Genomic DNA, 57,671 nt, shown 5'->3' on the forward strand with positions numbered 1-57,671 from the left:
GGACCGGCGTGCAAGAATTTGGTTCCGATGCGGTTGTCCAGGCCAATGCCGCGCGCGACCTCCTGGACGTTGGCGCCGACCTTTTCCGAGAGATCGGCGATCTCGTTGATGAAGGTGATCTTGGTCGCGAGGAACGCATTGGCAGCGTATTTGATCATCTCCGCGGTACGGCGTTCCGTGAACATCAACGGCGCCTGGTTCAGCGACAGCGGACGATAGATGTCGCCCATCACCTTGCGGCCGCGCTCGTCGGAGGTGCCGACCACGACGCGATCGGGGAACTTGAAGTCGCGGATCGCGGCGCCCTCGCGCAGGAACTCAGGATTGGAGGCGACGACAACGTCGGCTAGCGGATTGGCCTCGCGGATGATGCGCTCGACCTCGTCACCGGTGCCGACCGGCACGGTCGACTTGGTCACCACGACGGTGAAGCCGGACAGCGACTGCGCGATCTCTTTCGCGGCGGCGTAGACGTAGGAGAGATCGGCATGACCGTCGCCGCGACGCGAGGGGGTGCCGACCGCGATGAACACGGCATCGGCATCCGCAACCGGCTTCGACAGGTCGGTGGTGAAGTCGAGCCGCTTGGCCTTCACGTTGGTCGCGACCAGCTCGTCGAGGCCCGGCTCATAGATCGGGATCTCGCCGCGATGAAGCGCCGCGATCTTCTTCTCGTCCTTGTCGACGCAGGTGACGTCGTGACCGAAATCCGCAAAGCAGGCTCCGGACACCAGTCCCACATACCCCGTGCCGATCATCGCAATTCGCATGAGAAACTCTTTCCGTTGACGACGGATGCTCCACTGAACACCCTAGACCATTTCTCTATCCGGCCGCACGCCCAACATTAGGGCAGGCTGCTTTGCGCAGCCGAACAAACCTTAGCCGTCGCCGCCCGGGTATTTTCTTGTGTCCTGCCGTCGCTTCGGCGATCACACGCCGTGGTACTTTCGATACCATTCGACGAAACGCGCGAGGCCTTCCGCGATTGGCGTCGACGGCGCGAAACCGACGTCGCGCTGGAGGGCGGAAATGTCGGCGCGCGTCTCCAGGACGTCGCCGGCCTGCATCGGCAGCAGCTTGCGGATCGCAGGCTTGCCGATGATCCTCTCGAGCGTCTCGACGAACTCGAGCAGCTTGACCGACCTGTTGTTGCCGATGTTGTAGACGCGGTACGGCGCATAGCTCGACGAATTTTCAGGCCGCTCCGCGTTCCACGCGGGATTCGGAGCTGCGGGCCGATCGAGGGTGCGGATCACGCCCTCGACGATGTCGTCGACATAGGTGAAGTCGCGCCACATGTCGCCATTATTGAAAATCTTGATCGGCTCATTCGCGAAGATCGCGCGCGTGAACAGATAAGCGGCCATGTCGGGCCGCCCCCACGGACCGTAGACGGTGAAGAAGCGAAGACCGGTCACCGGCAACTTGTGAACATGCGCAAAGGTGTGCGCCATCAGCTCGTTGGCCTTCTTGCTCGCGGCGTAGAGGCTGACCGGGTGGTTGACCGATTGCTCGGTCGAATACGGCAGGGTGCGATTGGCGCCATAGACCGAGCTCGACGAGGCGTAGACGAGATGCGCCAGACCATGGCGCCGGCCGGCCTCGAGCACGGTGACGAAGCCGTCACAATTGGCACGGATGCTGGTGATGGGATCGTCGATCGAGGCACGGACGCCCGGCTGCGCTGCAAGGTGGACAACCCGATCGGGCGCGACTTCATCGAATACGCGGATCACCGCGGCAAAATCGGCAAGGTCGATCTCGTGGAAACTGAAGCCGGGAAGGTGCTTGAGCTTTTCGAGGCGCGCGCGCTTCAGCGCCGGATCGTAATACGGCGTGAACGCATCGATACCAACGACCTGCTCGCCACGCGCCAACAGCCGTTCACAAACGTGCATTCCGATAAAGCCGGCAGCGCCGGTCACGATCACTGGTCGCAAAGTTGTCATCTCGTTCATTCCGCGAATGCAATGCCAGACCAGGACATGAGAGGCAAGGTTTTGACGATGACGACATCATCGAGTCAGGCTTGTCGTCCATGTAAGCGCATCGAATTGTGTAGGAAACATGATGGCATCATGCATCCACGCATGCTATCCGGCTGCGAGCATACTCGGACGATAGCGCTGCATGTGCTAGAGATCATATCGACCGTCCATTCCGCGCGGATGCCCAGTCTTGAGGCATTGTTCGCGCAAGACACGCGCAAAGAAAAAGATCGGCTTTGAAACTTTCCATCAACGGCAGGTTCCTGACACAATCGCTGACAGGCGTGCAACGCTATGCCGCCGAGATCGTCAAAGCGATGGACCGCCTGCTCACGAGCGGCAAGGCGGCACCGCAACTCCTGGATGCGGAGTGGCAGATTCTGGTGCCGCCGGATGCACAGGCGCTCGCCGGTCTTGGCCGCATCAAGTTCAAGCAGGTCGGAACTTTGCGCGGGCACGCATGGGACCAGATCGATCTGGCGCGCGCGGCCGCCGGCACGCGTCTCGTCAGCCTCGCCAATTCCGGTCCGGTGCTCCACCGCGACCATCTTGTCGTCATTCACGATGCACAAGTGTTCAAACGGCCGGACTTCTTCAGCTGGCGATACCTCGTCTTGCATCGATCGCTCGGCTATTTGCTGGCACGCACCGCAACCATTGCAACGGTTTCGGCGTTTTCACGCAACGAACTTGCCGACGCGCTCTCGCTGGATCCCGCATCGATCCCGATCGTTCCAAACAGTGCGGAGCACTTCGCCTCGGTCGCGCCCGATTTCTCGATCATCGAGTCCCTGCGCCTCGAACCCTACCGCTTCTTCCTCTTTGTCGGCTCGATGACGAAGAACAAGAATGTCGACACAGCCATTCGTGCGGCCGAGCGGCTCGGCCGTCCGGATTTCCCGCTGGTCGTGGTCGGAGGCGACAACAGCAAGGTCTTCGGCGGCGGCGCGACCGAGTCGAAAGCCGGAATCGTCATCGCCGGCCGCCTCAAGGACGAGGAAGTCGCCGCGCTCTTCGCCCGGGCTGCAGCTTTCGTGTTTCCGAGTCTGTACGAGGGCTTCGGCATCCCTCCCCTGGAGGCGATGTACTTCGCCTGCCCGGTCATTGCGAGTTCCGCGGAAGCCGTTCGCGAGACCTGCGCTGACGCCGCCGTCTACTTCGACCCGCTCAACCCCGGCGAGTTGTCGGCACGGATGCACGAAAGAATTGATCTCGGCAGGATTTCGCCGGCGGAACAAGAGAAGCAGCGGGAGCGGCTCGCGACATATTCGTGGACCAAATCGGCCGCCGCCATGCTCGATGTGCTCGCCAAATCGGCTCCGCAGGCCGCATCCCGCGGAGCGGCACCATGACTCGGCCCAAATATTGCTGCTTGGAGACGGTACACATGGTCTCTGCGAGACAAGGAAGGATCGACCGTTGTCCAGCGGCCTGAAGGTTCTGCATGTCGCCGAGACGGTGAGAGGCGGCATCGCAACCTACCTCAACGAGCTTCATCCGCATCAGAGCGCGAGCTTCGGACGCGGGAACGTCAGCTATGTCGTTCCGTCCGACCATCGCGGCGACCTGGTCAACATCGAGGATGAGGCCGTCACCACCTTCCCGCGCGACGGCCGCAACGCTGTCGGCCTGTTTGCCATGTTGTCCGCGACCATGCGCGCGGTCCGCCAGCAGCAGCCGGACATCATTCACCTGCATTCGTCATTCGCCGGGCTCGTGGTGCGGCCGGTGCTGTGGCTGGCCTACCGGCGCTCTCGCATCGTCTATTGTCCGCACGGATGGGCCTTCGGCCGCGAGACGGGCCGTCTCAGCCGCGCCGTCACCGAGTTCACCGAACTTGTGCTGTCGAAGCTGACCCATCGCATCGTCTGCATCTCGGAGAGCGAGCGGGTCGACGCCAGGCGGGCCGGAATTGCGGCAAAACGCCTCGTCCTCGTGCACAACGGGATTTCCAAGCAGCGCCCCACGCTCGATACGCGCGCAGCACCGTGGCGGTCGGAGAAGATCAAGGTCCTGTTCATCGGACGCCTCGACCGCCAGAAGGGATATGATCTCCTGATCGAGGCGGCCCGCGCGCTCGGAGCCACGCTGGATGTGCGCCTCATCGGCGCCTCGGTCGTCAGCAAATTCCGGAGAAGCGATCTGCCCTCCAACGTTACGCTGCTGGGCTGGATGGACCGCAACCAGATCGAGGCCGAACTGGATCAGGCCGACATGGTGGCGATTCCGTCGCGCTGGGAAGCATTCGGCCTCGTTGCCATCGAGGCGATGCGCGCGGCCAAGCCGATCATCGCATTCCGCATCGGCGCCCTGCCGGAAATCGTCGAGGACGGCGCCACCGGCGTGCTGTGCGACGAAGTCTCGCCCGAAAAGCTGATTGAAGGATTCAAGCGCGCCACCAGGCTCGATCTGCCTGCGGTCGGCCGGGCCGGATATGAGCGCTTCACCCGCCTCTACGACATCGAGCAGACCCATCGCAACCTGAGCGCGGTCTATGCCGACGTCCTGCAATTGGGCGAGAGCGAGACCGGCGAGGCAAAGCTGCAGTCCGACTTCTCGAACAATCTGCGACCGTAGGGACCTGTCGATCAGGCCATCCGGTGGACGTCGCCCTGCGCCAGGTCGGCATCGATGACGCGTTGATCGGAGAACGACCACGCGATCGCGAACATGACGGCCATCGCACAAATGAGAAAGCCGGCTGCGAGCAGCCCGGTTTGCAACATTGTCTTCGCCTTCCCTTTTGTTTGGCCGATACCTAGCCGGATCGGGATTAGGAAGACCTTACGGACGCCAGCGTGACGCCAGCTTCCAAATCTAAGCGTTAACGGAGGCGGAATCCCGTTACTGAAATATCGACGCAGTATCCGTGCAGGATTTCTGCAACGCAGGGTACGCCGAGGTCCGAATCCGACACTTGAACTTTACGGCGATGTCGCTTCGCGGCGAGGCTGTCGGATGCACGCGGGCCGACGTCAGCACCGCTCACAAGAGCGGCATCTGCCTTAATCATGACATCGATCTGACACTCGTATGGCCTCGCTGCGAACTGCATCAAAAAGAGCGTATTCCGCACAATTTTTGGACAGAAATTTGCTCGTGTATCACGGTTCACAAGTGGCAATAAGGTCACAGCCATAAGTGCTTTACCATAAACACGAAGAGGCAGCAGTGACTCAGTAGCTGGACAGTTGCTACGGTGATTCAGATTTTAGGTGCGTACGAGGGAACGACATTGGCTAAGACCGAACAGGCTCATTTGGATTTCGGAATTGGCCGGATTCTGGCTGTCGCTACGATCAGCATCTCGTTGACCGGCTGCGCGGGCTTCATTCCCCTAGACGCTCCCGATGCCGTATCCACGCAAAAAAATGCCGCGCTGGTCACCGAGCCGACCGCGCCGCTCGCCTATGCCCTGCTGCCGGCCAATCCGGCCGTGCTGCGGGCGACCAACGGGTTTACGGACAGCGCCGGACTGCTGTTCTCCCGCCTCCCCGGCGGCAATTATCGCGACGTCACCATCGGCGTCGGCGACATCGTCACCGTGACAGTCTACGAAGCGCAGGCGGGCGGCCTGTTCATTCCGCGAGAAGCCAGCGTGCGGCCGGGCAATTTCGTCGACATCCCGCGCCAGCAGGTCGACCAGTCCGGCAACATCAACATCCCCTACGCCGGATCGATCAAGGTCTCCGGCCTGACGCCGCGCGCCGTCTCGAACATCATCCGCGAACGCCTCAAGGATCGCGCCATCGATCCGCAGGCGGTCGTGAGCGTCGCGGAACAGCGCGGCAACCAGATCAGCGTGCTCGGCGAAGTCAATTCGCCGCAGCGCTTCCCGGTCGACCCGGGCGGCATCCGCCTGATGGGCGCGATCGCGCGCGCCGGCGGCCCAAAATATCCGTCCTACGAGAGCACGATCACGATCAAGCGCGAAGGACGCACCTACAACGAGTCGATGTCATCGGTCGTGCATCATCCCAGCGAGGACGTGCTGCTGGCTCCTGGCGACGTCGTCTTCCTCACCCGTATTCCGAGGGTGTACATGGCGTTCGGCTCGACGCCGTCGCCGGGTTCGATCGGCGGCACCAACAACCGCCGCTTCACCTTCGAGAACGACAACATGTCGCTTGCCGAGGCGCTCGCGAAGGCCGGCGGTCTCGATGGTTCTCGGGCCGATTCCAAGTCCATCTACGTCTATCGTTTCGAGCCGAAGCCGCTGCTCCAGCAGATCGGTGTCGACGTGTCGCAGTTCCCGACCGCGACCGTCCCGGCCGTCTACAAGTTCGACATGAGCAAGCCTGACGGCTGGTTCCAGGCCGATACGTTCAGGATGCGCGATCACGACGTGGTCTCGGTCGCTGAATCGCCATCGACCGAATTCATCAAGGTCATGGCCCCGCTGGACGCAGCTTCAACGAACGCGTCGAACATCTCCAGCGTCGTGGTCAACTCCAAATAACGGCCACAAGTAGCGGCCACGCTCGAGACTCTCTCTTGCCCGGATCTCGCCACGCGCGAGGTCCGGGCAGGATGTCATGGCCCGCTTCTTGAATATGGTGTGACTATTTCGGCCTCATTCCGACGTGATCGTTCACGCCGTTTTGGGCTCGAATGCGATTGCAGAGCCAGCTATTGCGTGGCAAGCGAGGTGCGCTCCCATCTACGATCAACGCATGAGGCGATCGTTGAAGATACTTATCGTGAACACCCTCTATCCTCCCGACATCATGGGTGGAGCCGAGGTATCGGTATCGCTGCTCGCAGAAGCCTTCATGCGCAACGGCCACCAGGTCGCCGTCGTCTGCCTGCAGCAGGCGGGCGACGTGTCGGTCGGGGATCGCAACGGCATCCGCACCTACCGGGTGCAGATCGACAATACATACTGGCCGTTCGGACAGACGCGGAAGCCGCCGCGGCTCGACCGACTGCGATGGCATCTGCGGGATACCTGGAACAGGCGAGCAGCCAAGCGCTTTGGCGCGATCCTCGACACCGAGAAGCCGGACGTCGTCCACACCAACAATCTGACCGGATTCTCCGTGTCGCTGTGGGCGGAGGCCAAGCGCCGCAACATCCGCGTCGTCCATACGCTGCGCGACTACTCGCTCATCTGCAAACGGTCGACGCTGTTCAGCAAGGGCGACACGTGCAAGCAGCGCTGCCTGGCATGCAAGACGATGACCATGCCATATCTCTACGCCTCGCGCATGGTTGATGCGGTGGTCTCCAACAGCCAGTATGTGCTGGAGCGGCACCTGAAACCCGGCTTCTTCCCAGGCGTACCTCACAAGGTGATCTACAATATCGCGGACGCCAGCGCGGGACTTGCCCCGCCGTCTCCGGACGCCGACCTGAGTTTCGGCTTTATCGGCCGGATTGAGCCCGAAAAAGGCATCGATGTCGTCCTTAAAGCAGTCTCCCTGCTCCCCGATTCGGGCTGGCAACTCAAAATCGCCGGAAAGGGCCTTGAAGCTTACGTGAGAGAGCTGAAGGGACGGTATGATAATCCGAGGATCAAATGGCTTGGCTTCGTAAGGTCCGCGGAATTTTACTCCGCCGTGGATGTTTGCCTAATTAGCTCGGTTTGGCCGGAGCCGTTGCCGCGTACACTGATAGAAAGCATCAATGCCGGACGTGCGACCATTTGCTCTACCGCCGGCGGAATACCAGAAATCTCTCATTTCTCGACGACACTCGGCTCGTACGAGCCAAGTGACTTCCACAAGCTCGCCGAACTGATGAAGCAGGCCATCAGCGAAGCGCCGAAATGGAAGCAGACTTTTCCGCCTCGGCCTGACTTTGCAGACAGCTTCACACCGGAAGCCGTCACCGGACAATATCTCGACGTCTATTTAGAAGGCAGCTCGAACACCGATGGAGAAAGATGAGAAGGGCTCTCGGGGTTCGTTCACAGATGATTATTGGATGAGATCCTTCCCATGAGGATATTGATCACATCGTCACTGTACCCGACACCGGGCGCACCGAAGGTGGTCGGCGGGGCCGAGATATTCGTGCGCCGCGTTGCCGACGGCCTTCTGAAGAATGGCGATGAAGTCGAAGTCGTTCGCGCCGCCTCGCTTCCTGAGCAGGCGATGGAGACAAGCAACGGCATCGACGTGTATTCGGCGCCGGTCAAGAACATCTACCGGCCCTTCACCGGACAGCGAAGCGCGCCTGCGCGCGGATTGTGGCACGCGACGGAGGACTGGCGTCAAAGCGCCGAACTTGTTGCCGACAGGATCAAGGCATTCAAGCCCGACGTGCTGCACTCGAACAACCTCTCGGGCCTCACCACGGCGGTATGGAAGACGGCGGCCGAGCTCAATGTGCCGGTGCTCCACACATTGCACGACTACTACCTCACCTGCCCGCGGTGCTCGCGCTTCTCGAAGGGGAAGGCCTGCGAGCATACCTGCATGAGCTGCAGGCTGCTGACCATCAACCGCCGAAGCGCAACCAGATATCTGCGCGGCGTCGTCGGCGTGAGCCAGCGCATCCTCGACATCCATCTGGAGGCGGGCCTGTTCGCCGATACGCAGCTGCGCAAGATCATCCCCCACGCATCGACGGTACCGGTCTCCGCGCCTTCGAAGTATTCCGCGGGTCCCGTCCTGACCCTCGGATTCATCGGCCGTGTGACCGAAGAAAAAGGCATCTACAATCTCGTCAAGGCGTTGGCCTATCTTCCCCATGACCGGGTGCGCCTTGTCATCGCGGGTGTCGCAGAGGCGGAGATGCAGGACGAGCTCAGGACCTTGGCGCCGAAGGCGAGCATCGAATTTCTCGGCTTCGTCGAGCCCGAGACGTTCTACAGCCAGATCGACGTCGTCGTGATTCCGCCGATCTGGGAGGAGCCGGGTCCGCTCGTCGTCGCCGACGCCCAAGCGGCGCGAAAGCCTTTCCTCGGGACGCAATTCGGGGGGATTCCCGAGGCCGTGAGGCGCGGTGCCGTCGGCTGGTTGACCGCGCCCGACCCGAAGTCGCTCGCGGACAGCATTCTGCGCATCATGTCGAATCCCGAGGAGCTGGCGGCGATGGTCGACGAGCTCGCCGAGAAGAACGACCATCGGACATTCACCGACGTCATCGCCGAATATCGCGACGCCTTCGAGCTCCTGAGCCGGCACAAGCAATAGCCCATGACCCGTCTGTTCGCGCTTGTCGGGGTCGTCTACCAGAGTGCGGCGGCGATCATCCTCATCTTTCTGCTCGGCCGTATCCTCTCGCCGCTCGCTTACGCCAATTTCTCCCTCACGCTCGCCTCCAGTCAGCTGCTCAGCGTGCTGATGTTCGAATGGCTGCAATTGGCCGGCGTGCGCTTTCTGGCCGCCGCCGTGCAGGACGACGCCGCGCGACTGAGATCTTCCCTGTTCGGCGCCGCGCTCGCCAGCGCGCTCGCACTTCTGGCGATCGGGGGCCTCGCCGTTTCGATCGCGACTCCGATCGCCACGAGCATAGGCTTGGTCGGCCTTGCACTGGCCGTAGCCCAGGGCGCGACCGATCTCCACTTCATGGTCGTCCGCGTCTCGCACCGGCTTGGCGCAGCCGCGTTTCTCCTCATTCTGAGGGCCACGCTGATGGTGGGCGGCGCGACGGCCGGCGCGTGGCTCCACGGCACGGCGCACGCGGCGCTGCTCGGCATGCTGGGCGCCCAAATCGCCAGCCTGATCGCCGGGCAGTTGCTGCATCCCCACAAACTTCAGAAAGTGACGCGTCCGGCCCTGCTGGAGGATTGGAGCGGCTTCGCTCGCTACGGGATGCTCGCCGCCGGCGCCTCGGTGCTCCACCTCTCCGTCCCGGTCTCGATACGCTTCGTCGTCGTTTCAGCGCTGGGTGCGAGCGCTCCCGCGGTCACCGCGGGCTTCTCGATGGCGATCGACCTGCTGCAGCGGCCGTTTGCAGTGCTGGTCGCGGCCATCCACACCGTCAACTATCCCGAAGTCGTCCATCAATACGAGCGCGGCAGTGCCGGCGACTCCCGCGCCGCCGTCGCGCATCTCCTCGATTTCATCATCTGCGCCACGTTGGTGATGCTTGGAGGCCTGATCGGCTTTCTGCCGGACGCGGGACAATTGTTCGTCCCCGCGCCCATCCTGGCAAGCTTTCTCCAGACCTCGGCGGCCGCAGCCGGCTTCTATTTCATGCACTGCCATCTGCAATCCACGCTCGCGATCGCACCCCATTTGACGAAGTCCGCCACGCGCCTCGTCGTCGTCGCCCTGTGCCAATTGTTGCTCGTCCTGGCGGTGGCGGTGCCGACGCAGGCGATCACAGGAGCGCCGACCTATGTCCTGGTCGGTGCGATCGTCGCAACTGCGATCGTCATCGTGCTCGCGGCGGGACCAATGGTGCGGTTCGGCGCAGCGCCGCGATGGGGGCTGCTGGCGACATCCATCGCAGGCGCCGCCTTCATCGGCGCATTTTCGGCCGTGCCCTCGGCGTCCGCGATTGCGCTGGTTGCGAAGATTGCGGCCGCAACCGCCATCGTCGCACTCCTCGCGTGGAAGGGGCGCTTCCTCGAGGCTGCCGGCGCATCCCGATCGGATGTGTAACGACGGCGTGACGCCGCGATGCTGCCCAGAATGAAAAATGGCCTGCCCAACAACTTGGCAATGCCTGCTGCCCGATTGCTTGTCTTGCCAGTTGTGCATGTGCGAGATAAACGCGCGGGTGCAGGGCTGGGCCGTATGGAACCTGAGTGGGCGTCATCCCGTGGCGCCCGGAGATCGACGTAATGCTGAAAAATCTGCTGTCGATGTCCGGCATGAACGTTCTCAAATCCGGCCTGCAGTTCGCGATGACCGTCATGATGACGTATTTCGCCGCACCGGCCGAATTCGGTCTCGTCACCTTTTCACTGCCGTTCGTCGGATTCATCGCGCTGTTAACCGATCTGGGCATGTCGAGCGCCATGGTGCAGCGGCCGACGCTGGATCGGGACGACGCGGGTGCCGCGATCACGCTGATCTGCGCCATCGGCTTGCTCTGCGCCGTGATCCTGGCGGTCATCTCCGCGCCTCTCGCTGCCGGTCTCGAGATGGAGGGATTGGGAAGCGTGCTCGCCACGCTGTCGATTTCGGTGGTGCTCTCCATTGCCGCTCTCGGCCCGCGTGCCGTGCTCGAACGGCACCTGCGCTACCAGGTCGTGGCGAGCGTCGAGATCATCGCCGTCATCGTGTCGGTGCTCACATGCGTTCTGGGCGCCTTCCTGGGCTGGGGCGTCTGGGCGCTGGTCGCCTACTATGTCGTCGTCCAGATCGTTCGCGCCGCGGCCTTCGCCATCATCGCGCGAAAGGATGTACAGCTCAACTTTCAATGGGGCCGCGTGCGCTCGATCCTGACCTTCGGCGGCTGGGTGCTGGCGAGCAATCTTCTCAACTTTGCCGGTCGCGCGGTTGGCAACGTCCTGATCGGCGGTGCCGTGGGCGCGGCCGCCGTCGGTCTGTACGGTCTGGCTTACCAGATCATGATCCTTCCGCTGATGGTGATCACCTGGCCTGGCAGCGGCGTGCTCATGGCGACACTCAGCCGCCAGGCCGCAAAAGGATCGCTGCAGGAGCGCAACGAGATCATTTGCGGCGTGCTGTCGCTGACGGCCGCCGCGGTCTTTCCCGGCATGCTCTATCTCACGTTCGGCGCCGACTATCTTTTCACCGCGTTCTTTCCGGCCAAGTGGACCGGCATCATTCCGCTGGTCGGGCTGATGTCGATTGCCGGCGCAGCGCAGTCGATCACTGCTTATAGCGGCGCCATGCTGCTGTCGCGGGGCAAGGCTCAGCTGCAATTCTGGGTTTCGACCGCGAACAGCATCTCGACCATCGTGGCGTTCGTCATCGGCCTGAGATTTGGGCTCATCGGGATCATCAAGATCTATCTTGTGGTGACGCTCATCGTGTCCGTCGCCACGATGCTGATCACCTGCTGGGAAACCAGGCTGCCGGTGCTCGATCTGGTCAAGGCGCTCGCGCCCGCAACGGTCGCCACGACGCTCGGCCTCGTTGCCGCAAATCGCGTCATGGAGATGGCCGCCACGCCGAAGTCAGCCTGGCTGCTTGGCACGACCGCATACGTCCTGACGATCGCGATCAGCTACCTGCTGTTTCATCGCCAGCTGGCACGAAGCCTGCTCGGCCTGCGCGATCTCGAACTGAACAAGGAGCGCGTCGCTGCCATCTAGCCATCCGCTCGATGGCCGCGCGCGCGAACGGCCTGGAACCCTTCACACCATCGGACAAACCTGCAAGACTTCGACGAGCCATCGACAGCATTGCCGCAACGTCTCGCGCCGGACCGCGAGGGATTGATGAGATGACATCGAAAGGACCCATGAATATCCTGATCATGACGGCGACCATCACGCCGAAAGCCGACGTGCGAAGCCTCGGCCGGAAAGATCCCGCCCTCCGCCGCAAGGACTATGAGGATGCGCTCTGGTTCTACGGCCGGCTGGTCGGCCAGTGCATCGACCAGATCGTCTTCGTCGAGAACTCGGAATCCGACTTGTCCAGTCTCCAGGCCATCGCCGAGCAGTTGAACATCGCCGACAAGATCGAGTTCATTTCCTTTCCGGGGCTCGACTATCCCCAGATGTACGGCCGCGGCTACGGCGAGTTGTTCCTGCTCGACCACGCGATGGCGAATTCGCGCTTCATCAGGGAATGCGATGCCAACACCCCGATCTGGAAGGTCACCGGCCGCTACATCGTCCTGAATCTCGCCAAGCTGATCCGGAAGACCCCGAAAGGGTTCGCTTTCTACTGCAACATGCGGAACTACCCCAAGAGGGTGGTCGACATGTACATGATGGCGTGGACCACTGCGGGTTATCGCCAATATCTCCAGGGCAGATGCAAGCTCTACGAGGACTCTCCCGCTGCCGCGTTTCCCGAAAAGGCGCTGCGCGACGATTTCGAGGCGGCGCCGAAAACGTCAAAATTCGTTCCACGGTTCCGGACGGTGCCGCTCGTCAGCGGCATCCGCGGCCTCGACAACAAGGGATATGCAACCGACAACATCTGGAAGTTCTACATCCGGGTCGCACTGGACACCGTTTGCCCGTGGCTCTGGATCTAGGCCGAATGTTGCCATTGACGCGGCTCTTGGGCGCGGCTCCTGGACGCGGCTCTTGGGTGCGGCTCTTGCCGCGCCTACATTCCTCGCTTGGTCAGCTCCTCCGCCTCGTGCGGCGCCAGGTTCTTTCCTGCAAACCGTGACAGCATATAGAGCGGGACCTTCGGTGTGTTGAGGTCGTACATCAGGCCGAAGCGGTTTTCCGGCGGCGCCTTCTTCGGCTCATCGAACAACTCGTAGATCAGCACGCTCTCGACGTTGGCATCGACCTGATTGGCGATGAAGCTCAACGTGGCGTGCAGGCTCTTGTAGCACGCCTCGGTGAGGGGTTTGCCGGCTTCGTTCTCATAGGCCGGCTTGTAGATCTCCGCGCAATTGACCTCATTGAAGACGACCGGCTTGCCATACGTCGCGAGCTTCTTGAACAGATTGTAGGGCTGCCTGCTGCCGCCCCAGGCGCGGTTTGGATTCTGATTCAGGGATTCATAATAGTGGTAGGAGATGACGTCGAATCCGACACCCTTCGACGCCATGAAATCGAGGAACCCGAACATCGTCGAGGTGGTGTTGAGCACGCGCCGCAAATGCAGCCCGTGCTCGCGATTGATCTTGTCGATCGCATCCGACATGCCTTTGAGGATCGCGACCCAGTCATTCATGACCGGCATGTCGAATTCCTCGGCGGTCCAGCCGCGGCCGTAGAGCTTCTTGCCGGCGGGATCCAGCGCCAGAAGGTTGATCTCGTTGCCCATCTCCCAGTCCTTGATCTGATCCTTGAAATTGATCACGAAGGTGTAGGTTCTCGAATAGGCCTGCTGATACAGCGCATTCCAGTCGCCGGCCGGATACTTGCCGCCATCGGTGCGATCCCCCCAGGCAAACGGGGTCGCCAATATCGGCTTGAGCGTGATGCCGTAGGTCTTGGCCAGCGCCAGCATGTCCCGGTACATCTGGACCTCGTAGGGATCGGTGTCCCGCGCGAGATTTGCACTGACCCTATACTGCGTGAGCCCGCGGGCTCGCATGACCTCGAAGATCGCCTTCAGGTCTGCGCGCCGTCCGTCCGGGCCGTCGACCCCCCAGGTGAGCGGACCTGCACCGGCATTCTCGACGGATGCCACCAGACCGAGTGCCAGCAACAGCGCGGCCAGAACCACTCTCTTCATTGCCAGGAACATTGCGCCTCCGTGCGCCCGAGACACTGCATGCATCCGTTTCCGATCCATCATCACCTGCATCTGCGCGACCGACCTTCACAATATGATCACAATAGACTCTCACCGGCAAAGCGCCGCCGCTGCCGGAGCGAACGACACGTTTGCACGCTTTTGTGGCGAAAATTGCCGGAGGAATTGCCGTTCCAATTCGACTGAGTATCTATAATGTCGCCCGGATGGAACGACTTAACGCCAAGCGAGAGTAAATTGTCGAACGCTCCCCTCGAATCGAAGCCGCAGATCGTCCTCAATCGCTCGACCGAAGCGGGGCGCTCGGTCGCATGTGTGATCGTGACTTACGGGCGACGCGAGCAGCTGGTGCGGCGAACCGTTGCCGCCGTTCAGGCCAGCCCCGCGGTCAAACGTGTGATCGTGGTCGACAATGGATGCAACCGGCCGGTGATGCTTGACGATTTCGCAACCAAGCCCCCCGTCGATGTCATCAGGCTCGCCTCAAATCTGGGATCGGCCGGCGGCTTTCACGCCGGCATCACCGCCGCCCAGCGGCTCGATGACGACGATTTGGGGTTCGTCCTCATTCTGGACGACGATAATGTCGGCGAGGACGGCTTCCTGGACCGCTTGCTCGCGCTGCATACGGCACTTGGCGCGACGGACGATATCGGGCTGTGCGCATTGCGCAGGCATCGGGGCATCTATCCGACGTTGCTCGCCGATCAGAATGCCGTGGCCATCCGCGCCAACTCGTTCCTGAACTTTCATCTCGCCTCGCTTCCGTCGAAACTGTGGCGGCGGTTGGCGCGTTCCGCGCGGCGAGTTCCGGAGAATTACGGAGGGTTTCATCTGCGCCGGATCGAGACCGCTCCGTATGGCGGGCTCCTGCTGCCGATTGCCGCGGTTCGGAAGGTCTCGCCTCCGAACAAGGAGTTCGTCCTCTATAGTGACGACCACGACTACTCGCTGCGCCTGATGGACGCCGGCGTTGCCATCTATCTGACCGATGTCGGTTGCATCAACGACGCGGAAGAATCCTGGGACACGAAGCCGAGCACCAGCGCGCGAAGCGCGCTCGTCAGCCCCGACGCGCCGGCGTGGCGGCTCTATTATGCCTGCCGGAACCGGATCTTGATTGAGAAACGGTATACGACCTCCCCGATTGTCTATCGTATCAACCGAACGAGCTACGTCGGCCTGCTCGCGATCGAGGCCATCCTGGCTTATCGAAATCTTAATGCCGCCAGAAAGGCACTTCGTCCGCTGCTCGAAGCCATCGCCGACGGCGATGCCCAGCGACTCGGTTGGCGAACCGAGTATCAATTGCCCGGCGCATCACCATCGAGCACCACGTCCGCGCGTTAGCGCGCGACGAATCATTTTCGTTTGCGCAAACGATTCGATTCACGTCGCTCTCATGGAACATTCCGTAGAACAACGGGCCAATAGTGAATCGCAATTGGGCAATCGCGGCGAGTTCCCGTGCGGAACAAGCAGTGTCGCGCAATGTGCTGAAAATACTTGCAGTTCGTCCCGCGAAAAGCCGCGGATACCTACATCTTTAGCCTTCTTTCTAACGTCACTGACAAACTCTGCCGCTACGCATGAAGCAACACAGCGTGCATCACCAGAGTGACTCATGACGACCATCACCAGCAGCGATCAAACTGTTCTCTCGGCAAGCGCATTCACAAGTTCAATCGGCGTCAACACGCACGTCTCATATGCGTGGGGCAGCTACAACAATCTCGCACTCGTCGAAGCCGACCTCAAATATCTCGGCGTCACCACGCTTCGTGACAGCTTGACGAATATCCCGGGAGCACAGCCGGTGCTCGACGGTTTGGCGAACGCTGGATACAAGTTCGATCTCGGCGTTTCATCGTCGGTCCCGGCAGCGGGCGCAGCCGGCCTGCAGCAATATATCAACGCGCTCGACGCGTTCGAGGCGGCACACCCGGGCAGCGTTATCGCGCTCGAAGGCCTGAACGAGGCCAATCTCCAGGCGTTCAGCTACAACGGCAGCTCGACGATCCAGGCGGCCGCGCAATTTCAGCAGGCGCTCTACACCGCGATCAAGGCCGACGCGAACCTTTCGAAGCTTCCGGTCTACAATCTGACCCTCGCCTACGACGACCCCAACGATTTCGCCAAGCTCGGCAATCTCGGCTCGTCCTCGGACTACGCCAACTCACACGCCTATGTCAGCACCGGCACCACGCCGGGGGCCGCACTGGCAGCGGCGTTGAATCTCGCGAGCTCCGTGTCTCCCGGCGATCCCTCGGTGATCACGGAAACCGGCTACTCCACGTTGAGCACCACGCCGTATCTCGGCGTGAACGAGGCGGTTCAGGCGAAGTCGATCCTCAACACCTTGATGGACGCCTTCAAGGACGGTGTCGGCACGACTTATCTCTACGAACTGCTCGACCGCAATTCGTCGAGCAGCAATACCGATCCGCAGAGCCATTTCGGACTGTTCTATGACGACGGCACGCCCAAGCTGGCTGCCACCGCGGTCCATAACCTGACGACGATCCTCAACGACGACGGAAGCGGCAGCGGCCAGCCGACCAGCCCGCTGAGCTATACGCTCAGCAACATGCCGGAGTCCGGCAACAGCCTGGTGCTCGGCAAGAGCAACGGCGCCTACGATCTGGTCGTCTGGGCCGAGCCGAAGGTCTGGGATCCGTACACCAAGACCGAGATCAGCAATCCGAGCCAGACCGTCACGGTTCAGCTCGACGGCGTGCACCAGTCCATCAAGGTCTACGATCCGACCGGCGGAACCGACCCGATCGAGACCTTCGCCAATGTCAGCTCATTCACGATTCCAGTGAGCGACCATCCCATCATCATCGAGATCGACGGCGTGGCTCGATCGGCGTCGAATCCTTCCCAGGCGGCCGACGTCACCGGCACCGCCGCCACGATCGTCGCGGAGCTCGCCGATCTCTCCGCATCCACGACCCTGCAGTCGATCACGCTGACGGACACCCACGTGCTCGCCGTCGCGTCGGTGTCGACGATGAACTACATCATCTCGCACTACGGAAACGCGCTCGCGGCGATCCAGGGCGGCTACTCGTTCTCCGTCACAACCTCCACGACGGCCTGGAGTGAAACGAAGTTCTTCAACGCGTCCGGCACGCAGACGGGGACGCAGACGTCGAACTTCTCTAACGGCGTCATCACCAGCAAATCGCTCGTCAACGTTGACGGGAGCAGCGACACGATCCTGTACGCGGCCGGCGTCAAGACGCAGGAAGCGATCGTCAGCGCAAATGGCGCGAAGCAGACCATCAACTACAATTCGGACGGCAGCATCTCGAGCGAAACGGTTGTCGGCTCCGACAAGACGGTCACGACCACCATTTACGCTAATGGATTGAAATCCAAGGTCTATGTGACCAATGCCGATGGAACGCACACCAACACGTTCTACGGCGTCACCGGCCAGGCCTACGCAACCCAGATTCTGACGACAAAGGCCGACGGAACGGTCACGTCGATCACCGACCTGCACGCCGACGGTACGACCCAGTACACGAAGGTGGTCAACGCCGACGGCAGCACCACCACCGGCCTCTACAACGCCGCCGGCCAGCAGACGTCGGAAGTACGCAACTATGCCGACGGCTCGAGCCTGACGACGAACTACAACACCTCGGGCGTCGTGACCCAGACCATCGCCAAGGCTGCCAACGGCGCCACGACCACGACCAACCTCAGCGCCGGCGTGCAGACGTCGATCTACATTACCAACGCCGACGGCACCAAGGAAACCAAGCTGTTCGCGGCCGGCGTGATCGCAAGCGATTTCGTCCAGAATACTGACGGATCGTCGACGACGACGGTCTATGCCAACGGCGTCAAATCCAAGGTGTATGTCACCAACGCCGACGGCACCCATACCAACACATTCTACAACATCACCGGCCAAGCCTACACGACGCAGATCCAGACCACCAAGGCCGACGGAACGGTGACCGCTCTCACTCAGCTGCACGCCGACGGCACGACGCAGTATACCAAGGTCCTGAACGCGGACGGCAGCGCCACCACCGGCCTCTACAACACCGCCGGCCAGAAGATCACGGAGGTGCGCAACTACGCTGACGGATCGAGCCTCACGACGACCTACAATACTTCAGGCGTCGCAACACAGACCGTGTCCAAGGCAACCGACGGCACCACCACGACCACGAACCTCAGCGCCGGCGTCCAGACCTCGATCTACATCACCAGCGCCGACGGCACCAAGGAAACCAAGCTGTTCGCTGCCGGCGCGATCGCCAGCGATCTCGTTCAGAAGACCGACGGGTCGTCGACCATGACGGTGTTCGCCAGCGGCGTGAAATCGAAGGTGTATGTCACCAACGCCGACGGCACCCACACCAACACCTTCTACAACATCACCGGCCAAGCCTATACGACCGAGATTCAGAAGATCAAGGCCGACGGCACCATCACGGCGATCACCGACCTCCACGCAGACGGCACCCTGCAGTACAGCAAGGTCGTCAACTCCGACGGCAGCGTTACCACCGACCAGTATGACAGTGCCGGTCACAAGACGACCGAGGTCCTGAACAGCACTGACGGCTCGACGCTGACGTCCACCTACGATACCGCAGGAAACGTCACGCAGACGGTGGCGAAGGACAGCGGCAACGCCACGACGACCAACTACAGCAGCGGCGTCAAGACGTCGGTCTACATCACCAACGCCGACGGCTCGAAGGAGTCCGACCTCTACACGGCCGGCCACCTGACCAGCACGCTGATCCAGAAGACCGACGGCTCGTCGTCGACGACGGTCTACAGCAACGACATCAAGACCGCGACCTACGAAACCCATGCCGACGGCACGCACACCAACACTGCTTACAATGTGACCGGCAAGGCCTACACGACCGAGATCCAGCAGAGCAAGGCGGACGGCACCATCACGTCGATCACCGACCTGCACGCCGACGGCACCCTGCAATACACCAAGGTCGTCAATTCGGACGGCAGCATCACGACGGATCTGTACGACTCGACCGGTCACAAGGCGACCGAGGTGCAGAACTACACCGACGGCTCGACCCTGTCGTCCACCTACGATACGACCGGCAGCGTGACCCAGACGGTGGCGAAGGCGTCCGGCAATACCACGACGACCAACTTCAGCAGCGGCGTGAAGACGTCGGTCTACATCACCAATGCCGACGGCTCGAAGGACACCCAGACCTATTCGAGCGGCAAGATTGCCAGCGACTACGTCCAGAACACCGACGGCTCGAACGCGACGACCGTTTACACGGACGGCGTCAAGGCAAAGATGTACGTCAACAACGCCGACGGGTCGCACGACAATTTCTACTTCAACGCGACCAACACGGAGCACGACTCCTACAACACGGCTGGCAATTTGGCCTATGTCGACATCCTGAACTCGGACGGCACGCACAATTCGTCGGCCAAGGTCGCGGGCATCACGCTTGCCGGCAGCGCCGGAAACGACACCTTTGCTGCGGCCGGCGTCGGATCGACCACGATCTCGTTCAGCGGCGGCAACGACACGGTGAACGGCTTCCACGCCGGTTCGGCAACCGGTCACGACACGGTCGCGATCGCCAAGCTGATGGCCACAGACTACAGCCATCTCCAGCTCAGCCAGTCCGGTGCCGATACCGTGATCCACGTCACCGCGAACGACACCATCCTGCTGAAGAGCGTCGTCGCCGCGAACGTGACCAGCAACGACTTCCTGTTCGTCTGAGCGAGCCGGAATTGCGTGCGGCGGGCCTCGGCCTCGCCGCACGCAACCCGGGATCGGCGGCACGCCCGCATGTGGCCGCCTTATCGCTGCGGCATTGCCTCATCCATCATCATCGCGCCAAAAATCAGGATTTGACCGATCGCGGATGCGATCGGTAAAATCGAGCACCAGCGCGGCATTGAGGCGACATTGACCGACATCGAGGGTGCACGCTCCCCCAAGGGCGGGATCGTACCGGGAATTCAATACCTGCGCGGTTTTGCAGCCATTCTGGTGGTGATCTGGCACGTCAACTGGCTGGTCAGCCTGCCGCCGTCTTACGGCGAGAGCCCGTTTGCGCTCGCCGAAACCGGGCTGTTCGGCGTCGCGATCTTCTTCGTCATCAGCGGCTTTATCATCACGATTGTTTCATTCGGCCCGATCCGCAACACGCGCGCGGAATTCTTCGCCCGGCGCTTCGTGCGCATCATTCCCTTCATGTGGGTCTGCGTGATCGGATACAACCTGCTGTCGATGGCCGGCACGGCAAGGATCGATCTTCTGCCCGGCCTGCGAGCCATGGCGCTGTGGCCGATCGGAGAGCTGCGGCCCCACGTGGTCTGGACGCTCAGGCATGAGTTCATTTTCTACATCCTGTTCGCGATCACCATGTTGCGGCCGCGCCCTCTTTCATATGTGCTCGCCGCCTGGTTCCTTGCGCCGCTGGCGTGGCACGCGACGTCTCACCTGCTGGCGTGGCCGGAACTGCTGCAGCCGGAGAGTTCGGGGCTCGCGCTTGCGACCGTGGTTGGTTACGGCAACATCATGATGCCAAACCTCCAGTTCGGCATGGGGTTTGCGCTGGGTCTGCTGTGGCTGAAGGGGAATCCCCTCGTGCAAAGTCGATTCCCGGCGGCGTTCCTGCTCACACTCGCTGCGACCATCCTGGCAACCGCTCTTGTCGGGGCGACACTGTCGGAAGACAACGGCCTCCGCGCCCTGTGGTGGACGCTGTTCGCGACAATCGTCGTCTGGCTGGGCGTCGTCTCGACCGAGAAGCCGGGGCCGCTGCATTCCCTCGGCATGCTGCTCGGCGACGCCTCCTATTCAATCTATCTCACCCACGCCGCGACCGCGGTCGTGCTGATTCAGATATCCGCGCGTCTCCACAATCCATTGCCGTCCGCGCTGTTCGTCATGACAGCCGTGGTCGCATCGGTCCTCGCCGGGATCCTGATTCATTGGTATGTCGAGCAACCGCTCATTGCCTATTGCCGCAGGCTCGGACGCCGCCGTTCGATTATCGCATAGCGGCGATCGATCGGGCGAACGCCGCAATTCGATGCTATGCCAAGCTTATGCCAAGGCGGCCTCACGGCCATGAATTGGCTTCAACTCCGTGGCATCCGCTGATGCCGCCAAAACAGGCGCACGAAAGGCTGACGAGAATGTCGCAACCGGATCGAGACGCAGAGCTCGCGACCGTTTCGTTGCCGGGCGCACTCGGCCGCGAGCGCCCCGCCGCTCCGACGCGCCTCTGGCGGCTGCCGGACACCATCCAGACTGGCCTGGCGCGGCAGGAGACCGCGGAAAGCATTCTGGCGAGGAACAAGGGTCTCGGACCGGGCTTCAACATGATGCGGCACCTGCTGTCGCTGGTCATCCTGTCGCATCATTGCAGAGTCGCTGTCGCCGGCCTGTTCGCCGGGGCCGCCTTCGTCAAAAAGCTCGATGAACCGGGAATGGCCGTCTACGTCCTCAGGGATCCCGGCGCCGCCGCCTTTGACAAGATGGGAGGACTGACCGCGCTGTCCTTCAGCCACCTCCATGCGTCCGAGATCGTCCAGGAACTGCTCCGACCCGGGCTGATCGCGCTCGTCGGGATGTTCTTCGCGCTGAGCGGCTTCCTGGTCACCGGCAGCGCCATCAAGAACCCGGATCTCAAGACGTTCTTCGTCAACCGCGTGTTGCGGATCATCCCGGCGCTCAGCGTCGAGGTGACGCTCTGCGCGCTCGTGGTCGGGCCGCTGCTGACGCAATTGCCGCTGTCGCAATATCTGTCCGAGTACCAGTTCTACCGCTATTTCGGCAACATCGTCGGTCACGTCACGTTCGAGCTGCCGGGCCTGTTCCTGCACAATCCCTGGCCGGAGATGGTCAATGCCAATCTCTGGACCCTGCCCTGGGAGCTCTGGTGCTACGTCTTCGCCTTCGCGCTCCTGCTTGCGCGCATGATCTCCGGTGAGGCTCGAAAGATCCGCTGGATCACGCTTCTGGTGGGCGCAGCGCTCCTCGCCGAGCTGGTCGCTTACTTCGTCGATTCCGTGACCTTCAACGTCCGGTCCGATTCGACGAGGTTGGCCGGCTGGTACCTCGTCTTCATGTTCTTCTTCGGCATGGTGTTCCGCCTGCACGCGAAATACGTGCCGATCCACTGGGCGATCTTTGCTGCGTCGGCGCTCTGCTACGCGGCGATCATGTGGCTCAACGTCCTGCTGCCGCTTGCCGGGATCTTCCTGACCTATTGCACGGTCTATATCGGCATGCAGAGCTTCAAGGCATTCGATCGATTGTTCAGCCAGGATCTCTCCTACGGCATCTACCTCTACGGCTTCCCGATCACGCAGGCGACGATCGACATCTTCCAGCGCGTGCTGGGGCCGGATCACCGCCTCTCGCTGACGATGATCCTGCCGATTGTCATCGTGCTGACGCTCGGCTTTGCGGCTTTCTCCTGGAACTTCATCGAAAAGCCGGCGCTGCGGCTGCGCCGGTTCTACCAGAGGCCGGCCTAACGCGATCAGGCCGCCGGGCTCTGGGCCATTTTCCGCGCGAAGATGTGCCGGAGCGTCCCGTCGATGATCCGGCGCAAGCGTACTTCAATGATCTCGTAGCTGAGCGCGCTCGCGATCAAGGCGAGCGCGAGCCCGAAAATCACGAACCCGCTCCACAGTAGCCAGCGATCGACGCCGCGATCGACCAGCTTCAATCCGATGACCTGCAACGGAAACAGCACGAAGGGGTGAACGAGATAGAGGCTGTAGCTGATCTTGCCCATATATTGCAGCGGCGCCAAACTCAACAAGCCGGCCATCCCCGATCCCGTCGCTAGCACCATTCCGAACAGCAGAAAGCCCGGGATCAGCGCAGCAAACGGATGCAGCACGTCGAGTGCGGCATACATGGCGGCAAAACAAGTGAGCCCGGCCATGACGCCCACTGCCCCCGTAATCCGAAAGCGCAAATTGCTCGCGCTGAACAGCATGCCAATCACGAAGAAGGCGGTAATCGGCCATTGCAGGATGCAGAGGAACCCGAGAAGGATCAGTGGCGCCGCAAGCCACCAGCTCTTCAGCCGTATCACGGCACCGAAGCACAACGCGAACAGGAAATAGAAGGCCCATTCGTAGGTCAGCGTCCAGGCGTTTTGCTGGGCGATCGGAAGCCCGATCGCGTCCTGCACGAAGAACAGGTTGGCGAAGAAGACCTGGAGGTAGGTCGGCAGATCGATGCCCCGGAAGAACTTGTATCCAACGATGGGGCCGGCCACGAACAAAGCCAAATGCAGCACGACGAACACCGGCATGATGCGCAGGATGCGATCATACATGAACTTTCCGATTGACCCGTGCCGCACCAGACTGGCGGGGATCAGAAAGCCGCTGATCATGAAGAACAGCTCGACACCATGCCCGCCGGAGTTGATCACCGATTGCAGCCACGGCCAGATCGGCGGCAGAAAACCGGGATCGGGGATGTCGTAGACGCCTCCCTTCGGCATGTCGCAAAAATGGTCGATCAGCACACTCAACGCGGCGACGCCGCGAAGCCCCTGAACGGACGGAACAAAGCCGCCGCCGGTCTCGGCATAGGACGTCGCGTGCGCCGGCGCCGTCACTCTGCCCCCTGGCTTCGCAAGGAGGGCTGGAGCGGAACGGAAGCAAAGGCCCGAGGCGATCTGAACCGATGGCCGAAGTTGATACAGGGCTTTTCGACAGCCAGATAGGTCACCCAGCTGACGAGGATCGAAGCTGCGACCACGGCGCCTGTAAACAGGAGCCACTGCAGGGGACCATTGCCGACGCCAAAGAAGTAGAAGATCACGATCATGGCAATCGATCCCATCAGATAGATCGAAAAACTGATCGTTCCGACGAACGACATGAAGCTCCAAGCAGCCTTTTCGCCAAGAGCTGCGAAGCTAATGAACACGAAGGCTGCCAGAATGTAGGCGGCCCCCATTCCGTAGGCGCAGAAGAAATTCTCCTGGTAGTCGACGCCGTAACGCCTGTACGCAACGCCCGCAGCGAAGATCACGTACAAGACGGCGCAGATCCCGACGTGACGCCAATTGAGCTTGCCTTCCATGACGGCGTCGCGGATCACCTTGCCGAAGAACATCGCGGTCAAGTCAAGGGCTAGTTCGAGCACGCCCCACGCAGCATGAATCTTGACGACCGGGAAAGCGATGATGCCGACGACGCACGTCGCGATGACAATCTGGAACGCAGTCAGGCGGCGTGTGAGAAAGCCGGTCGCGAACAAGAAAATACAGGTGATGTAGAAGATCAGCTCCACCGCCAGAGTCCAATAGGCGATCCGGATGTTGGGAACGCCCATGAACATCTGAAACATGGTCGCGTTGGCCGCGACGTGCGACAGCGGGAAGCTTTTTCCCTCGACGACCGGGGAGAGAACCAACAAGACGACGAGCGACAGCCAGTACGCCGGATAAAGGCGGAAGAAGCGACTGATGGCGAAATCCCGAACCGGCGCGGCGCTGTTCGGAAAGCTGTAGGGGATCACGAAGCCGCTGACGAAGAAGAACAGCACGACGCCAAAGCGGCCGAAATTGAAATACTCTCCGAGCGCATAGTGAAACGCCCAATAGTAGCTTCCGGTCGGCTGGTTGAGCACAATCTGCTCCAGCGCGTGCTGTAGCACGACCGACAGCACGGCGATGCCGCGAAGCGTGTCAACGAATGCCAATCGTTTATGCATCACAATTCTTCCCTGGCTCGACCTACGAAGCGGGCCGCGGCACGCTCGCTCCGATGGCAGAACGTTCTTCTTCCGACAGACTTGCGCGTCCCAAATCCGGCCGTCGAGAAGGCACCTGCAGAGCAACAGACGCGCGACGTGAGAACACCTCACTGAAGCTCAGCGCGATCATCAACAGCCCCGTCGAGGGACCATAGTTCAGAACCGTGATCGTGAAGAGATTGACCGTGAATATCAGGGACAATTTGTAGATATCGGTGACCAGAAAAGTCGTCCGGAACACCATCCACATGAAGACGACGAACGGCAGCCCGAACATCAGGTACGTACCGAGATAGAAGTTATCGACCGGCACCCAATACGAAACCAGGTTCGAGAACAATTGCTGCGGGTAGTTGAAACAACCGGCGCCACACCCGGTGATGAAGCCAACCGGCATCAACTCGCTCATGTACACGAAAGGCAGCTGCCAGCTGTTGTTGATCCGGTCCATCATGCTGAACAGCAGATCCTTGTTGCCAACCGACGCACCCGAGGCAAGCAGGATGAGAACCAATGGTGCGAAAATCGAGGCGAACGACCACAATGCGATCCTCCGCACCGCTGTGAACTTCATGCGCTCCGGCAGGCTCCGGACAACCAACAGCAGCACCATGTAAAGCAGGAGCACGAGCATGGTTGTCTTGCTCGTCGTCAGCTTGATTGCGTAGACCGCGATCGAACCGAATATGAGGCACCACAAGGTGCTTTTCCGGATCGAAGTCACGACAAAGGTGATCAGGATGAAGAACGCCGCCATCGTGTTGTCGGCTGCAAAGCCCGAGAGACGCTGCTCCGCGGCGGCCCACCACAACCGCCCCGCCTCTCGAACCGCGCCGAACGATTCATATTTGAAGCCGGTCCACGGCATGGTCGTATATTTGGACAGGAACACGCCAATGATGGAGGCGTAGAATACACCCGTGAAGATCATCAGCAGCTTCTTGTAGGAACCAAAATTGCTGTCGCAGAAAGAGAAACCGACGAACACGGGAAGCATCATCTTGAAGGATGATGAAAGAGCGTTGATCGTGCCCAGAAAAAAATACCCGATGCCGAGCGAGAGCACGATCTGGAGCAGAACGAGCGCGGCGACGATACTTCTGTTTCGTATAATGCAGCGCTGAACAAACAGGCCGATGCACAGCATCGCAACAACATCCGGCAGAAACCAGAGTGCGCCGACGTGAAGAATACTCGTGTAATATCGCGCCACGCCGCCAAAAGCATCGCGGAATATGTAGAGCGTGAGCGCCACGGCTTCGAGATTGAAGCCGAAATCAAGCTTTAACCTGTGTTGGGGCGCGACCGTGTGGGCCATCATCCGCACCGAACTCCCTAATTCGATGGCCGTGCGGACGGCACGGCGCGGGACGACGACACTTTGGGAATCCTGCCGAGGATGTTCCTGGTCCACCTGCCTGCTGGAAGCTCGATGTGGAGGTAAGTCAGATTCGACAGGACCAGGACGGCGGCGAGAACGACAACCAGGTTCAGGGTCGTGGACAGCCCGGGATACACGGCATCAAGAGCCGCCACCGGCCGAGCTCCCAACGCCCGGACGAAATACTCCGCGAGCAGAACGACAAAGGCATGGATCATATAGATCGAATATGACCGCGCGCCGAGCCAAACCAGCGGCCTGGCAACAAGCATCGGGGGCACAACGGCAGCATTGGGAAATGCGAGAAGGGAGCCGAGGAACACCGCAAAGGTCAGAGGTGCGGCGAACGAGATCCAGGGATAGGCCTCCACAAGCCAGACATTCGCGACGGTCGCGACCATCGACGCCAATTGAAACGCGCCAAGCAGATACACGTTGGCGCCACGGATGGCGCTTGGCAACAGCGAGACGATCTTCACCGCGAGCACACCGAGGAAGAAGCTCGTAAAGCAGCGCAATAGACCAAAATCGTACTGTGCTCCGAGATCACGCTTGTCGAGGATCACCGCAAGCGTGAACCAGCTCGCGGCAGCAAGAAGCAACGCCGAAACATACAGCCAGCCAAGCGAACCGAGCCTCTGCGCAATCAGCACGACGACACCGAAGACCAGATAGGTGTAAAACTCGACGCTTATGCTCCAACTCGGCGCATTCCAATTCAAGTAGTGAACGAAACCCAACGAATGGAGCAGGAAGACGTTCAGGAAGAACGAATATGCATTGTTGACTTCGAACACCGTTGGGACCGCGACGATAATCCCGGCCATGACGAGCCCGATGCGGACCAGCCGAAACAGAAGCGTGACGAAAAGCATCACGACATGCAGCGGATAAACACGCGCGAAGCGCCGGACCATGAAGTCGCGCAAGGAAAAATGACCGAAATCCGACTGCAGGTAGCTCAACGACATCACCATGCCGCTGAGTACGAAAAACAGGTCGACCAGAAATCCGCCGCTGCGGAAGAACGCACAGTCGATCCACGCACGATTCGGAAATGCCGCAAGGAAGGTCGGCATCAGGATCACATGGTGAATCACCACGGTGACCGCGGCAATTCCCCGAATGCTGTCCAGAGTGAGGACATGCGCTTTCTCGCGATGAACGGTCACCGTCACGGCAATTCCCTTGCACTTTGCAGTGCAGCATTTCTACTGGGCATTCGAGGCGAATACAATGTCCGGCCCAGCAGTTGTCGCATGCATTTCCATTGAAGGAGTTGTGTCTGTCGGATGAACAGCGTGACAATTAATTTGTCGCGGGCGACTCGCCTGTCGCGCTGATGAACAGCTGTCTGCATCGAAGATGAGCAGCGAGCAGCAGAAGACGCGGACTTCCCGCGCGACGCACGGTTCGCGCTAATGCTGTACGTCTCACTTGCTCGCGAAGCCGCGGAAATAGCCTATTCATTCGGCACGAATGTGGCAAAAGAGCACCGAGATTGGGAATTGAAACGCGGAGCCGCGATGCGGTCCTCGGGAGTTGGATCTTGGACAAGGTTTCGCGGTTTGCGGCGATTGGAGTGTTCGTGCTGGCCCCGCTGCCGTTCGGCTCCGCCGAGACGGTCTGGATCTGCGTCTGGACGATGCTGCTCGCGTTCAGCCTCGCCACCGCCGACCTAAGCAGCGCGACGCTCGATGATTTCTACCTGTTGCTGCCGCTGTTCGCCGTTCTCGTCGTCGTCGCGGCCGTGATCACGGTTCAGTTATGGCCGAATTCACCGCTTCACGAAGTCGATGCGGCATGGGCGGTGGCGCGAGGCGTAGTGGGAGCGGATCTGCCCGGCCGCGTCTCGATCACCGCCAACGGCCCATGGCTCGCATTCGGCTACCCGCTGTTGCTTGTGCTTGCCTTCACGCGCGCCGTCTACATCGCCACCGACGCGGAGGATGCGCGGCAGCTGCTGCGCATCCTCGCCTGGACGGGGTTTGCCTATGCTCTCTACGGAATCCTCGCGGGGATCGGCGATCCGACCACGCTCCTGCTCCGCCGCAAGGAGGCCTATATCGGCTTCGTCACGGGCACATTCGTCAACAGAAACACGGCTGCGACCTTCTTCGCGAGCTGCGCCCTGCTTTTTCTGCTGCCATTGCTGCGCTTCATCTATCGCCAGGATCGGCCAAATCGACCGCCTTCGCGACAAATGACGGCACTGATCGCGTATTATGCGTCCTCCCCCGTGGCGCTGGGAGGCGGCTTTGTCGTCTGCATGGTTGCAACGGCGATGACAGGCTCTCGCGCGGGGCTTCTGCTGCTGATCCTGACCGTCTTTATGGCGACCGCCCTCTTCTTCGCACCGCTGCGCATCGGCAAGCTTCGCCGCTGGGGCTGGCTCGCAGGAATCGCAGTGGCGGCGCTGTTGCTGTTTCAGCTCGTCGGCGGCGCAGTGGCAGGACGAATCCTGACTTACGGCCTCGTGGATGAACAGCGGTTCACGATGTATCGAACCGTACTGACCATGATCGAGGAGCATCCGCTGCTTGGGATCGGCTACGGAAACTTCGAAAGCGCATTTCCCGCCTACAGGCCGGATTCACTCGGCAGTCTCGGAGTATGGGACCGCGCGCACAGTACGCCGCTCGAGCTTGCAGTCGAGCTCGGCCTTCCTGCGGCCTGCTTGATTATAGTCACATGTCTCTGGTATCTTTACCATTTGTTAAATGGAAGCTTGCATCGACGGCGTGACCGCTACATACCGATTATCGGTGCAAGTGTGGCGGCGCTTGGCTTCCTGCATACGAGCATCGATTTCTCGTTGCAGATTCCAGGTTTCGGCGTTTTTTTTGCGGCGATCACCGGCTGCGGGCTGGCGCAAAGCAGGCCTTCATCCGAGCAAAAAAAGTAGCGTAATTGCGGCTTTGGCAATATGTTGAATCAAACTTTACTCGATTGCAGGTTGGGGAGTCGAATGCGTAGATCCGTGGGGCTCGGGGCTGCCTTGCTTGCGATGACAACAGCGACGCCTACTTTTGCAACACAAAACGGTTGCGTTCCAAATCCCGCGATCACTTCCGAGCGGGCAACTCAGTTCCTCGGTAATCCTGAGGCACTTCTCGACCAATTCAAGGACGGTCAGGGCGGCCTCGCCGCCCAGGTCCGGGACCTCCTGACCAATCGGCCAGAAAGCCTGGAAGGGATGGCCTCGCTCGCCAAGTCGAGCTCGGATGACCAGGGCCGCGCGATTGGCGCCGGAATGGGCACCGCCGCTGCCGTCTGCGTGCTGACGCAGCCACAGTTCGCGCAGGAGATTCAGGCGGTCGTGTTGAAGACCGAAAAGCCGGGGCTGATCCAGTCCTTCACGAGCATCACCGGCGAGATCCCGACCGAGGCCATCACAGGCGCAGACGCCAACGGCGATACAACCGCAGGCGGTGGACAGGCGGCTGCTCCGGAACCGCGCGCCGGCGGTGCAATCAGCCCGGCTCCGCCACCCTCGTTCTCCACCGGAGCCGGCCCGGTTTCCCAGTCGACGACGACGCTGTTCGCGGCGTCAACAGGAACCTCGTCGCTCACGGCCACTAGCCCGTCGCGCTAGCCCTGGAACGAATTCAAGCTCAGCCTATTAATTAACCAAGCCGGCCACGCGCACACGTGGCCGGTCATTTGCATTCAATTTTAGAGGTTCGGGGAACCCCGCTCTAAAAGCTTTGTGCGAGACCTGTTGCGTCAAGAAAGACGGATAACGGGGGATGACATGAAACTGTTGTACGCGCCGTTGCTCGCAGCCCTCATCGCCTGCGCCGGCAGCACCGCGAAGGCCGAATCGGATAGCGCACAGCGTCCGGCCGGAGCTTCGTTCATCGAAGAATTCGACAACGCACTTGCGCCGATGAACTTCGTCAAGTTCTGCATGAAGAACGATGCGGAATGCGGCACCGATACCAGCGAGCGCACACTGCCGCCTGCCGACACCGCCATGGCGATGCTTCGTCAGGTGAATCTTTCGGTCAACGAATCCATTGCGCCGATGCGCAAGCCGACGGATCCGGTGACCGCAAACTGGACGGTCTCGCCGTCAGCGGGGGACTGCAACGATTACGCGGTCACCAAGCGACACCAATTGATCGCGATGGGATGGCCGCAGGCGGCGCTGCGTCTTGCGGTTGTGCGGATTGACGGCGGACAGGGTCACCTGGTGCTGGTGGCACGGCTTTCGGAGGGCGACGTGGTGCTGGACAATCTGTCCTCGAGCGTTCGCCCCTGGAATTCGCTCGGCTACGAATGGATCTCGATGCAGTCCGGTACCAATCCGCGCTTCTGGGTGAACATCGGCGATCACGGACGCAAGCTTCGCGAGAAGCGCTTTGCTTCCCTCTCCGGTTCGTCGCTCTGATCGGCCGCACGTCCAATCCCCACTTCCCTCAATCAAGGGGCATCGTGCATCAACGCCCGTGGCTTTCGCCACGGGCGTTGATGCATACGCTGTTCGCAATGCGGCATTCGCCGCATGACGAAATTTGCTATGAATTTCCGAGGTTTCAGACTATATTTTGCACCGCACAAGAATTTGACATAGTTAAGCGCGACACTCGGCTTTAGCGAAGCCTTTGCGGCGGTTTGTTTGAATGAACGCGATGAGTGGTTTGGCCCTGCCTCGACAACGACAATCTGCCGATCGCGGCGCCGGCGGTTACCGCTTGGCGATCGCTTTGGCGCTGCTGATTGCTGCGTGCGCCGCCGGCCGCTGCGAAGCTCAGTGCGTCGAGCAAGCGAACCGCGTACCCGCCGTTGTCCTGCAAGCCTTTCAGACTGAACCCGCATCACTGCTGCGGGAGATCCGCAACGATCGAAGCAAGCTCGCGGACCGCCTCGCTGCCTACATCGTGACCGATATCTCCATCCTGCCAAGAGTGCGCGACCTCGTCAGCGAGTCCGCAAACGTCGATCGCAACGCGATCGGCGTGGCCTTGCGCCGAGCGCAGCTGATCTGTGTCTCCCGCAAGCCTGAAACCGCCCAGAAGATCAGTGATTTTGTACGAAAGCTGGCGGACTCGGCCGTGAGTTCAGGGTACTCAGCGGAACTGGAGGCTGTGGAGTTCGACCCGAATTCAGTGGCTTCGCAGTCGGCGGGAGGTGCGCGATCGTCACCAACCAAAAAACCTTCTGATTCTGCGAACAGCTTGATGACCGGCGAATGGAACACGGACATCGCCGATCCGTTTGCCCCTGCACCGACTCCCCAATAACCTCACGTCAGGTTGATGAATATTCAAATGTACCAGCCCAGAGAGCAGTTTCACCTGCAAGAGAGGTCCGCGCTAGATCTGGCGGGAGCGACGCTGAGCGTCGAGCGTATTCTGGGCATCCTGCGACGGCAGTGGCCGCTGATCGCAACGATCGTCGGCGGCGCCTTCGCACTCGTCGTCGTTTACCTGCTGACCGCGACGCCGATGTATACGGCGAACACGCGAATCCTGATGGATACCCGCCAAACCCAGGTGCTCGACAAGGACACCGGCGTCTCCAATGCGCTGATCGACCCCGGCTTCGTCGACAGCCAGGTCGAGATCATCACCTCCGACGATCTAATCCGGTCTGTTGTTCGCCGCATGAAGCTGACGGAAGATCCCGAGTTCAACGGTTCGGATCCGGGCCTCATTCCGGCGATCATCGGCAGGGTGATTGGACTTTTCGGATCAGATGGGCCGGCGTCGAAAGAGCGCATCGAGCGTGGAACGGTTGGCGCTGTGCAGGCCAACCTGAAGGTCGAGCGCGTCCTGACAACATACGTGCTGTCGGCCAGCTTCCGTTCGCGAGACCCCGACAAGGCCGCTCAGATCGCCAACGAGATCGCGGATGCCTATACCGTCGGCGCCCTCGACGCGAAGTACCAATCCACCAAACGCGCCAGCGAATGGTTGCAGCAGCGCAGCGCCGAGCTGCGCGAGCAGGCGACCGCCAGCGACCGCGCCGTGCAGACCTTCAAGAGCCAGAACAATATCGTCGGCACCAGCCGCGGCCTGATGAACGAACAGCAGCTGACCGACGTCAACACGCAGCTCATTCAGGCCCGTGCGGCCACCGCCGAAGCCAAGGCACGGCTGGACCGCATCGACGCGATCAGCGACAAGGATCTCGCCCAGCCGACCGTCACCGACGCGCTGAACAATCCCGTGATCACCCGGCTGCGCGCACAATATCTCGATCTTTCGGCGCAGTACTCGGATTGGTCGAGCCGGTATGGCAAGACTCATCAGGCGTCGGTCAATCTTGCCAATCGCATGGATGAGCTGCGCAAGTCGATCGCGGACGAGGTCAAGCGTATCGGCGATGCCTATCGCAGCGACTACGAAATCGCGAAGAGCCGTGAGACTTCGCTGGAGGAAAACCTCAAGAATCTCGTCAGCCAGGCCGGCAACACCGGACAGGCGCAGGTGAAGCTGCGCGACCTCGAGAGCGCGGCCGACACCTACCGCAACCTGTACAACAGCTTCCTGGAGAAGCAGCAGCAGGCATTGCAGAACCAGAGCTTCCCGATCAGCGAATCCCGCATCATCAGCACCGCCGTCAAGCCGGACCGCAAGAGCTCGCCGAAGACGGTGCTCTCGCTGATCGGAGCCCTGTTCGGTGGTCTTTGCTTCGGCCTGGGCGCCGCCTTTGCCCGGGAGATGCTGAGCGACGTGCTGCGCTCTCCGACCGAGGTCGAGGACGAGATCGGCGTCAAATGCCTCGGGGTGCTCCCCGCCATCGGCGCCAGGGCGATGGGCTTGCCGAAGATGCGCGGCTCGCGATCGGCCGATGGCGCGCCGGTCGAGGCGAGCGGCCAGCTCTCCCGCTACGTCATCGACCATCCCTTCTCGCGCTATGCCGAGACCATGCGCAACATCAAGGTCTCAATCGATCTCGCCCGCCTGTCGCGGGAGGTAAAGATCATCGGCATCGTGTCGTCGCTTCCGAAAGAAGGCAAGACCACGGTCTCGGCCAACTTCGCGCACCTCACCGCATTCACCGGCAAGCGCGTGTTGCTGATCGACGGCGACCTCCATACGCGCTCGCTGACCAAGGAGCTCGACCCGACCGCCAAGAGCGGGTTGCTGGAGGCTCTCAAGAATCCGCAAGCGGTTGGACACCACATCCGGCGCAGCGCGGAGACCGGACTGGATTTCCTGCCCTCCTTTGCCGTCTCGCGCATGGTGAACTCCGCCGACATCATGGCCTCGAAGGCGATGGCCGATTTGCTGGCGCTGCTGCGTAACGAATACGACTACATCGTCATCGATCTGGCGCCGGTGATGCCGGTCACCGATGCCAAGGCCATCAGCCACCTCATTGACGCCTATGTCTATGTCATCGAATGGGGCCGCACCACGCGTACGGCCCTGCAGGAATCGATGTCGAGCTCCGAAGGCATTCAGAAGAAGGTGCTGGGCACCGTTCTCAACGGTGCAAACCCGAAGATGCTGAAGCGCATCGAGGGCTACAAAGGCTCGCACTACAACGCCTACTATGTCGAGGGAGCCTAAGGCCGAGGCCGGCGCACCTGGTCGCTCGCGCTGGCTCGCGCGCGGCGCCAATTGTTTGCTGGCGGCCTCCGCCCTCGCGTGGGCGGTATCGACTCTCCCCAATCTGACCGATCCCACGGTATCGCGGGTTGCCCGGCAAATCGCCGCCGGCGAGAGCTACGACGCGCCGTTGCTGAGGCGCATCGTGGCGGCGAACCTGCCCGCGGCTCAGCACCAGTGCGAACCAAAGGCGCTTCGGGAGTTGCTCGTCCTGCAATTGTCGGCCACCGACATGACCGTCCGCGGCACTGATCTGACACAGGCGGATTCGGATGTTGATGCCGTCCAGCGGATGAGCAGAATCCTGCTGGGATGCGCTCCGACCGAGTCGCTCGGATGGCTGGCGGCGTTCTGGGCTGGCTCCCGCCAGGACGGGCTAACGGCCAGAAGCGTAGCGCTTCTCGGCCAATCCTACCGCCTCGCACCGCATGAGGTCTGGCTGCAAATGATGCGCGTGCCTCTCGCCTTCCGGGCATTCGACGCGCTGCCCACGGCGTTGACGGACGCTACGGTACAGGATTTCAACGACGTCTTCCACGACCGGCTGTACCCCAGCGCCGCCGCGCTCTACGTCAAATCCCCGGCCTCGGCACGCGGCAGACTTCTCGATCTGACCTGCGACGGGTCCGAACGGGAGAAATTGGCTTTCTGGTATCTCGTCCGGGAGGCCGGAGGAAAGATTCAGCATCGGTGCTATCCGGCAGACGACCGTCCGCGCTACCTGCTCGAGAATTAGCCGGCCGTTCCCGGCTGCACCGACAGCGCGCGGACCGGAGCGCCACGTCAGCTCATGATCGATGCCGTGGAAAATATCTCGCCACCGACGGACAGCGGCCCGCGCTTCTCAGTAGGCTTCCTGATGGATCAGGGCCAGAGCGGTCTTCAGGATGATCCTGATGTCCAGCCAGATGCTCCAATTGCTGACGTACCAGACATCGTACTCGACCCGCTTCTCCATCAGGTCGATGGTCGGCGTCTCGCCGCGGAAACCGTTGACTTGGGCCCAACCGGTCAGGCCCGGCTTCATGTGGTGCCGATACACGTAGTTGCTGATCAGCTGGTCGTAATAATTGTCATGCGCGAGCGCATGCGGACGTGGTCCGACCAGCGACATCTCACCGCGCAGCACGTTCCAGAGCTGCGGCAACTCGTCAATGCTGGTCCGTCGCAGCACGCGACCGACGCGGGTGACGCGAGCGTCAGACTTCGTCGCCTGCGTCACGGTGTGGCCATTTTCCGCCACCGTCATGGAACGGAACTTCCAGATCTGGAACGGTTTGCCGTTGAACCCGCGCCGGGACTGCTTGAAGATCACATTGCCCATCGAGTCGAGCTTGATCATGATCGCCGCCGTCACCAGCAGCGGCGCCAGCAGCAACAGGGCAAACGAGGCAAGGCCGATATCCAGGCAGCGCTTCTGCGCCCGCTCGAACACGGTGAGCGGCGCACGCTGGATCTCGATGGCAACCGTGCCACTGACCGGCTGGAATGGCCGTGAGACGAGATCGGCGATCGGAAAGTCCGGCAACAGGCGAATCGGCTGGGGAACCACGCGCAGGTGCTGGCTCAGCCTCTGGAGCAGCGGCATCTCGTCCCAGTCGATGACCAGGAGATATTCCTCGACATCGGCTGCGCGCGCCTGACGCACGACGTCGCGAATCTCGTGATCCCAGCCAGAGCCATCTTCGGACGGCCCGAGAACGAAATGACGCACGACGTTGAAGCCGTGCTTGCGCAGATCCTTGAAACGGCTCGACGTGAAATCGAGCGGCTTGAGGCTGAGCAGCACGACCTTGCGATCGACCAGGCGGCCTTTGGCATAGCTCGAGTTCAGCGCGATGCGCCACAGCACCCGCAACCCGCCCAAGGCGGCACCGCCGGTTGCAGCAAACAGCAACGTGGTTCCGCGCGACAGATCCGCCGAGGATTTGAGCAGGAACGCCTCGACCGCGAGAATGGTCAGCGAGATGGCCCAGATCGCAAGCGATTTGCGAAGCTGCCAGACCGTGTTGAGCAAACGATGATGATCGTAGACGCCCTGGAAGTAGGAGATCGTCACGAACACCGCGGCGACCACGAGACCCGCGCCGACCGACGATTCCTGCTCGGCGACGAGCAGGCGATACAGACCGCTCGCCGCGAAATAGCTCAACAGCAGCGCTAGAAAGTCACCAGCGATCAGAGCGATCTGGAGGGGACGTTGGAGGGCACCCCGACGGTTCGATACAACCGAATAATAGTTTTCCGAACCATAAGTTGCTACAGCCATCCGAACCTCGCTGCCTCGTCACGCACGCGCAACCGCCGAATTGCAAGCAGTCGATTAAATGTGCGGTGCGTCCTCGACAATGTCTTAACTAAACAAAGCAACAATGCGGCACCGCACCAAAAAAATCAAATCTATTTTCTGCAATGCCGCGCCTGCATACGTTGCGTGCTCAAAGTGTCGCCACAAGCCTGACATTTATCTGAGCATCGCGTCGCGCTTCGCATCAAATCATTCTAATTTTACGCATTGTTGCGCGCACATTTGAACGGTTGTTCAACCCTGTTGCTTAAGCCGACCTTAGGCCGGCGCCATTAACACTCGTGGCAGTTTCTTGGGAGTGTGCCGTGAGTACCGTCGCCATTTTCAGTCTGCTGATCGGATCGTTGCTTGGCGGCCGATTCCGGATTTTCATTCTGCCTCCGGCGATCGTGCTGGGCGGCGCGATGATTGGCGCCGTTTCTGCATGGCAGGGACAGGGCCCGGCTCACATTGTCGTTATGATCGTTGTCTTTGCGGCCGTGCTCCAGCTCGGCTATCTCGGCGGCGCGCTTCTCATCCGCACGCGTGCGACAGCGTATCGCAACGAGACCGCACCGTCGTTTCGACAGCCGCAGCTTCGGCTGAGCGCACCCCGCGCGGCAAATCGACGCCTCATTGGACCACACGGGTGATAAGACAGCCGCACGAACCGGCGTTCACGTGGCGTGGACGAAAAAAGCGGCTCGTGCGGACCCGAATTCGTCGATAGCATATTGACATCTCGGGCGAAGCTCTCTGAAAGAGTTGGACCCCATGGTCACGCCCCCGACTCAGAACTCGCCCCGGCCGAAGCTGCCGAACGGCGTGCGTATCTACGCGCTCAGCGACATCCACGGCTGCGCGCATCTGCTCGAACAGATGTTCGCCGTCATCGATGCGGACATGGCGAACAGCCGGCCCTATCGCGCGATCGAGGTCTTTCTCGGCGACTACATCGATCGCGGACCGGACTCGCGTCACACCCTCGATCTGCTGATCGACCGCAGCCGCCGCCGCAACACGGTCTTTCTCAAGGGCAATCACGAAGCCTATTTCACCTCCGTGCTGGGCGATCCCTCGCGCACCGCCGACTGGTTTCAGTTCGGCGGCCTCCAGACCCTGATGTCCTACGGAATCTCGGCAACGCCCGATCTCAGCAAGGACGAACAGTCCGATCTCGTGCGCGAGCTCACTTCCGCGATGCCGCCGCAGCACATCGCGTTCCTGCGCCAGTTGCGGCCGACATTCACATGCGGCGACTTCTTCTTCGTGCATGCCGGCGTTCGTCCGGGAATCCCCCTGTCTGAGCAGCGCGAGCAGGATCTGCTGTGGATCAGGGACGAGTTTCTCCAGAGCAGGAAGCGTTTCGGCAAATACGTCGTGCACGGCCATACGCCGGTGCGCCAGGCCGAGCTGCTCGAGAACCGTGCCAATATCGATACCGGAGCGTATGCGACCGGCAACCTGACCCTGCTGTCGATTCAGGGCAACAGCATGCTCGCGATCTAGCAAGCTAGCGACGCCTGCGCCCGGCGCGAAGCGTCAATTGGTCTGGCTTGCCGGCGGCCGGTATTCCGGAAACCGACTGAGCATCGCTGCCTTCAGGAATTTGAAGTGGGCGATCGAGGCGCTGAGCTCCTTGAGCCTGCGCTGGCCGTTCAGGATTTCCTTGTCGAACAGATCCTGATGGTGATTGTCCAGCGCCTCGCGCTCGAGATATTCGTCATTGCCGTTGCCGATGGTCACAGCCGCGCGCGCCAGCACGTCCTCCACCCGGCGGTTCAGCCCCGATTGCTCGCGCTCCGCCGCATGCAGCGCATCCTCGATTGCAACCATGATGGCTTCGATGCGCGTGCGATCAGTGTCGGCGTCGCGCTCGGGCGAGCGGGCACGGAATGTCTGCTCTCCGCCGAAGCGGTCTTTCAGGAAATTGTGAGTGCGGGCCCGCAAGAAGAGCTGAAACATGCGTGCACTTTCCGGTTCGAGGCGCCAGAACGGAAAATGGGCCCTGGATGGTTAACAAAGTTTAAAGGCTGCCGGACGTTGTACTCCGACGCGGCCCTGCGAACCGGCGTTCAGATCGTCGCCTTGAGGGCATCCAGCTCGCGATCGAGCGCCTGCTGCCAGCTCGGCGGCGTAATGCCGAACCGCTCGCGCAGCCGCGTGAGATCTAGGCGAGAGTTGGAGGGCCGCTTCGCCTTGACCGGAAATTCGTCGGAACGGATCGGAACGATTTCCTTCACGGCGAATTTGGCGCCCCTCGATCGCAGCCCGGCAACGATCGCAGTCGCAAAGCCGTACCAGCTGGTCTCGCCCGCGCAGACCAGATTGACGACGCCGCTTCGCTGCTCGAACGCCTTGCGAAGATCGTCGCCGCTCCGCGGCAGCATTGCAACCACCGCTTGCGAAATCGTATCGGCTGTCGTCGGCGCGCCGATCTGGTCGCCGACGATCCGCAACTGCTCGCGCTCTCCGGCAAGGCGCACGATTGTCTTGAGAAAATTCGCGCCGGTGGCAGCGTACACCCAGGACGTGCGCGCGATCACATGCAAAGCACCCGCCTCGGCAATGGCCTGGTCGCCGGCGAGCTTGCTCTGGCCGTACACCGAGAGAGGCGCCGGCGTGCTGTCCTCGCGCCACGGACGATCGCCGGAGCCGTCGAAGACATAGTCCGTCGAAAAGTGCACCAGCGGCACGCCGCGGGGCGCCGCCCACTTGGCGATTGCCCTGGGAGATTCCGCGTTGATCCGAAACGCGAGCTCTCGCTCGTCTTCCGCACGGTCGACGGCGGTATAAGCGGCGGGATTGACGATCAGATCCGGCTTGATCGAATCCAGCTTGCCGGCAAGCTCGTCCGGCCGCGACAGGTCGAACTCTTCCAGCGCCGGTGCAACGATATCGGCTCGTCCCTGAAGCAGCGGAAGCAGCGCACCGCCCACCTGCCCCGCAGTGCCCGTCAGAAGGATCTTCATGTCAGATCTCCCCGTAACGCGGAAGATTCTTCACATCCGCGAGCAAGGGCGCATCGGCATCCTTGGGCGAAAGCGAGGGATCTCCGACGCCCCAGTCGATGCCAATCGCCGGATCGTTCCATCGAACCGAGATCTCATCCTTCGGGCTGTAGAGCGCGTCGCATTTGTAGAAGAAATCGGCCGTCTCGGAGAGAACGGCAAAACCATGGGCGAAGCCGCGAGGGACCCACAATTGCCGCCGATTCTCCTCATTCAGCTCGACCGCAACATGACGCCCAAAATTTGGGCTACCGACGCGGACGTCGACTGCAACATCCAGGACCCGGCCGCGGAGCGCCGTGACCAGCTTGCCCTGCGCGCCCGGATTTTGTAGGTGCAGCCCCCGCAACACTCCATGACGCGAGCGTGACAGGTTGTCCTGAACGAACGGCTGCGCAACCCCGCTCTGCGCGTAGCGCTCGAATTGGTAGGTCTCCAAGAAAAAGCCGCGTTGATCGCCGAATAGCTTCGGCTCGATGATCAAAACTTCGGGCAGATCTGTCTTGATTACGTTCATTCCAGCGCCTTCAGCTCCGCACATACAACAATCTTGTGCAGCGCACACTATCTGATATTTTCAAATTGGTAAACCAGAGGGACCTAATGAAGGGAATTATACTCGCCGGCGGAACAGGCTCGCGCCTTTTTCCCGTCACGACAGTGGTATCGAAGCAGCTGCTTCCGGTTTTCGACAAGCCGATGATCTACTATCCGCTGTCGACGCTCATGCTCGCTGGCATTCGCGACATTCTCATCATCTCGACGCCGCAGGACAAGCCGTTGTTCCAGCGCTTGCTCGGTGATGGATCGGAGATCGGCGTCAACTTCTCTTACGCCACGCAGGACACCCCGCGCGGTCTTGCCGACGCCTTCATCGTCGGCCGCGAATTCGTGGGATCGGATTCAGTCGCCCTGGTTCTCGGCGACAATATCTTCTACGGCCACGGACTTCCGGAGATGCTGGCCAGGGCGGCAACACGCAAGAGCGGTGCCACGGTCTTCGGCTACGTCGTCAACTCACCCGAGCAATACGGCGTGGTCGAGCTCGATAGTGACGGACGTGCGCGCTCGATCGAAGAGAAGCCCAAGCAGCCGAAGTCGAATGTGGCCGTCACCGGCCTCTATTTCTACGACAACAGCGTGGTCGACATCGCTGCGGGGATCAAGCCTTCGGCGCGGGGCGAGATCGAGATCACCGACGTCAACAATGCCTACCTCGCGCGCGGCGACCTGTTCGTCGAAGTGCTCGGGCGCGGGTTTGCCTGGCTCGACACCGGCACGCACGCCTCGCTGGTCGAAGCCAGCCACTTCGTTCAGATACTGGAACAGCGCCAGGGCTTGCGCATCGCCTGCCCCGAGGAAATCGCCTTGCGGCGCGGTTACATTTCTCTCGAAGCCTTCAAGAAAGTTGCAGAGAAGACCGCCAAGAGCAGCTACGGCGAGTATCTGCAATCGGTTGCCCGCTCCTTCGCCGCTCAAGACTGAGGCAGATCACACATGCGTTTCGAAGGCTCCACGATTTTCGTCACGGGCGGTGCTGGTTTCATCGGCTCTGCAGTCGTCCGTCATCTCCTCCGCGACACGCACGCGCGAGTCGTCAACATCGACAAGCTGACTTATGCGGCGAACCTCGAGTCGATCCCTGACGCCGAGGCAAACCCCCGCTATGCATTCGAGCAGCAATGCATTTGCGAGGCAGCCTCGCTTCGCAAGCTGTTCGAGAAGTACCAGCCCGTCGCAGTGATGAACCTGGCGGCCGAGAGCCATGTAGATCGTTCGATCGACGGCCCTGGCGAATTCATCCAGACCAACATCGTCGGCACCTTCACACTGCTGCAGGAGGCGCTGCGATACTGGAGGGCCCTGAGCCCGGATCGCCGCTCGCAATTCCGCTTTCTCCACATCTCCACCGACGAGGTGTTCGGGTCGCTCGGCAAGGACGGTTACTTCACCGAGACCACGTCCTATTCACCGAACTCGCCCTACTCGGCGAGCAAGGCATCCTCCGACCATCTGGTTCGCGCCTGGCGCGAGACCTACGACCTTCCGACGATGGTGACGAACTGCTCGAACAATTACGGGCCGTATCACTTCCCCGAGAAGCTGATTCCCCACATCATCATCAAGGGGCTCGCCGGCGAGCCCCTGCCGGTCTACGGCGACGGACAGAACATCCGCGACTGGCTCTACGTCGAGGACCACGCCAAGGCGCTCACGCTCGTGCTCGAGCGCGGTGCGATCGGCGAGACGTACAATGTCGGCGGTCGAAACGAGCGTACCAATTTGCACGTCGTCGAAAGCATTTGCGATATGCTGGACGAAATGTCGCCGCGCACGGCAGACCCCCGGCGCGGCCTCATTTCGTTCGTCGCCGACCGCCCCGGTCACGATCGCCGCTACGCGATCGATGCTTCGAAGCTCGAGCGCGAGCTCGGATGGCGCGCTGACGAGAATTTCGAAAGCGGCCTTGCCAAGACGGTTCGCTGGTTCTTCGACAACCGCATCTGGTGGCAAGCCATTCTCGATCGCGGCTATCAGCAGAAGCGGATCGGCCTCGGCTAGCTAGCGGGTCGACCACCCCTTCGTGGCAGCTGCCGTCGCGCAGGAGGTGACGGCAGGCTGACCGCGTCGATCCGCAGGAGGGACTGACACGAGGATGCACGAATCCTACTTCGTCTGGATTCGCGGCCTGGATGGTCGTCCGAGGCCACAGATCTGGGACGCGGACCAGTTTTCCGGCCCTGAATGGAAGTTCAGGCACGTCATGGCGCGGCATGCCCTGGACGCAAGAGTGCGTGGGATGGGGCTGGACCGCCTCGCGAAGCTTTTTCCCGCGCCGCCTTTCCCGGACGATTTGGCCTGAGATTCTGGCGCGTGAGACTAGAGATAAGGTTGATCGACCCGGCTCTGCGCCATCCAGACCTTCCATGCGTCTTCATGCTTGGCGTACAGCTCCAGCCAGCGCTGCTCGCCGGGAGCAGGCTGAGAGCTCCGCTCGATCCAGCTGGCTCCGGTTCGGCCGCCATCCGGCTCGCGGTCGAGCCGCTCGAACTCATAGGTCTCCTCGGGCGTCAGACCGATCAGAACACGCCTGCCGACCGCATCGACAAAATATCGCCGCGGCGCATTGTTGTTCCTGACGCTCGTCATGGCGCACCTCTTTCGCGATCCATGGGCCGTTCAGACCAACAGGACACCACCCGCAAGTCCGAACGACCAAGGGCAAATTGCCGGACCATCCGTGTCGGATTCCCAAACTCAGTCACGCACGCAAGGACCATCAGGTGCCTGCAAGAACCGTGCGCAACTTGATGAGGGCATGCGAAGGGAACAGCATCGGGCACGGCCTGACCGGCCTCGTATGGTTACCTTCGCGCGGTATGATTTCGGCTGAATCCACTCAGAACGCACGGCGCGCCCTGGCTAACGACACGTGCTGGCGCTCCCAGGCCGCATGGACCGGTCGCTGCTCCCCGTGCGCCCGCCGCGCGCGCGTCGCGTAGCCGATGCAGAAGCCAACGAAGATCGAAATCAGAATCGAAACCCAACTCATTTGAAGGTCTCTCTATTTGGCGCGCGTCAGTCGCCTCCATTCGCCTAGCGAACATTCTCATCTTCGAGTTGTGTCGAGATCGTGATCATGGCCGCTGATTTTGTCGTCACAGGCAGGAATTTTTGGGCAGCAGCGTGCTTGCTTCCTGGCCGTTTGCATCAACCAACCAGCCAGAAGAAGAATTTGACTGACAGCAGAATGATAAAATAGGCCCAGCCCGCCATTGCGATCAGCGCAATGCCGAGAAAGGCACCTTCGAATGCCCGCTCTCTCATCTTCGCCAGAGGCTTTGCGGATAGCGTTTTTTGAAGCATACCGTTCTTCTTTTTTATTCGTATCGCTCGCACGATCATAGCCCAACGAATTCGACGATCTCGTGACGGACGCAGACGAGAATCGGTTGATGTGCACGCGGACTCCTGCACGACATCGATCTTCAACGAATTTTGAATCGATGCGGCGCCCAGCATCGGGGTGACGGAACAATTTTTCCGATGGGCGCCTGAGCGGGATTTGAACGACTCAACAGTTTGCAGCTTTTACGCGAGATCGTCCGATCGCATCCGAAAAGTTTCACAAGCGGCCTTGCGGGAGGGCAGACCGGTTCTGCGGCAACCGGACGTCGTGGCGGGGCGTAGGGGCGGATGGCTGCTGCCGTCGCCGATCGGCGCGAGATCAGAAAAACCCCGGAGTTGTACGGAGCGCCCGGCGCCGATTTCCTCGCGGTAAGGTTGAGAGGTTAGCTTAATCCCCGTTGTTTGTTGCGAAGTCTCACCGATCGCATATCCATTTTCGCACCGGGCTTCCCCAAGAGCCCGGCCCCACCCAAGCAAGGCCGTCGAGCGACATGGGTCCGCTTGGCGGCTTTGTCGTTATGTCGATGTAAGAGGATCATTTCGGTTATGGCGCGGAAGCCCTGGTCGTTCAAGGAAGACCGCCGGCTCATGGAGCTGGCCAAATCTTCGACGTCGTTGGAGGAGGCAGCGAGGCAGCTCGGGCGATCGCCCGACGCAATCAAGCGCATGGCCTTGCGCCTCGGCCTGGCGCTCAAGTCAAAGGCCGCCAAGAAGAGCTAGCGGGCGTACGCCGCGAGCGACACTTCGTGGATACGGGCCATTGCCGTCGGCACCAGCCGAATGCAAGTCGCAAAACGACGCATTCCAGACGCTTCGGCGCTCTCGATCTCTCCGTGCGCGGGTGTTAGACTCTCCGATTGAACATCGACTTTTTGTCGCCGAGGCAATTGCTCGAAGCCTCGGTATCGGATCGATAGTCTGATGGAGGATTGCACCATGTTGTCCCGCACACTCGCCGTAGTTTTGCTCCTGGCTCTGCCTTCCGTGGCGTCGGCGCAAGTTCCCGTGGGGTTCGGATTCCCGAAGGGGGCACCCTGGTGTGCGTTTGGCTTCGATTGTCGATTCCTGAATTTCCACGAATGTGCGGACCGGATCTATGATCCCGCGCGCAACTGCCTCAAGAACCCATACTTCGCGGCCCGCTACCCGACCGATGTCGACAAGGGCTGGTCCTACAATCGGCGTTGAACGCCGCGCCCTACCGGCGCCGATCGCTTACCCACGAGCGGAACTCCAGGGCCGCCTCGGCATTGTTCCCTAAAGGAATGCGGAAGGCGGAGCCGATCATGGCAAACTCTTTCCTAATTGTGATGTCGATTTGGTTCGGCGTTAATATCCTGTTCGTGGCGTGGCGATTGTGGGTGACCAGGCCGGATAGCTGGAAAATGGGCACCGGTGCTCGCCATCTCAGTCCCGTCAGCGTGAAATCGCATTTGCGCCGCCACGCCTGACGCGGCCGACACCACCCGTCGCGGCGGAGACCTTCGGGTGCTGAACCGACGGTCACGCAACCGCATGCGATCGCCTTAAACCCTATCTTAGCGCCTCCGCGGTTAGAGTTCTGGTCATTCTCTCTGAACCTCTGCGGCCCGGATGAAAGCAGCATGGCCGAAACTCTCACTGGCGGTGCCCGTGCTTGCGGGCATGGTTGCGTTCGCGCTCGCCGGTCACATCGCGGCGACGCGGTTCATCCGGGATCAGCAGGCACGCCAGCTCGACGAGCTGACCGAAGTCGTGCTGCGCCGGTCCGAATTCGCTGTCGACTTCGCGACCGCGAGCCTTGACGAGCTGGCCGGCCGCGGGCTCGCCACATGCGATCCCGCATCGCTCCAGGCGATCCGCCTCCACGTCTACCAACGCTCCGCCGTGAAGGACGTCCGCCTCGTCAATTCCGACGGCTCGGTGATCTGCTCGGCCTATTCGGAGACGCTCGAATTCGACAAGGGCTGGGTCGATCGGGCCGACATGCTTGCGTCGCGCGATTCGAAGCTGATGCTGTTTCGTGTCGAGCAGTTCGGCGGCGACGCGCTCGGCGTGCTCAGGGACATAGGCGACAACAAGGCACTGGTTGCCATTCTCGGCATCAATTCCAGCCTGTTCGACATCATGCCGGCCGAGCTGCGCGCCCACAGCGAGGTTCTGCTTGCGCTCAGGAACGGTGCACAGCTCGGCGAGTTCGCGCTCGAAGCCGGCAAGACGCTGCCGCATCCGATTGATTTTGAGAAAAGCTCAGCGCGCTATCCGTTGCGCGCGGTCATCCGCATTGACAGATCGGTACTGTCGACATGGAACAGCGAGGCCTACTGGCCGGCAATGGCGGCCGCGCTCGTGCTCGGCGCACTGTTCGGCATGCTGCTGTCGCGGGCGCAGCGCTTGGAGGGGCCCGTCGCCGATCTCGATCGTGCACTGGCGCGGGGTGAATTCAAGCCTTACTTCCAACCGATCTTCGATCTCCGCACCGGCGAGATCAGGGGCTGCGAGATCCTGGCGCGCTGGCTGCGCGAAGACGGCACGGTGGTGCCGCCGATGAACTTCATCCCGCTGGCGGAATCCAGCGGACGGATCGAGGCCATGACCTGGCAGCTGCTAGGCCGCGCGCTGGCCGACCTCCAGCCGCAGCTCAAAGCCGACAAGGATTTCAAGCTCTCGTTCAATGTCGTGCCCAGGCACATGCTCGGCGCAGGCTTCATCGAAACGCTCCGCAGCACCGTCACGGCGGCACGCGTGTCCGCGCGGCAGATCGTGATCGAGGTGACCGAGCGCGACGAGCTCGACGATCTCGCGCGCGCCGCGGCCGTTGTGCGTGAGTTGCGCGACTACGGCTTTCGCGTGGCCATCGACGACGTCGGAGTCGGCCATAGCGGGCTGTCGCGGCTGAAGGGTCTCGGCGCCAACACGATCAAGATCGACAAGTTCTTCGTCGACACTATCACGGTCGACGCCTCGACCACGACGATCGTGGAGATGCTGGTGACGCTCGCAAGGGATTTCCACATGACCGTGGTTGCGGAAGGCGTCGAAACCGAGGAGCAGGTCCGCGCGCTGATCTCGTGCGGTGTCGAGGAGGGTCAGGGCTATCTCGTCGCCGCGCCCCTGCCCCTTGCGAAATTCAGCGAACTGATGGCGTCGCGGCGTGCGGCGACCGCAGTCGCGGCTCCAGCCGGCGACACTGCACTGGTGGCCTGACCGGGCCGGCTGGCCCGAATTCGAACAATTGTCATCCGAACATGTCCCGGTGCGAACCACCAGTCGTGCACACACAATCGACCACATACGCCCCTTAACGATATTCTCCGCTTTCGAGAGCGGCACACCGGTCGACCGGCTATGATGCTGCAATGCGCCGAAATCATCTCATCGCAGCTGCGGCCATCTGCCTTGCGCTGATCGTCTATGCCACGCTGGCTACGCTTGCGGGCAGACCGGTGCTGATGGGCCATGCCGAGGCCTATTGGGTCGTGGTCATCGAGCGCTTCAGCGCCTACAGCCTGCTGGGCTTCCTGCTGTCCTTCCTGCTGCCGGGACGCTTCAGGCTGGCTTGCGCATTCGTGATCGCCGTCGCCGTCGGGCTCGAGATGTTGCAGGCGATGGTGCCCGACCGCGATCCGCGGTTCATCGACGTGCTGCAAAAGGCAGCCGGCGGCATCCTCGGCGTCAGCCTGGCCCAGACCATTCTGGCTTTTCTGCCCAGACCGCCGTCCTGACGCGAGCGGCGTCGACCCACATCGCGAGCGCGATGCGCAGCTTGGTCCGGCAGATTATTTTGCCATCTGCCCGCGCAGCTCACCGCCTGGATTGGCCGCGGTATGGATGTTCGCATACCATTTGCCGGCCAAGAGATCGGCAGCCTGCGTCTCGGTGAGGGTTGCGGTGCCGTGGATCGGGCTTTGCGTTAACTTGAACGGCAGCGCGATGCCGGCATTCTTGCCGGATTCGCTCGGTCCATGGAAATGCGCGCCGAGCGCGGGACCGGTCAGATCCGCATAGGTGACCGTGTAGGTCAGGATCTTGGTATCGGTGTCGAAAGCCGCCTCGGCCTTGCCGGAGCCGGAGCTCGTGTTAGGCGGCACTTCGTTGCTGCCCCTGAGTTCCGCCTGCAGTTTGATCACTTCGGCACGGACCGCCGTCGCAAGAAGAGACGGGAGCGCAAAACCCAACGCACCCGCCAGGCACACGGCTCTCATCATGGTAACCTCCCAGCCCGGATCTCATTGGTTTCGACCTGCTCCGGTGTGAAACACCAGAGGTCGCGCCAAATTCCGGCTGGGTGATTATGCCTGATTCGAACGGAGCCGACTGCGGCCGGAAGCGGCGGACTTACGCCACGCCGCGCCTGAAGCTCTGCTGACCGGAGGTGAAACCGCCCGACATCTGCCGGTGGGTTTCGCGCAGCGCCGTGATCGCGTCATCGACGCCGAATTCGCCCTCGCGAATGGTTTCGAAGAACCGGGTCGTCAAGGCGAAGTCCAGCTTGACGCGGGTGTTTCCATCGCGGCTCTTGCGGCGATCGAGCGACAGATGCAGCGCCAGCACCCTGGCCTCGGCGGCACTGCAGCCGCTGAGCGTCGCGAGTTCGTCATAAGTCATCCAGATCTGAGGCATATCCCTGTCCGCCTTTTGTTATAGGCCTCAACCTAGATTTCACATCTAAAAGCACTCTTGCCGCGGTGCGGTCTTCAGGCGCTTTCGCGGCAACAGCGTCAACGCAAAGCTAAGGCGCAGGACACATCAGGACGCGGGAGGCCTGGAGGGCGTAAACGGCGGCCGCGGCCGCGACCGGCTGTCCAGCCCCTTGGGCAGCTTGTCGGGATTGAGCTTGACGACCGCGCATCTGGCGTCGGCTGCAAGCGCTTCTTCCTGGCTGTAGATCAGCGTGCACTCGAACCTGACCTCCGGCGCCTCTCGCGCCGTGCCCGAGCACGTCGCCATCGCGCCGCTGCAGAGGCCGGTCAGATTGACCTCGACCTCATCAGGACCAAACACGCTCGGATTGCCTTCGGTATGGCGCTTCACTGCCAAGACAGCCGTGAAGCGTTGCTGATCGACCTGATAGGAGCCGCCATAGGTGAAGAAGCTGTCGCAGCCCGAGATCCGCCCCTCGATCAATTCGACAAGGCCTGTGCCCTGGCCACGCGGGGTTCTAAACCAGGCAGCGTATTTGCCGTCTCTCAGCATGAAAAACATCCGTCGTAAAATTCAAACGTATTTGCGACGAACTCTGGGGCGCGACAATGACTGATGCGGCGCGTATTCCGGCACGGTTAATGCCTTGCAAAACCAATTCGTCAAATTTCCGGTGCCGCATGCGCGACGCCGGCTGCAAACTCAAAACAATTCGATGCCGTCATCCGCAGGCACGACCGCCTCGACCCGGCGGGCCGCGGCGCTCGACGACAGCCCGAGGGCTTGCAAAAATTCCCGGTGGACGTCGCGCTCCCGCTCCATCGTGTAGCGCGCGAACAGATCGTCGAGCAGCGCCTCGTCCTGCGGACGCGGCCGATGCGCGCCTGCGCTTGCCGTCTCCAGGCGCGCAGCGACGGCGGGCAACGTCGCAGAAGACTCGCCGAGCGAGCTCATCAGGCCTTGCGCCGAATTCATCAGGCCCTCGAATTCGGCACCTTCGTCGACGAGCCGGCTCATAAGCTTGCCGAGCTGCTCGTTACCGGCCTCGACTTCGCGCAGCGCCCGGAGGATCTGCGGCTCCAGATTGGTGAGCTGCGTGGGATCGCCCTGGACGCGAAGCTCCTTCAACTCATTGGCGGAGCGCTCGATGCCGTCGAGCACGGGCCGCAAGCGGCCGGCGCCGGCCGAGACCTGATCGGCGGTCTTCTTGGCTCGTTCGCGATGACGACGAAAGCGCTGCCGCGGCTGGCGAGATGGCTCGCCTTGAGGCCCGCATTCATGCCGATCAGGGTGATGTCGACCGTGGCTTCCGCCAGCCCCGCAATGGCCTGACGGAATTTTGCCAGCGTATCCTCGACGACCGCGAGCGCCTGGTCGACCGAGCGTCCGGCGCTCTCGCAAGTGCCGATCAGGGTCGAGGCGTGAGCCAGCGTCTGCTTGATGCGGGTCAGGAACGAGGCGGAAGAACCGTTCTCGCTACCGAACAGCGTGCGGCCGTGACCGACGACGCCACTTGCATCGTTCAGGATCGCCGACAGCGCGCGGATGATCTGGCCGATGTCGCCGCCGAACTCGCGCTGCGCGTCCCCCTGAGCTGGGCCGCCGCCGGGCAAGCTGCGACGCCGTTGCCGAAACCAGAGGCCACCGTCGCACATATAGGCGCGGCCGGGAGCCATCCGGACCTGGACCGCGGGCGAAGCCACCCCGGCCGTCTGCCGTCGCGCCATCGCGTCTAGAGTCACGGTTTGCCGCGGCGCCGTTTTCTGCCATCACCGGTTTGAACCTGTTCCTGCCAGGGTGCACCAATACCAAGAGTGATTCTGATCACACTTGCTTGGGCGATCCCCTGCTAGGCTCCCGCTGGCACGTGGATCACTCGGGTACCTTGTTCGAACTGGATGAAAAAGTCATGAGAAGCCTGATCGGCGCGATCGCCGGCGTGTTTTGCCTCGCGGCTCCCGCCATTGCCGAGACGCCCGCCGCCATCGTCGAGGACGTGCAGGGCAAGGTCGACGGCATCGAATTCATGGACTACGTGGCGCCCGGCAAGATCATCAAGCTCGGCCCCAAGGCTGGCATCACGCTCAGCTATCTGAAATCCTGCCTGCGCGAGACCATCACCGAGGGCGTCGTGCTGGTCGGCGCGGAGCAAAGCACCGTGCAACTCGGCAACGTCCAGCGCGTCAAGGTGCCCTGCGACGCCAACGCCGCGCAGCTCTCCGAGCGCGAGGCGAACCAGAGCGCGGCAACCACGTTCCGCACCATGCGATCCGATGCCAACAGTGCGCCGGCCAAGCTGCCGACGATCTACGGCACAGCGCCACTGATTCAGGCCAAGAGCGGCAGCACGCTGGTGATCGAACGCACCGACGGCAAGGAGCCCACGATCAGCCTCCCGCTCAAGAACGACATCATGATCGCCGGAAAATTCTATGACCTCTCGAAAGCCGGCAAGTCGCTGACGCCGGGCGGCAGCTACCTCGCGAAGCTCGGCACCAAGCGCTACACCTTCCAGGTCGACGCCAGCGCGACCTCGTCGCCGACGCCGATCGTCGGCCGTCTGCTTCGGCTCGAATAGCCGGCCAGCGACAGCAACGATGCGGCGGATCGGCAGGTGGGACATCGTTGCGGCGATCATGATAGCGCTCGTTACGGGCGCAACTTTCACGTCTCCGCCGCTCCAGACCCTGCAAGGGCTCTCGCTCGACATCCTCACGGCCTTGCGCTGGAAGCTCATCGGTGACCGCCGCGATCCCGCGACGTCACCGGTCGTCGTCGTGGCCATCGATGGGGAGACCTACGACACGCCGCCTTTCAAGGGATCGCCGACCCAGACATGGACGCGCGAGATCGGCCGGGTGCTCGGAAGTATCACTGACGGGGGCGCCAAGATCATCGGCTTCGACGTGATCTTTCAAAGCTCGATCGAGCAATCGGCGATTCCGTTCGGCGATGCGTCGTTCGGCACCCGTTTGAAGGGATTTGACCGGGACTACCTTATCGCCGTGCGGAAGCTTTCCGACAGCGGCAAGCTCGTGCTCGGCGAAATTCTCAGCAACGACCATCCGGAGCGGCCGGATCGCGCGCAGCAACTGGCGGTGAAAGACAACATCCGCGCCCTCAACGTCCATACCGACGCCGACGACGTAATCCGGCGAATGCCGCTAAGCTTTTCCATCGCGGGCCAGCCAGTGTCCGCAATGGCCGTCGAGCTCGCCGCGCGCGCACTCGGTGCCAAGCCCGAGACCGGGCCGATCGGCGTAACGAAATTGTCCGGCTACGCGATCCCGAGAGCGGTCACCAACACGCTCACGCTCAATTTCCGCGGCATGGGCCGCGACGTCCCCACTTATTCCTTCGCCGATTTGCGCGCCTGCGTCGAAAAGGGCGACACCGAGTTCTTCCGCCGCGCCTTCGAGGGCAAGATCGTGCTGCTCGGCAGCATCCTCAATTTCGAAGACCGCAAGCTCACCTCAATGCGCCTGGCCAGCGGATATGACGGGACACCCGGGTCGCGATGCGCCCTGCCCGCGCCTGCAAGCACCGCGCAACAAGCCCGCAACGCGGTCGCCGGCGTCTTCGTTCACGCCACGGTCGTGCGAAATCTGCTCGAGCATGATGCCATCACCGAGCTCGGCTTCCCGCTGCGGACGATCCTGACAATTGTTTTCGCGGCGATCATTGCCGCTGCCGCCTGCCTGCTCGCTCCGACCGGCGCGGCGGTTACCTGGCTTGGGCTCACCGTCGCCTACGCTGCTATCGCCGTCAGCACATTCGCGCATGCCATCGCGCTGCCCCTGACCGAGCCCGTGCTCGCCGGTCTCGCAGCGCTCGCCATGATGATCGGCTACCGCTTCGTGATCGCCGACCGCGAGGAGCGCTTCCTGCGCAAGAGCTTTGCGTTCTATCTCGCACCCGAGGTGATCGACGGCATGGTCGCCTCCGGCAAGATGCCCGTGCTCGGGGGCGAGATGCGCAACATCACCATGTTCTTCTCTGACCTCAGCGGCTTCTCCTCGATCGCCGAGAAGATGACGCCAAGCGAGCTGGTCGCGCTGATGAACGACTATCTCTCCGACATGACCGACATTATCGAAAGCCACGGCGGCTATGTCGACAAATATATCGGCGATTCCATCGTCGCGATGTTCGGCGCGCCGGCCGACGATCCCGATCATGCACGCAACGCGGTCGCTGCCGCGCTGCAATGCCGCGACCGGCTCGAGGAGCTCAACGAAAGCCATCCCGCGTTCCGTGGCCGCGGCCTCGCCCACCGCATCGGGTTGAACAGCGGCGAAGCCGTGGTCGGCAATATCGGCTCGCGCCGGCGCTTCAACTACACCGTCATGAGCGATACCGTGAACCTCGCCTCGCGGCTCGAAGGCGCCAACAAATACTTTGGCACCGTGATCATGGCGTCCGAGATGACTGTGAACCAGAGCCGCAGCGCCTACACCTGGCGCGAGCTCGACATGGTCAGGGTGCAGGGACGCGACGAGCCGATCAGGGTGTACGAGCCGCTCGCCGAGAAGAACCACGAGACGCAGGAGCAGGGCATCCGCACGGCAACTTACGCCAGCGGGCTTGCGTGCTGGCGTGCGCGCGACTTCGCCAAAGCGGCCGAGCTGTTCGAGAGCGCCGCCGGCGACGATCCGCCGTGCCGATATTTTGCCAAGCGTGCGCGGACACTGGCGGCGCATCCACCGCCGGCCAACTGGACGGCGGTGAATACGCTGGAAGGGAAGTAGCGGCGCGAGCCAGGTGCACCGATGCACCCTCTCCCCTTGTGGGCTCGACGCGCAGCGGCGAGACGGGTGAGGGGTTCTATCCGCACATAACTCTCAGGCGGCGACATCCGCGGAGAAAACCCCTCATCCGGCGGTTCGCGCCACCTTCTCCCACAAGGGGAGAAGGAAAGAAGCCAGCATCAGACGTAACAAACCTAAAACGGCAGCCCCACATAATTCTCCGCGAGCAACCGCTGCGCCGTCTCGGACGACAACAGGTACTCCAGCTCGGTCTGCTGGAGACGATCTTCATACTCGGAACGATCGGGGAAACGGTGCAGCAGCATCGTCATCCACCACGAGAAGCGCTGCGCCTTCCATATCCGCGCCAATGCCTTGGCGGAGTAGCCCGCCAGCCCGGAATCGTCGCCATCCTGATAGTGCGCGAGCATCGCGTGGTAGAGGTAATAGATGTCGGAAGCAGCGCTGTTCAGCCCGCGCGCGCCGGTCGGCGGCACGATGTGGGCGGCATCGCCGGCGAGGAACAGTCGGCCATAGCTCATCGGCTCGGCGACGAAGCTGCGCAAAGGCGCGATGCTCTTTTCGATCGAGGGGCCGGTGATCAAGCGGTCTGCGACCTCATCGGGCAGGCGACGCTTCAGCTCCGCCCAGAATGCATCGTCCGACCAGTCTTCGACCTTGTCAGTCAGCGGCACCTGGAGGTAATAGCGGCTCAGCACCTGTGAGCGCAGCGAGCAGAGCGCAAAGCCGCGCGCATGCTTCACGTAGATGAGCTCAGGCGACACCGGCCTGGTCCGCGACAACACGCCGAGCCAGCCGAACGGATAGACCTTTTCATATTCACGCAGCGCATCCTTCGGGATCGATTTGCGGCTGACGCCGTGAAATCCGTCGGCGCCGACGATGTAGTCGCAATCAACGCGGACGGTCTCGCCGTTCGATCGATACGTCACGTAGGGCCGGTCGGAGGTCAGATCATGCGGCGTCACGTCCTCGGCATTATGCACGACCTTGCCACTGAGCCGGTCGCGCGCCTCATAGAGGTCGCGCGTCAGCTCGGTCTGGCCGTAGACCAGCACCGAATTGCCGCCGGAATGCTTGTTTAGATCGACATGGGAGAGCACGCCGTCATGGGCGATCTCGAAGCCGTTGTGGATCTCGCCCTCGCGGTCCATCCGCTCGCCGCATTGCGCCTCGCGCATCAGCCGGGCAAAGCCATGCTCGAGCACGCCGGCGCGGATGCGCGCCAGCACGTGCTCGCGGCTGTATTTCTCCAGCACGATGGTATCGATGCCCTTCAGGTGCAGGAGCTGGGACAGCAGCAGCCCGGACGGCCCGCCGCCGATGATGCAAACCTGAACTTTCATTTTTCCGTCCTCCCGTCGGCACTTTTTTGCAGATTCCGCCGCCTGTACCGATGGAGGCTTTCGCCATTGTCTTGTACTATTCGAACATGAGAACCGCAGCCCCCGCCCCGGCCATCCGGGTCTACAATCTGTTCGGTGAAGCCGGCGACCTGCCGGACGTCGTCCATTGCGAGACGATTGCGTCGCGCTCGGTGCTGCATGACTGGACGCTCGCCGTGCACCGCCACGCCCGGCTGCACCAGGTGCTGCTGATCGAGCGCGGCGGCGGCGAGGCGACACTCGACGGACGCGTGGTGCCGCTCAGGCCGATGCAGATCGTCAACGTGCCGGTCGGCCATGTCCACGGCTTCCGTTTCGTGCGGGAGACCCAGGGCTGGGTTCTGACCATCGCCGCGGAAATCCTGGACGAGGCACTGCTCGCCGCCGAGGGCCTGCGCGGCGTGCTGTCACGATCGGCCGTCGTTCGCGGCACGCCGCAGATCCGCGCGACGATGAAACAGATCTTTGCCGAGCACGCTGCGCGCGATTTCGGCCGCGCGCATGTGCTCCGCGCGCTGTCGGCCGCCATGATCGGCCTCGTGGCACGAGCGCTTACAGCCGAGAGCGGCACCAGCAGCAGCTCTGAATCAAATCTGTTCCGCCGCTTCGAAGCCCTGCTCGAACAGCATCATCTGGAGCGCCGGACCGTTGCGGACTACGCGAACGCGCTGGCGATCACGCCGACCCATCTCAACCGCATCACGCGCGCGGCAACCGGCGATACCGCCTCGCACCTGATCCTGAACCGGCTGATCCGCGAGGCACGCCGCAACCTCGTCTATACAAATCTTCCGGTCTCGACGATCGCCTATGCGCTCGGCTTCGAGGACCCCGCCTATTTCAGCCGGGTCTACGCCGCAGCCACCGGGCTGTCACCGCGCGCCTTTCGCGCTCAGATTCATGGCGATGAAGGCTGATCCACATGTTACTGGTGCGCTCGCTCCTGCGCGGATTCCACCGGCGCTTCGTCCGGATGCCGCTTCTCGTAATGCAGGAAGAGATCGAGCAGCGCCAGCAGCACGATGAGGACGCCGAAGCCGATGCTCAGATGCATCGCCCGCGTATGCGGAAATCCGAGCAGCCAGGGCGACGCGATGAGCCAGACGCCCATCAGGACGTTGATCCATTCCTCCCAGTCCCGGTAAGCGATGATGGCTGCCAGCGAGAGCACGACGATGATCGCGCTCGTGACCCAGAGGTCGATCTTGCCCTGACTATTTGTCAATTTGAACAGCCATGGCGATATGAAGAGAACGGCGGCGAGAAACAGATTATAGACGTCAGGGACAGTTTCGCGCTCTTGCAGCCTGCTCATGACACACCCTCCGCGGGGGACCCGTCGGAGCAAAGACTGGGAAGCGATTTGGTTCCCATTCGGCGTGGGCTTATTGGCTAGACTTTGGTCTCGCTCAGGAACCGAACCGACGACGATAGTCCTGCGGCGCCGTGGCCAGCACGCGCAGAAAACTGCGGCGCATGGTCTCCTCCGACCCGAAACCGCAGCGCTGGGATATCCGCTTCACCGGCAGGCGCGTCTCCGACAGCATTCGCCGCGCAGCTTCCACCCGCAACCGCTCGATGGCCCGCAGCGGCGTCAGTCCGGTCGCCTTGGCATAATGGCGGCTGAAACTGCGCTCGCTCATGCCGGCCTCGCGTGCCAGTCTGGACAGAGAGAGATCGCCGGCGAGATGCTTGCTGATCCATTGGTGCAACACGCCGAATTCATCCTCGGCGGATTGCAGCGACAGCGCCTCGCTGAACTGCGCCTGCCCGCCCGGCCGCTTGAGGAAGACGACGAGATAACGCGCCACGGCCAGCGCGGTGGTGCGGCCGAGATCCTCCTCCACCAGGGCCAGCGCCAGATCGATGCCGGCGGTTACGCCCGCCGAGGTCCACATCGAGCCATCGCGCACGAAGATCGGATCTGGCTCGACGCGCACGGCCGGGAAACGCCGCGCGAGCTCGGCGCAATACGACCAATGGGTCACCGCACGGCGTCCGTCGAGCGCGCCGGATGCACCGAGCAGAAATGCGCCGGTGCAAACCGACGCCACGCGCCGCGCCTTCTTCACGCGCTGCCGCAGCCAGTCCAACAGCACCGGATCGGAAGCGGCGAGATCGACACCCGGACCACCTGCGACAACCAACGTGTCCAGCCCGCTGCCGGCGCGCGGCAGCGGCTCCGTTGCAATTGCCAATCCTGAGGACGCCGTCACCCGCGCGCGATCTTTCGCCACCACGCGAAGCGCATAAGGCGGCGTTCCGCCGGCCTCCACGATCTGCTCGTTGGCGGTCGCGAACACCTGGAGCGGTCCGGTGACGTCGAGCAGCTGTACCGATGGATAAGCCAGCACTTCGATCACGCGCACGGAACTCCGCGTGGCGCGCGAAATGGTACTTGGCGAAAAGCGAGGGCTCTTTGGCATTTGCGCCAAAGCGTGCCCGGTTAAGTTGCCGCTGTCCAGCCTCGAGGAGAGACCATGACCACGAAGACTTTTACCAAGACCGCCCCGCCGGAATGGCTTCTCGCGATGTGGAAGGAGATCGACGACAAGACCTTTGGCAAGGGTTTTGACTGTTTCGCCGAAGAGGCTATCTGCAATCTCGGCGTGGCCGACTGGCACGGCCGTGAGGCGATCCGCAACAATCTGCGGCAGTTCATCGACCGTGGCTTCACCGCGCTGCATGACGTCGTCGAGTACTGGGACAGCCCTGAGCTCAAGATCTTCCACGGCAAGGTCGCGATGCGCTTCGACGATCCCAGCATCGAACCCGTGAGACCGACGATGGCCCATTTCTTCTATATGGACGAAAAAGATCCCACCAAGGTCAAGCGCTGGGTCGGAGCGGTGGGACCGACCGGATTTTAGCTAGCGCGTCACCGACGGAGCTCGGCGGTCCAAGCTCCACCACGACAAGAGAGCTGGCCTCGTCATCGGATGCGGCCGGCTCATTCCTGATCAAGTGAAGCAAACATCGAAGAACAAGACCTTCTCCGGCCCCTGCAAGTTGATCGCGAAGAATACACGACCTTGACAGCGCGCTCGTCGCTCGAAAATCGAAGGCGGCCATAGCCGGGATCAGGCGAATTCGGACCGGGCCCGCCACTATTCCCGGCGCTTCTACTTACCTTGGTATAGCGCGACCAACCCTTTGGATAGAATTCGTTTACCTCCGTACGATTGAGCGCGGAATGCGCACGCCTTATCGTAGCTGCATTCGGCGCCCCAGACGCTGGTGGCACGGACCTCCCTAACCTTGGCGCAAGACGGCCACACCCTGTCCGGTCGTCTGCGCTGCTTTTTCAGCAAGCCGTCAGCGACCTCGGTGTTTTCCCGGCCGACACGTCGAGCCCTCGCGGTCGAAGCTGCCGGCTTCCATGCGAAACTGGAGTTTCGTGCTTAATGTCTTCGTTTGAGAAGATCGCGCTCTTCATCGATGGCTCCAATCTCTATGCCACCTCCAAGGCGCTCGGTTTCGACATCGATTACAGGCGTCTGCTCAGCGAATTTCGCGGCCGAGGCGTGTTGCTGCGGGCCTTCTACTACACGACACTCATTGACGATCAGGAATACTCGTCAATCCGCCCATTGATCGATTGGCTCGACTATAACGGGTATACCGTCGTCACCAAGCTCACCAAGGAGTTTGTCGACGCCACCACCGGCCGCCGCAAGGTGAAGGGCAGCATGGACGTGGACCTCGCCGTGACGGCGATG

The 57,671-nt window shown here is 61.7% G+C and carries 53 protein-coding genes (1 of these 53 running past the window's edge); 31 read left to right on the forward strand and 22 right to left on the reverse strand.

The window, feature by feature from the left end:
* The coding region (locus ABID58_RS22075; protein WP_354034591.1) for a UDP-glucose dehydrogenase family protein at positions 1 to 770 on the reverse strand (770 nt) is incomplete at its 3' end.
* Positions 771 to 932: 162 nt separating this feature from the next.
* Complete coding sequence (locus ABID58_RS22080; RefSeq protein WP_354034593.1) at positions 933 to 1,952, reverse strand: NAD-dependent epimerase; 1,020 nt, start codon at positions 1,950 to 1,952, stop codon at positions 933 to 935.
* Between the two features lie 275 nt (positions 1,953 to 2,227).
* Between ABID58_RS22080 and ABID58_RS22085 the strand changes: the two genes are divergently transcribed.
* Both ABID58_RS22085 and ABID58_RS22090 read left to right on the forward strand, forming a co-directional pair.
* Positions 2,228 to 3,343, forward strand: coding sequence for a glycosyltransferase family 4 protein (locus ABID58_RS22085; RefSeq protein ID WP_354034595.1), 1,116 nt, complete (start codon positions 2,228 to 2,230; stop codon positions 3,341 to 3,343).
* Positions 3,344 to 3,410: 67 nt separating this feature from the next.
* Positions 3,411 to 4,568: a glycosyltransferase gene (locus ABID58_RS22090; RefSeq protein WP_354034597.1), complete on the forward strand. Its 1,158-nt coding sequence runs from the start codon at positions 3,411 to 3,413 to the stop codon at positions 4,566 to 4,568.
* 11 nt (positions 4,569 to 4,579) lie between these two features.
* Here the strand turns inward: ABID58_RS22090 and ABID58_RS22095 are convergent, their stop codons facing one another.
* Entirely contained in the window at positions 4,580 to 4,717 is a 138-nt protein-coding gene (locus ABID58_RS22095; RefSeq protein WP_354034599.1) for a hypothetical protein, read from the reverse strand.
* Positions 4,718 to 5,226: 509 nt separating this feature from the next.
* Between ABID58_RS22095 and ABID58_RS22100 the strand changes: the two genes are divergently transcribed.
* The 6 genes from ABID58_RS22100 to ABID58_RS22125 all read left to right on the forward strand — a co-directional run bounded on the left by ABID58_RS22100 (position 5,227) and on the right by ABID58_RS22125 (position 13,067).
* A complete protein-coding gene (locus ABID58_RS22100) occupies positions 5,227 to 6,450 on the forward strand; it encodes a polysaccharide biosynthesis/export family protein (RefSeq protein WP_354034601.1) in 1,224 nt (407 codons plus the stop codon).
* Positions 6,451 to 6,691: 241 nt separating this feature from the next.
* Positions 6,692 to 7,879, forward strand: a complete 1,188-nt coding sequence (locus ABID58_RS22105) for a glycosyltransferase family 4 protein (protein ID WP_354034603.1) — start codon at positions 6,692 to 6,694, stop codon at positions 7,877 to 7,879.
* A gap of 51 nt (positions 7,880 to 7,930) precedes the next feature.
* Complete coding sequence (locus tag ABID58_RS22110) at positions 7,931 to 9,130, forward strand: glycosyltransferase family 4 protein (protein WP_354034605.1); 1,200 nt, start codon at positions 7,931 to 7,933, stop codon at positions 9,128 to 9,130.
* A 3-nt stretch (positions 9,131 to 9,133) separates the two neighbouring features.
* Positions 9,134 to 10,546, forward strand: a complete 1,413-nt coding sequence (locus tag ABID58_RS22115; protein ID WP_354034607.1) for a polysaccharide biosynthesis protein — start codon at positions 9,134 to 9,136, stop codon at positions 10,544 to 10,546.
* A gap of 182 nt (positions 10,547 to 10,728) precedes the next feature.
* A complete protein-coding gene (locus ABID58_RS22120; protein WP_354034609.1) occupies positions 10,729 to 12,171 on the forward strand; it encodes an oligosaccharide flippase family protein in 1,443 nt (480 codons plus the stop codon).
* 149 nt (positions 12,172 to 12,320) lie between these two features.
* Positions 12,321 to 13,067: a hypothetical protein gene (locus tag ABID58_RS22125; protein ID WP_354034611.1), complete on the forward strand. Its 747-nt coding sequence runs from the start codon at positions 12,321 to 12,323 to the stop codon at positions 13,065 to 13,067.
* 74 nt (positions 13,068 to 13,141) lie between these two features.
* Here the strand turns inward: ABID58_RS22125 and ABID58_RS22130 are convergent, their stop codons facing one another.
* Positions 13,142 to 14,242, reverse strand: coding sequence for a glycosyl hydrolase 53 family protein (locus ABID58_RS22130; RefSeq protein WP_354034613.1), 1,101 nt, complete (start codon positions 14,240 to 14,242; stop codon positions 13,142 to 13,144).
* Between the two features lie 246 nt (positions 14,243 to 14,488).
* On the opposite strand from ABID58_RS22130, the gene ABID58_RS22135 reads away from it, so the two are divergent.
* The 4 genes from ABID58_RS22135 (at position 14,489) to ABID58_RS22150 (ending at position 22,777) form a co-directional block, all read left to right on the forward strand.
* Complete coding sequence (locus tag ABID58_RS22135) at positions 14,489 to 15,601, forward strand: glycosyltransferase (RefSeq protein ID WP_354034615.1); 1,113 nt, start codon at positions 14,489 to 14,491, stop codon at positions 15,599 to 15,601.
* Positions 15,602 to 15,875: 274 nt separating this feature from the next.
* Complete coding sequence (locus ABID58_RS22140) at positions 15,876 to 20,003, forward strand: beta strand repeat-containing protein (protein ID WP_354034617.1); 4,128 nt, start codon at positions 15,876 to 15,878, stop codon at positions 20,001 to 20,003.
* Between the two features lie 189 nt (positions 20,004 to 20,192).
* Complete coding sequence (locus ABID58_RS22145) at positions 20,193 to 21,293, forward strand: acyltransferase family protein (protein WP_354034619.1); 1,101 nt, start codon at positions 20,193 to 20,195, stop codon at positions 21,291 to 21,293.
* A 137-nt stretch (positions 21,294 to 21,430) separates the two neighbouring features.
* A complete protein-coding gene (locus ABID58_RS22150; protein ID WP_354034621.1) occupies positions 21,431 to 22,777 on the forward strand; it encodes an acyltransferase family protein in 1,347 nt (448 codons plus the stop codon).
* Positions 22,778 to 22,782: 5 nt separating this feature from the next.
* Here the strand turns inward: ABID58_RS22150 and ABID58_RS22155 are convergent, their stop codons facing one another.
* Genes ABID58_RS22155 through ABID58_RS22170 form a run of 4 tightly spaced genes read right to left on the reverse strand, consistent with a single transcriptional unit; the run spans position 22,783 to position 27,584 of the window.
* Entirely contained in the window at positions 22,783 to 23,880 is a 1,098-nt protein-coding gene (locus ABID58_RS22155; protein ID WP_354034623.1) for an acyltransferase family protein, read from the reverse strand.
* Entirely contained in the window at positions 23,877 to 24,983 is a 1,107-nt protein-coding gene (locus ABID58_RS22160; protein WP_354034625.1) for an acyltransferase family protein, read from the reverse strand. The genes ABID58_RS22155 and ABID58_RS22160 overlap by 4 nt, the downstream gene beginning before the upstream one ends.
* Positions 24,984 to 25,005: 22 nt before the next feature.
* Positions 25,006 to 26,346: a hypothetical protein gene (locus ABID58_RS22165; RefSeq protein ID WP_354034627.1), complete on the reverse strand. Its 1,341-nt coding sequence runs from the start codon at positions 26,344 to 26,346 to the stop codon at positions 25,006 to 25,008.
* Between the two features lie 14 nt (positions 26,347 to 26,360).
* Entirely contained in the window at positions 26,361 to 27,584 is a 1,224-nt protein-coding gene (locus ABID58_RS22170; protein WP_354034629.1) for an acyltransferase family protein, read from the reverse strand.
* A 371-nt stretch (positions 27,585 to 27,955) separates the two neighbouring features.
* Between ABID58_RS22170 and ABID58_RS22175 the strand changes: the two genes are divergently transcribed.
* The 6 genes from ABID58_RS22175 to ABID58_RS22200 all read left to right on the forward strand — a co-directional run bounded on the left by ABID58_RS22175 (position 27,956) and on the right by ABID58_RS22200 (position 34,704).
* A complete protein-coding gene (locus tag ABID58_RS22175; protein WP_354034631.1) occupies positions 27,956 to 29,311 on the forward strand; it encodes an O-antigen ligase family protein in 1,356 nt (451 codons plus the stop codon).
* 291 nt (positions 29,312 to 29,602) lie between these two features.
* Entirely contained in the window at positions 29,603 to 30,001 is a 399-nt protein-coding gene (locus ABID58_RS22180; protein ID WP_354034633.1) for a hypothetical protein, read from the forward strand.
* A gap of 114 nt (positions 30,002 to 30,115) precedes the next feature.
* Positions 30,116 to 30,799 (forward strand): transglutaminase-like cysteine peptidase, encoded by a 684-nt coding sequence (locus tag ABID58_RS22185; protein WP_354034635.1) that lies wholly within the window; start codon positions 30,116 to 30,118, stop codon positions 30,797 to 30,799.
* Between the two features lie 232 nt (positions 30,800 to 31,031).
* Complete coding sequence (locus ABID58_RS22190; protein ID WP_354034637.1) at positions 31,032 to 31,652, forward strand: hypothetical protein; 621 nt, start codon at positions 31,032 to 31,034, stop codon at positions 31,650 to 31,652.
* 27 nt (positions 31,653 to 31,679) lie between these two features.
* Positions 31,680 to 33,929, forward strand: coding sequence for a polysaccharide biosynthesis tyrosine autokinase (locus ABID58_RS22195; RefSeq protein WP_354034639.1), 2,250 nt, complete (start codon positions 31,680 to 31,682; stop codon positions 33,927 to 33,929).
* 55 nt (positions 33,930 to 33,984) lie between these two features.
* Positions 33,985 to 34,704, forward strand: coding sequence for a hypothetical protein (locus ABID58_RS22200; protein WP_354034641.1), 720 nt, complete (start codon positions 33,985 to 33,987; stop codon positions 34,702 to 34,704).
* Between the two features lie 108 nt (positions 34,705 to 34,812).
* On the opposite strand, the gene ABID58_RS22205 is transcribed toward ABID58_RS22200, so the two are convergent.
* Complete coding sequence (locus tag ABID58_RS22205) at positions 34,813 to 36,237, reverse strand: undecaprenyl-phosphate glucose phosphotransferase (protein ID WP_354034643.1); 1,425 nt, start codon at positions 36,235 to 36,237, stop codon at positions 34,813 to 34,815.
* 344 nt (positions 36,238 to 36,581) lie between these two features.
* Here ABID58_RS22205 and ABID58_RS22210 point away from each other — a divergent pair, with 344 nt between their 5' ends.
* Positions 36,582 to 36,908, forward strand: coding sequence for a hypothetical protein (locus tag ABID58_RS22210; RefSeq protein ID WP_354034645.1), 327 nt, complete (start codon positions 36,582 to 36,584; stop codon positions 36,906 to 36,908).
* A gap of 121 nt (positions 36,909 to 37,029) precedes the next feature.
* Positions 37,030 to 37,764 (forward strand): metallophosphoesterase family protein, encoded by a 735-nt coding sequence (locus ABID58_RS22215; protein WP_354034647.1) that lies wholly within the window; start codon positions 37,030 to 37,032, stop codon positions 37,762 to 37,764.
* 33 nt (positions 37,765 to 37,797) lie between these two features.
* Here the strand turns inward: ABID58_RS22215 and ABID58_RS22220 are convergent, their stop codons facing one another.
* The 3 genes from ABID58_RS22220 to rfbC all read right to left on the reverse strand — a co-directional run bounded on the left by ABID58_RS22220 (position 37,798) and on the right by rfbC (position 39,783).
* The gene (locus ABID58_RS22220; RefSeq protein WP_234681973.1) at positions 37,798 to 38,220 is read right to left on the reverse strand and encodes a hypothetical protein; all 423 of its coding nucleotides are present in this window, start codon (positions 38,218 to 38,220) and stop codon (positions 37,798 to 37,800) included.
* Positions 38,221 to 38,330: 110 nt separating this feature from the next.
* Positions 38,331 to 39,227, reverse strand: a complete 897-nt coding sequence (rfbD, locus tag ABID58_RS22225; protein WP_354034649.1) for a dTDP-4-dehydrorhamnose reductase — start codon at positions 39,225 to 39,227, stop codon at positions 38,331 to 38,333.
* Position 39,228: 1 nt separating this feature from the next.
* Positions 39,229 to 39,783, reverse strand: a complete 555-nt coding sequence (gene rfbC, locus ABID58_RS22230; RefSeq protein WP_354034854.1) for a dTDP-4-dehydrorhamnose 3,5-epimerase — start codon at positions 39,781 to 39,783, stop codon at positions 39,229 to 39,231.
* 86 nt (positions 39,784 to 39,869) lie between these two features.
* On the opposite strand from rfbC, the gene rfbA reads away from it, so the two are divergent.
* Together rfbA and rfbB are read left to right on the forward strand one after the other, a co-directional pair.
* The gene (gene rfbA, locus ABID58_RS22235) at positions 39,870 to 40,751 is read left to right on the forward strand and encodes a glucose-1-phosphate thymidylyltransferase RfbA (RefSeq protein WP_354034651.1); all 882 of its coding nucleotides are present in this window, start codon (positions 39,870 to 39,872) and stop codon (positions 40,749 to 40,751) included.
* Positions 40,752 to 40,763: 12 nt separating this feature from the next.
* Positions 40,764 to 41,828 (forward strand): dTDP-glucose 4,6-dehydratase, encoded by a 1,065-nt coding sequence (gene rfbB / locus ABID58_RS22240; protein ID WP_354034653.1) that lies wholly within the window; start codon positions 40,764 to 40,766, stop codon positions 41,826 to 41,828.
* Between the two features lie 318 nt (positions 41,829 to 42,146).
* Here the strand turns inward: rfbB and ABID58_RS22245 are convergent, their stop codons facing one another.
* Positions 42,147 to 42,416 carry a hypothetical protein gene (locus ABID58_RS22245; protein WP_354034655.1) on the reverse strand — a complete coding sequence of 90 codons (270 nt, stop codon included), beginning with the start codon at positions 42,414 to 42,416 and terminating at the stop codon, positions 42,147 to 42,149.
* A 561-nt stretch (positions 42,417 to 42,977) separates the two neighbouring features.
* Complete coding sequence (locus ABID58_RS22250; protein WP_354034656.1) at positions 42,978 to 43,289, reverse strand: hypothetical protein; 312 nt, start codon at positions 43,287 to 43,289, stop codon at positions 42,978 to 42,980.
* 432 nt (positions 43,290 to 43,721) lie between these two features.
* Between ABID58_RS22250 and ABID58_RS22255 the strand changes: the two genes are divergently transcribed.
* The 4 genes from ABID58_RS22255 (at position 43,722) to ABID58_RS22270 (ending at position 46,879) form a co-directional block, all read left to right on the forward strand.
* On the forward strand, positions 43,722 to 43,895 hold the full coding sequence (locus ABID58_RS22255) for a hypothetical protein (protein ID WP_354034658.1): 174 nt from the start codon (positions 43,722 to 43,724) through the stop codon (positions 43,893 to 43,895).
* A 566-nt stretch (positions 43,896 to 44,461) separates the two neighbouring features.
* Positions 44,462 to 44,626 carry a hypothetical protein gene (locus tag ABID58_RS22260; protein WP_354034659.1) on the forward strand — a complete coding sequence of 55 codons (165 nt, stop codon included), beginning with the start codon at positions 44,462 to 44,464 and terminating at the stop codon, positions 44,624 to 44,626.
* Positions 44,627 to 44,768: 142 nt separating this feature from the next.
* Positions 44,769 to 46,361 (forward strand): EAL domain-containing protein, encoded by a 1,593-nt coding sequence (locus ABID58_RS22265; RefSeq protein WP_354034660.1) that lies wholly within the window; start codon positions 44,769 to 44,771, stop codon positions 46,359 to 46,361.
* A 152-nt stretch (positions 46,362 to 46,513) separates the two neighbouring features.
* Positions 46,514 to 46,879, forward strand: a complete 366-nt coding sequence (locus tag ABID58_RS22270; protein WP_354034662.1) for a VanZ family protein — start codon at positions 46,514 to 46,516, stop codon at positions 46,877 to 46,879.
* 54 nt (positions 46,880 to 46,933) lie between these two features.
* Here the strand turns inward: ABID58_RS22270 and ABID58_RS22275 are convergent, their stop codons facing one another.
* The 5 genes from ABID58_RS22275 to ABID58_RS22295 form a co-directional block, all read right to left on the reverse strand.
* Positions 46,934 to 47,362 carry a CHRD domain-containing protein gene (locus ABID58_RS22275; RefSeq protein ID WP_354034664.1) on the reverse strand — a complete coding sequence of 143 codons (429 nt, stop codon included), beginning with the start codon at positions 47,360 to 47,362 and terminating at the stop codon, positions 46,934 to 46,936.
* A 130-nt stretch (positions 47,363 to 47,492) separates the two neighbouring features.
* On the reverse strand, positions 47,493 to 47,777 hold the full coding sequence (locus ABID58_RS22280) for a hypothetical protein (RefSeq protein ID WP_354034665.1): 285 nt from the start codon (positions 47,775 to 47,777) through the stop codon (positions 47,493 to 47,495).
* 126 nt (positions 47,778 to 47,903) lie between these two features.
* Positions 47,904 to 48,350, reverse strand: a complete 447-nt coding sequence (locus ABID58_RS22285) for a hypothetical protein (protein ID WP_354034667.1) — start codon at positions 48,348 to 48,350, stop codon at positions 47,904 to 47,906.
* A gap of 150 nt (positions 48,351 to 48,500) precedes the next feature.
* Positions 48,501 to 48,968: a hypothetical protein gene (locus ABID58_RS22290; RefSeq protein ID WP_354034668.1), complete on the reverse strand. Its 468-nt coding sequence runs from the start codon at positions 48,966 to 48,968 to the stop codon at positions 48,501 to 48,503.
* On the reverse strand, positions 48,923 to 49,540 hold the full coding sequence (locus ABID58_RS22295; RefSeq protein ID WP_354034669.1) for a hypothetical protein: 618 nt from the start codon (positions 49,538 to 49,540) through the stop codon (positions 48,923 to 48,925). The genes ABID58_RS22290 and ABID58_RS22295 overlap by 46 nt, the downstream gene beginning before the upstream one ends.
* A gap of 167 nt (positions 49,541 to 49,707) precedes the next feature.
* On the opposite strand from ABID58_RS22295, the gene ABID58_RS22300 reads away from it, so the two are divergent.
* Together ABID58_RS22300 and ABID58_RS22305 are read left to right on the forward strand one after the other, a co-directional pair.
* Positions 49,708 to 50,376, forward strand: a complete 669-nt coding sequence (locus tag ABID58_RS22300; protein ID WP_354034670.1) for a hypothetical protein — start codon at positions 49,708 to 49,710, stop codon at positions 50,374 to 50,376.
* A gap of 19 nt (positions 50,377 to 50,395) precedes the next feature.
* A complete protein-coding gene (locus tag ABID58_RS22305; RefSeq protein WP_354034671.1) occupies positions 50,396 to 52,546 on the forward strand; it encodes a CHASE2 domain-containing protein in 2,151 nt (716 codons plus the stop codon).
* A 194-nt stretch (positions 52,547 to 52,740) separates the two neighbouring features.
* Here the strand turns inward: ABID58_RS22305 and pobA are convergent, their stop codons facing one another.
* Entirely contained in the window at positions 52,741 to 53,913 is a 1,173-nt protein-coding gene (gene pobA / locus ABID58_RS22310) for a 4-hydroxybenzoate 3-monooxygenase (protein ID WP_354034672.1), read from the reverse strand.
* 50 nt (positions 53,914 to 53,963) lie between these two features.
* Here pobA and ABID58_RS22315 point away from each other — a divergent pair, with 50 nt between their 5' ends.
* On the forward strand, positions 53,964 to 54,869 hold the full coding sequence (locus ABID58_RS22315) for a helix-turn-helix domain-containing protein (RefSeq protein WP_148755416.1): 906 nt from the start codon (positions 53,964 to 53,966) through the stop codon (positions 54,867 to 54,869).
* An 8-nt stretch (positions 54,870 to 54,877) separates the two neighbouring features.
* On the opposite strand, the gene ABID58_RS22320 is transcribed toward ABID58_RS22315, so the two are convergent.
* Entirely contained in the window at positions 54,878 to 55,267 is a 390-nt protein-coding gene (locus ABID58_RS22320) for an SPW repeat protein (protein WP_354034673.1), read from the reverse strand.
* Positions 55,268 to 55,361: 94 nt separating this feature from the next.
* Complete coding sequence (locus tag ABID58_RS22325; protein WP_502916422.1) at positions 55,362 to 56,312, reverse strand: GlxA family transcriptional regulator; 951 nt, start codon at positions 56,310 to 56,312, stop codon at positions 55,362 to 55,364.
* A gap of 120 nt (positions 56,313 to 56,432) precedes the next feature.
* Between ABID58_RS22325 and ABID58_RS22330 the strand changes: the two genes are divergently transcribed.
* Complete coding sequence (locus ABID58_RS22330) at positions 56,433 to 56,822, forward strand: nuclear transport factor 2 family protein (RefSeq protein ID WP_354034675.1); 390 nt, start codon at positions 56,433 to 56,435, stop codon at positions 56,820 to 56,822.
* Between the two features lie 534 nt (positions 56,823 to 57,356).
* Positions 57,357 to 57,671 carry the 5' portion of a LabA-like NYN domain-containing protein gene (locus ABID58_RS22335; protein WP_148755412.1) on the forward strand. It continues 300 nt past the right edge of the window, so the window shows 315 of its 615 coding nt (coding positions 1-315); its start codon is at positions 57,357 to 57,359; its stop codon lies off the right edge, out of view.

Origin of the sequence: Bradyrhizobium sp. S3.2.6, from assembly GCF_040546885.1 — a bacterium.
In the GTDB taxonomy this organism is placed as follows: Bacteria; Pseudomonadota; Alphaproteobacteria; order Rhizobiales; family Xanthobacteraceae; genus Bradyrhizobium; species Bradyrhizobium cytisi.

What these genes read in the sequence shown, in the direction of transcription:
- ABID58_RS22080 (WP_354034593.1), bottom strand. Translation starts at nt 1,952, where the DNA reads ATGACAACTTTGCGACCAGTGATCGTGACCGGCGCTGCCGGCTTTATC.
- ABID58_RS22095 (WP_354034599.1), bottom strand. Translation starts at nt 4,717, where the DNA reads ATGTTGCAAACCGGGCTGCTCGCAGCCGGCTTTCTCATTTGTGCGATG.
- ABID58_RS22110 (WP_354034605.1), top strand. Translation starts at nt 7,931, where the DNA reads ATGAGGATATTGATCACATCGTCACTGTACCCGACACCGGGCGCACCG.
- ABID58_RS22115 (WP_354034607.1), top strand. Translation starts at nt 9,134, where the DNA reads ATGACCCGTCTGTTCGCGCTTGTCGGGGTCGTCTACCAGAGTGCGGCG.
- ABID58_RS22120 (WP_354034609.1), top strand. Translation starts at nt 10,729, where the DNA reads ATGCTGAAAAATCTGCTGTCGATGTCCGGCATGAACGTTCTCAAATCC.
- ABID58_RS22125 (WP_354034611.1), top strand. Translation starts at nt 12,321, where the DNA reads ATGAATATCCTGATCATGACGGCGACCATCACGCCGAAAGCCGACGTG.
- ABID58_RS22130 (WP_354034613.1), bottom strand. Translation starts at nt 14,242, where the DNA reads ATGTTCCTGGCAATGAAGAGAGTGGTTCTGGCCGCGCTGTTGCTGGCA.
- ABID58_RS22140 (WP_354034617.1), top strand. Translation starts at nt 15,876, where the DNA reads ATGACGACCATCACCAGCAGCGATCAAACTGTTCTCTCGGCAAGCGCA.
- ABID58_RS22150 (WP_354034621.1), top strand. Translation starts at nt 21,431, where the DNA reads ATGTCGCAACCGGATCGAGACGCAGAGCTCGCGACCGTTTCGTTGCCG.
- ABID58_RS22160 (WP_354034625.1), bottom strand. Translation starts at nt 24,983, where the DNA reads ATGCATAAACGATTGGCATTCGTTGACACGCTTCGCGGCATCGCCGTG.
- ABID58_RS22165 (WP_354034627.1), bottom strand. Translation starts at nt 26,346, where the DNA reads ATGATGGCCCACACGGTCGCGCCCCAACACAGGTTAAAGCTTGATTTC.
- ABID58_RS22180 (WP_354034633.1), top strand. Translation starts at nt 29,603, where the DNA reads ATGGCCTCGCTCGCCAAGTCGAGCTCGGATGACCAGGGCCGCGCGATT.
- ABID58_RS22190 (WP_354034637.1), top strand. Translation starts at nt 31,032, where the DNA reads ATGAACGCGATGAGTGGTTTGGCCCTGCCTCGACAACGACAATCTGCC.
- ABID58_RS22195 (WP_354034639.1), top strand. Translation starts at nt 31,680, where the DNA reads ATGTACCAGCCCAGAGAGCAGTTTCACCTGCAAGAGAGGTCCGCGCTA.
- ABID58_RS22205 (WP_354034643.1), bottom strand. Translation starts at nt 36,237, where the DNA reads ATGGCTGTAGCAACTTATGGTTCGGAAAACTATTATTCGGTTGTATCG.
- ABID58_RS22215 (WP_354034647.1), top strand. Translation starts at nt 37,030, where the DNA reads ATGGTCACGCCCCCGACTCAGAACTCGCCCCGGCCGAAGCTGCCGAAC.
- ABID58_RS22220 (WP_234681973.1), bottom strand. Translation starts at nt 38,220, where the DNA reads ATGTTTCAGCTCTTCTTGCGGGCCCGCACTCACAATTTCCTGAAAGAC.
- rfbD (WP_354034649.1), bottom strand. Translation starts at nt 39,227, where the DNA reads ATGAAGATCCTTCTGACGGGCACTGCGGGGCAGGTGGGCGGTGCGCTG.
- rfbC (WP_354034854.1), bottom strand. Translation starts at nt 39,783, where the DNA reads ATGAACGTAATCAAGACAGATCTGCCCGAAGTTTTGATCATCGAGCCG.
- rfbA (WP_354034651.1), top strand. Translation starts at nt 39,870, where the DNA reads ATGAAGGGAATTATACTCGCCGGCGGAACAGGCTCGCGCCTTTTTCCC.
- rfbB (WP_354034653.1), top strand. Translation starts at nt 40,764, where the DNA reads ATGCGTTTCGAAGGCTCCACGATTTTCGTCACGGGCGGTGCTGGTTTC.
- ABID58_RS22245 (WP_354034655.1), bottom strand. Translation starts at nt 42,416, where the DNA reads ATGACGAGCGTCAGGAACAACAATGCGCCGCGGCGATATTTTGTCGAT.
- ABID58_RS22250 (WP_354034656.1), bottom strand. Translation starts at nt 43,289, where the DNA reads ATGCTGGGCGCCGCATCGATTCAAAATTCGTTGAAGATCGATGTCGTG.
- ABID58_RS22255 (WP_354034658.1), top strand. Translation starts at nt 43,722, where the DNA reads ATGGCGCGGAAGCCCTGGTCGTTCAAGGAAGACCGCCGGCTCATGGAG.
- ABID58_RS22260 (WP_354034659.1), top strand. Translation starts at nt 44,462, where the DNA reads ATGGCAAACTCTTTCCTAATTGTGATGTCGATTTGGTTCGGCGTTAAT.
- ABID58_RS22265 (WP_354034660.1), top strand. Translation starts at nt 44,769, where the DNA reads ATGAAAGCAGCATGGCCGAAACTCTCACTGGCGGTGCCCGTGCTTGCG.
- ABID58_RS22270 (WP_354034662.1), top strand. Translation starts at nt 46,514, where the DNA reads ATGCGCCGAAATCATCTCATCGCAGCTGCGGCCATCTGCCTTGCGCTG.
- ABID58_RS22275 (WP_354034664.1), bottom strand. Translation starts at nt 47,362, where the DNA reads ATGATGAGAGCCGTGTGCCTGGCGGGTGCGTTGGGTTTTGCGCTCCCG.
- ABID58_RS22280 (WP_354034665.1), bottom strand. Translation starts at nt 47,777, where the DNA reads ATGCCTCAGATCTGGATGACTTATGACGAACTCGCGACGCTCAGCGGC.
- ABID58_RS22285 (WP_354034667.1), bottom strand. Translation starts at nt 48,350, where the DNA reads ATGCTGAGAGACGGCAAATACGCTGCCTGGTTTAGAACCCCGCGTGGC.
- ABID58_RS22300 (WP_354034670.1), top strand. Translation starts at nt 49,708, where the DNA reads ATGAGAAGCCTGATCGGCGCGATCGCCGGCGTGTTTTGCCTCGCGGCT.
- ABID58_RS22305 (WP_354034671.1), top strand. Translation starts at nt 50,396, where the DNA reads ATGCGGCGGATCGGCAGGTGGGACATCGTTGCGGCGATCATGATAGCG.
- pobA (WP_354034672.1), bottom strand. Translation starts at nt 53,913, where the DNA reads ATGAAAGTTCAGGTTTGCATCATCGGCGGCGGGCCGTCCGGGCTGCTG.
- ABID58_RS22315 (WP_148755416.1), top strand. Translation starts at nt 53,964, where the DNA reads ATGGAGGCTTTCGCCATTGTCTTGTACTATTCGAACATGAGAACCGCA.
- ABID58_RS22320 (WP_354034673.1), bottom strand. Translation starts at nt 55,267, where the DNA reads ATGAGCAGGCTGCAAGAGCGCGAAACTGTCCCTGACGTCTATAATCTG.
- ABID58_RS22330 (WP_354034675.1), top strand. Translation starts at nt 56,433, where the DNA reads ATGACCACGAAGACTTTTACCAAGACCGCCCCGCCGGAATGGCTTCTC.